Source organism: Microcoleus sp. (genome assembly GCF_041354475.1).
Lineage (GTDB): Bacteria > Cyanobacteriota > Cyanobacteriia > Cyanobacteriales > Microcoleaceae > Microcoleus.
This window is the reverse complement of sequence record NZ_JBGJZU010000015.1, coordinates 1-57671: the sequence shown is the minus strand read 5'-3', so window position 1 is coordinate 57671 and position 57671 is coordinate 1. Positions and strand designations below refer to the sequence as shown.

57 protein-coding genes (1 of these 57 running past the window's edge) are annotated in these 57671 nt (G+C 45.3%); 23 read left to right on the top strand and 34 right to left on the bottom strand.

The features are described from left to right. From ACBR23_RS08430 to ACBR23_RS08400, 7 genes are all read right to left on the bottom strand, one after another. Window positions 1-520, bottom strand: partial view of a glycosyltransferase family 4 protein gene (locus tag ACBR23_RS08430; RefSeq protein WP_371116195.1) — the 5' portion only. Its footprint begins 761 nt before the window's first position; 520 of the gene's 1281 nt are visible here — the first part of the coding sequence; its start codon is at window positions 518-520; its stop codon lies off the left edge, out of view. A gap of 108 nt (window positions 521-628) precedes the next feature. Then, complete coding sequence (locus ACBR23_RS08425; RefSeq protein ID WP_371116196.1) at window positions 629-2287, bottom strand: class I SAM-dependent methyltransferase; 1659 nt, start codon at window positions 2285-2287, stop codon at window positions 629-631. A gap of 27 nt (window positions 2288-2314) precedes the next feature. Further along, entirely contained in the window at window positions 2315-7618 is a 5304-nt protein-coding gene (locus tag ACBR23_RS08420; protein WP_371119351.1) for a glycosyltransferase, read from the bottom strand. 54 nt (window positions 7619-7672) lie between these two features. Then, window positions 7673-9214: a methyltransferase gene (locus ACBR23_RS08415; protein ID WP_371119352.1), complete on the bottom strand. Its 1542-nt coding sequence runs from the start codon at window positions 9212-9214 to the stop codon at window positions 7673-7675. A gap of 14 nt (window positions 9215-9228) precedes the next feature. After that, window positions 9229-10644, bottom strand: a complete 1416-nt coding sequence (locus ACBR23_RS08410; protein WP_371116199.1) for an ABC transporter ATP-binding protein — start codon at window positions 10642-10644, stop codon at window positions 9229-9231. A gap of 80 nt (window positions 10645-10724) precedes the next feature. Continuing rightward, window positions 10725-11564, bottom strand: coding sequence for an ABC transporter permease (locus ACBR23_RS08405; RefSeq protein ID WP_341735391.1), 840 nt, complete (start codon window positions 11562-11564; stop codon window positions 10725-10727). 244 nt (window positions 11565-11808) lie between these two features. Continuing rightward, complete coding sequence (locus ACBR23_RS08400) at window positions 11809-12348, bottom strand: hypothetical protein (RefSeq protein ID WP_371119353.1); 540 nt, start codon at window positions 12346-12348, stop codon at window positions 11809-11811. Between the two features lie 71 nt (window positions 12349-12419). Here ACBR23_RS08400 and ruvB point away from each other — a divergent pair, with 71 nt between their 5' ends. The 7 genes from ruvB (at window position 12420) to ACBR23_RS08365 (ending at window position 23042) form a co-directional block, all read left to right on the top strand. Beyond that, window positions 12420-13535 (top strand): Holliday junction branch migration DNA helicase RuvB, encoded by a 1116-nt coding sequence (gene ruvB / locus ACBR23_RS08395; RefSeq protein WP_371119354.1) that lies wholly within the window; start codon window positions 12420-12422, stop codon window positions 13533-13535. 369 nt (window positions 13536-13904) lie between these two features. Beyond that, entirely contained in the window at window positions 13905-15680 is a 1776-nt protein-coding gene (gene recN, locus ACBR23_RS08390) for a DNA repair protein RecN (protein WP_371119355.1), read from the top strand. Window positions 15681-16327: 647 nt separating this feature from the next. Continuing rightward, window positions 16328-19525: a GAF domain-containing protein gene (locus tag ACBR23_RS08385; RefSeq protein WP_371116202.1), complete on the top strand. Its 3198-nt coding sequence runs from the start codon at window positions 16328-16330 to the stop codon at window positions 19523-19525. Between the two features lie 427 nt (window positions 19526-19952). Further along, entirely contained in the window at window positions 19953-20498 is a 546-nt protein-coding gene (locus tag ACBR23_RS08380) for an inorganic pyrophosphatase (RefSeq protein ID WP_371116203.1), read from the top strand. A gap of 196 nt (window positions 20499-20694) precedes the next feature. Beyond that, a complete protein-coding gene (locus ACBR23_RS08375; RefSeq protein ID WP_340521403.1) occupies window positions 20695-21207 on the top strand; it encodes an inorganic diphosphatase in 513 nt (170 codons plus the stop codon). 287 nt (window positions 21208-21494) lie between these two features. Next, a complete protein-coding gene (locus ACBR23_RS08370) occupies window positions 21495-22403 on the top strand; it encodes an MBL fold metallo-hydrolase (RefSeq protein ID WP_341735238.1) in 909 nt (302 codons plus the stop codon). Between the two features lie 72 nt (window positions 22404-22475). Then, window positions 22476-23042 carry a diheme cytochrome C gene (locus ACBR23_RS08365; RefSeq protein ID WP_371119356.1) on the top strand — a complete coding sequence of 189 codons (567 nt, stop codon included), beginning with the start codon at window positions 22476-22478 and terminating at the stop codon, window positions 23040-23042. A gap of 71 nt (window positions 23043-23113) precedes the next feature. Here the strand turns inward: ACBR23_RS08365 and ACBR23_RS08360 are convergent, their stop codons facing one another. Next, the gene (locus tag ACBR23_RS08360; protein ID WP_371116205.1) at window positions 23114-23674 is read right to left on the bottom strand and encodes a Uma2 family endonuclease; all 561 of its coding nucleotides are present in this window, start codon (window positions 23672-23674) and stop codon (window positions 23114-23116) included. Between the two features lie 143 nt (window positions 23675-23817). Between ACBR23_RS08360 and ACBR23_RS08355 the strand changes: the two genes are divergently transcribed. After that, window positions 23818-24528 carry a Uma2 family endonuclease gene (locus tag ACBR23_RS08355; protein ID WP_371119357.1) on the top strand — a complete coding sequence of 237 codons (711 nt, stop codon included), beginning with the start codon at window positions 23818-23820 and terminating at the stop codon, window positions 24526-24528. A gap of 268 nt (window positions 24529-24796) precedes the next feature. Here the strand turns inward: ACBR23_RS08355 and ppc are convergent, their stop codons facing one another. Beyond that, window positions 24797-27901: a phosphoenolpyruvate carboxylase gene (gene ppc / locus ACBR23_RS08350; RefSeq protein ID WP_371116207.1), complete on the bottom strand. Its 3105-nt coding sequence runs from the start codon at window positions 27899-27901 to the stop codon at window positions 24797-24799. 130 nt (window positions 27902-28031) lie between these two features. Next, window positions 28032-28256: a hypothetical protein gene (locus ACBR23_RS08345; protein WP_341735243.1), complete on the bottom strand. Its 225-nt coding sequence runs from the start codon at window positions 28254-28256 to the stop codon at window positions 28032-28034. 303 nt (window positions 28257-28559) lie between these two features. Between ACBR23_RS08345 and ACBR23_RS08340 the strand changes: the two genes are divergently transcribed. The 6 genes from ACBR23_RS08340 to ACBR23_RS08315 all read left to right on the top strand — a co-directional run bounded on the left by ACBR23_RS08340 (window position 28560) and on the right by ACBR23_RS08315 (window position 36731). After that, complete coding sequence (locus ACBR23_RS08340) at window positions 28560-32087, top strand: hypothetical protein (protein ID WP_371119358.1); 3528 nt, start codon at window positions 28560-28562, stop codon at window positions 32085-32087. A gap of 411 nt (window positions 32088-32498) precedes the next feature. Then, entirely contained in the window at window positions 32499-35372 is a 2874-nt protein-coding gene (locus tag ACBR23_RS08335) for a zinc-dependent metalloprotease (protein ID WP_371119359.1), read from the top strand. 99 nt (window positions 35373-35471) lie between these two features. Next, window positions 35472-35546 carry an element excision factor XisI family protein gene (locus tag ACBR23_RS08330; protein WP_341735392.1) on the top strand — a complete coding sequence of 25 codons (75 nt, stop codon included), beginning with the start codon at window positions 35472-35474 and terminating at the stop codon, window positions 35544-35546. Between the two features lie 48 nt (window positions 35547-35594). Next, window positions 35595-36011 (top strand): element excision factor XisH family protein, encoded by a 417-nt coding sequence (locus ACBR23_RS08325; RefSeq protein WP_371119360.1) that lies wholly within the window; start codon window positions 35595-35597, stop codon window positions 36009-36011. Beyond that, window positions 35999-36334, top strand: a complete 336-nt coding sequence (locus tag ACBR23_RS08320; RefSeq protein ID WP_333466959.1) for a XisI protein — start codon at window positions 35999-36001, stop codon at window positions 36332-36334. Before ACBR23_RS08325 ends, ACBR23_RS08320 begins: the two co-directional genes overlap by 13 nt. Before the next feature lie 106 nt (window positions 36335-36440). Further along, window positions 36441-36731: a hypothetical protein gene (locus tag ACBR23_RS08315; protein WP_371117503.1), complete on the top strand. Its 291-nt coding sequence runs from the start codon at window positions 36441-36443 to the stop codon at window positions 36729-36731. A gap of 105 nt (window positions 36732-36836) precedes the next feature. On the opposite strand, the gene ACBR23_RS08310 is transcribed toward ACBR23_RS08315, so the two are convergent. The 14 genes from ACBR23_RS08310 to ACBR23_RS08245 all read right to left on the bottom strand — a co-directional run bounded on the left by ACBR23_RS08310 (window position 36837) and on the right by ACBR23_RS08245 (window position 42671). After that, complete coding sequence (locus ACBR23_RS08310; protein WP_371119361.1) at window positions 36837-37061, bottom strand: type II toxin-antitoxin system HicB family antitoxin; 225 nt, start codon at window positions 37059-37061, stop codon at window positions 36837-36839. Beyond that, a complete protein-coding gene (locus ACBR23_RS08305; protein WP_371119362.1) occupies window positions 37058-37708 on the bottom strand; it encodes a Uma2 family endonuclease in 651 nt (216 codons plus the stop codon). Before ACBR23_RS08305 ends, ACBR23_RS08310 begins: the two co-directional genes overlap by 4 nt. An 88-nt stretch (window positions 37709-37796) precedes the next feature. After that, the gene (locus tag ACBR23_RS08300) at window positions 37797-38585 is read right to left on the bottom strand and encodes a DUF4058 family protein (RefSeq protein WP_371119363.1); all 789 of its coding nucleotides are present in this window, start codon (window positions 38583-38585) and stop codon (window positions 37797-37799) included. A gap of 70 nt (window positions 38586-38655) precedes the next feature. Then, window positions 38656-39279, bottom strand: coding sequence for a Uma2 family endonuclease (locus tag ACBR23_RS08295; RefSeq protein ID WP_371119364.1), 624 nt, complete (start codon window positions 39277-39279; stop codon window positions 38656-38658). Window positions 39280-39455: 176 nt separating this feature from the next. Next, complete coding sequence (locus ACBR23_RS08290; protein ID WP_371117497.1) at window positions 39456-39734, bottom strand: DUF5615 family PIN-like protein; 279 nt, start codon at window positions 39732-39734, stop codon at window positions 39456-39458. Then, window positions 39731-40060: a DUF433 domain-containing protein gene (locus ACBR23_RS08285; protein WP_371119365.1), complete on the bottom strand. Its 330-nt coding sequence runs from the start codon at window positions 40058-40060 to the stop codon at window positions 39731-39733. Before ACBR23_RS08285 ends, ACBR23_RS08290 begins: the two co-directional genes overlap by 4 nt. 131 nt (window positions 40061-40191) lie before the next feature. Then, entirely contained in the window at window positions 40192-40398 is a 207-nt protein-coding gene (locus tag ACBR23_RS08280; protein WP_371117494.1) for a hypothetical protein, read from the bottom strand. A 5-nt stretch (window positions 40399-40403) separates the two neighbouring features. Further along, window positions 40404-40781, bottom strand: a complete 378-nt coding sequence (locus tag ACBR23_RS08275; RefSeq protein WP_371117493.1) for a GIY-YIG nuclease family protein — start codon at window positions 40779-40781, stop codon at window positions 40404-40406. 48 nt (window positions 40782-40829) lie between these two features. Next, window positions 40830-40967, bottom strand: coding sequence for a hypothetical protein (locus ACBR23_RS08270; protein ID WP_371117492.1), 138 nt, complete (start codon window positions 40965-40967; stop codon window positions 40830-40832). A gap of 3 nt (window positions 40968-40970) precedes the next feature. Beyond that, complete coding sequence (locus ACBR23_RS08265) at window positions 40971-41279, bottom strand: hypothetical protein (protein ID WP_371117491.1); 309 nt, start codon at window positions 41277-41279, stop codon at window positions 40971-40973. Window positions 41280-41474: 195 nt separating this feature from the next. Beyond that, on the bottom strand, window positions 41475-41816 hold the full coding sequence (locus tag ACBR23_RS08260) for a DUF5615 family PIN-like protein (RefSeq protein WP_371117490.1): 342 nt from the start codon (window positions 41814-41816) through the stop codon (window positions 41475-41477). Further along, the gene (locus tag ACBR23_RS08255; RefSeq protein ID WP_371117489.1) at window positions 41813-42049 is read right to left on the bottom strand and encodes a DUF433 domain-containing protein; all 237 of its coding nucleotides are present in this window, start codon (window positions 42047-42049) and stop codon (window positions 41813-41815) included. The genes ACBR23_RS08260 and ACBR23_RS08255 overlap by 4 nt, the downstream gene beginning before the upstream one ends. Window positions 42050-42174: 125 nt before the next feature. Continuing rightward, window positions 42175-42444 carry a hypothetical protein gene (locus tag ACBR23_RS08250; RefSeq protein ID WP_371117488.1) on the bottom strand — a complete coding sequence of 90 codons (270 nt, stop codon included), beginning with the start codon at window positions 42442-42444 and terminating at the stop codon, window positions 42175-42177. Continuing rightward, complete coding sequence (locus ACBR23_RS08245; RefSeq protein ID WP_333033745.1) at window positions 42441-42671, bottom strand: hypothetical protein; 231 nt, start codon at window positions 42669-42671, stop codon at window positions 42441-42443. The genes ACBR23_RS08250 and ACBR23_RS08245 overlap by 4 nt, the downstream gene beginning before the upstream one ends. Window positions 42672-42792: 121 nt before the next feature. Here ACBR23_RS08245 and ACBR23_RS08240 point away from each other — a divergent pair, with 121 nt between their 5' ends. Next, window positions 42793-43080: a DUF433 domain-containing protein gene (locus tag ACBR23_RS08240; RefSeq protein ID WP_333087622.1), complete on the top strand. Its 288-nt coding sequence runs from the start codon at window positions 42793-42795 to the stop codon at window positions 43078-43080. A gap of 1 nt (window position 43081) precedes the next feature. Here ACBR23_RS08240 and ACBR23_RS08235 read toward each other — a convergent pair whose 3' ends face one another. From ACBR23_RS08235 to ACBR23_RS08210, 6 genes are all read right to left on the bottom strand, one after another. Further along, window positions 43082-43321 (bottom strand): DUF4926 domain-containing protein, encoded by a 240-nt coding sequence (locus tag ACBR23_RS08235; protein ID WP_371119366.1) that lies wholly within the window; start codon window positions 43319-43321, stop codon window positions 43082-43084. 61 nt (window positions 43322-43382) lie between these two features. Next, window positions 43383-43583 (bottom strand): DUF2283 domain-containing protein, encoded by a 201-nt coding sequence (locus tag ACBR23_RS08230; protein WP_371119367.1) that lies wholly within the window; start codon window positions 43581-43583, stop codon window positions 43383-43385. Next, entirely contained in the window at window positions 43573-43839 is a 267-nt protein-coding gene (locus ACBR23_RS08225) for a DUF4258 domain-containing protein (protein ID WP_371119368.1), read from the bottom strand. Before ACBR23_RS08225 ends, ACBR23_RS08230 begins: the two co-directional genes overlap by 11 nt. A 66-nt stretch (window positions 43840-43905) precedes the next feature. Further along, a complete protein-coding gene (locus ACBR23_RS08220; RefSeq protein ID WP_371119369.1) occupies window positions 43906-44496 on the bottom strand; it encodes a Uma2 family endonuclease in 591 nt (196 codons plus the stop codon). Window positions 44497-44569: 73 nt separating this feature from the next. Then, on the bottom strand, window positions 44570-45139 hold the full coding sequence (locus ACBR23_RS08215) for a Uma2 family endonuclease (RefSeq protein ID WP_371117487.1): 570 nt from the start codon (window positions 45137-45139) through the stop codon (window positions 44570-44572). A gap of 48 nt (window positions 45140-45187) precedes the next feature. Continuing rightward, window positions 45188-45436, bottom strand: a complete 249-nt coding sequence (locus tag ACBR23_RS08210; protein ID WP_371117486.1) for a hypothetical protein — start codon at window positions 45434-45436, stop codon at window positions 45188-45190. Window positions 45437-45488: 52 nt separating this feature from the next. Between ACBR23_RS08210 and ACBR23_RS08205 the strand changes: the two genes are divergently transcribed. After that, window positions 45489-45977: a DUF29 domain-containing protein gene (locus ACBR23_RS08205; RefSeq protein ID WP_371119370.1), complete on the top strand. Its 489-nt coding sequence runs from the start codon at window positions 45489-45491 to the stop codon at window positions 45975-45977. A gap of 48 nt (window positions 45978-46025) precedes the next feature. Here the strand turns inward: ACBR23_RS08205 and ACBR23_RS08200 are convergent, their stop codons facing one another. The 4 genes from ACBR23_RS08200 to ACBR23_RS08185 all read right to left on the bottom strand — a co-directional run bounded on the left by ACBR23_RS08200 (window position 46026) and on the right by ACBR23_RS08185 (window position 48979). Beyond that, a complete protein-coding gene (locus ACBR23_RS08200; protein WP_371119371.1) occupies window positions 46026-46370 on the bottom strand; it encodes a hypothetical protein in 345 nt (114 codons plus the stop codon). Window positions 46371-46386: 16 nt separating this feature from the next. Next, window positions 46387-46794, bottom strand: coding sequence for a hypothetical protein (locus ACBR23_RS08195; protein ID WP_371117484.1), 408 nt, complete (start codon window positions 46792-46794; stop codon window positions 46387-46389). Between the two features lie 86 nt (window positions 46795-46880). Then, window positions 46881-47858: a heme o synthase gene (locus tag ACBR23_RS08190; RefSeq protein WP_371119372.1), complete on the bottom strand. Its 978-nt coding sequence runs from the start codon at window positions 47856-47858 to the stop codon at window positions 46881-46883. 209 nt (window positions 47859-48067) lie between these two features. Continuing rightward, entirely contained in the window at window positions 48068-48979 is a 912-nt protein-coding gene (locus tag ACBR23_RS08185; RefSeq protein WP_371119373.1) for a heme A synthase, read from the bottom strand. Window positions 48980-49494: 515 nt separating this feature from the next. On the opposite strand from ACBR23_RS08185, the gene ACBR23_RS08180 reads away from it, so the two are divergent. The 7 genes from ACBR23_RS08180 to ACBR23_RS08150 all read left to right on the top strand — a co-directional run. Further along, window positions 49495-50541, top strand: coding sequence for a cytochrome c oxidase subunit II (locus ACBR23_RS08180; RefSeq protein WP_341735266.1), 1047 nt, complete (start codon window positions 49495-49497; stop codon window positions 50539-50541). A 376-nt stretch (window positions 50542-50917) separates the two neighbouring features. After that, window positions 50918-52672: a cytochrome c oxidase subunit I gene (gene ctaD / locus ACBR23_RS08175; protein WP_371117481.1), complete on the top strand. Its 1755-nt coding sequence runs from the start codon at window positions 50918-50920 to the stop codon at window positions 52670-52672. Between the two features lie 213 nt (window positions 52673-52885). Beyond that, on the top strand, window positions 52886-53527 hold the full coding sequence (locus ACBR23_RS08170; RefSeq protein ID WP_371117480.1) for a heme-copper oxidase subunit III: 642 nt from the start codon (window positions 52886-52888) through the stop codon (window positions 53525-53527). 312 nt (window positions 53528-53839) lie between these two features. Next, on the top strand, window positions 53840-54250 hold the full coding sequence (locus tag ACBR23_RS08165) for a XisH family protein (protein WP_371117479.1): 411 nt from the start codon (window positions 53840-53842) through the stop codon (window positions 54248-54250). Then, the gene (locus tag ACBR23_RS08160; protein ID WP_371117478.1) at window positions 54241-54618 is read left to right on the top strand and encodes a XisI protein; all 378 of its coding nucleotides are present in this window, start codon (window positions 54241-54243) and stop codon (window positions 54616-54618) included. The genes ACBR23_RS08165 and ACBR23_RS08160 overlap by 10 nt, the downstream gene beginning before the upstream one ends. 73 nt (window positions 54619-54691) lie before the next feature. Then, window positions 54692-55300 carry a Uma2 family endonuclease gene (locus ACBR23_RS08155; protein WP_371117477.1) on the top strand — a complete coding sequence of 203 codons (609 nt, stop codon included), beginning with the start codon at window positions 54692-54694 and terminating at the stop codon, window positions 55298-55300. 240 nt (window positions 55301-55540) lie between these two features. Beyond that, window positions 55541-57671 (top strand): filamentous hemagglutinin N-terminal domain-containing protein (locus ACBR23_RS08150; protein WP_371125638.1); only part of this gene is annotated, 2131 nt, incomplete at its 3' end.

Below are 57671 nucleotides of genomic sequence, written 5' to 3'. Positions count from 1 at the left end.
ATTGCGATCGCTGCCAATAAGTGGGCGACAAGCCCCAATCGCAAGAGTATAAATCCACTAAAATCGGCGCATTCTTAATTCTAATTCTCGCCATATCGTCCACTGTTAAAGGTTCCGCGGGGTCGAAATCTGCGTCGGAACCGATCGCGTGATAAAACCACTCGAAGTAGCATAAAAGTGGCGTATTTGGAAAAGCTTCTTTGACAAACAATGTCGGCCCCCAACCGGAATGACCGCAGATAATATCCGGTACAAAACCATCGGCTTTGAGTTGTTCAGCCATTCTAAATACGGCTTGTCCGTAGATGACGGCACTTTCTAAGGGGCGAACGTATTGGTGAGTCTGGGCGTTGGGTTCTCGGCTGGGTGTAAATGCAGCTTTGCGAACACCGGGAATGTTCCATTCTGGCCGCTCGTTTTTAGTTCCAAAAACTACTTGGTTATTGGGGTCTGCGCCTAACGCCGTGATAATGTGGCGGTATTGGGCCGGAAAGTTGGGATGGAGAAATAATGCTTTCATTTTAGAAGGAAGAAGGAAGAAGGAAGAAGGAAGAAGGGAAACGGCATTGCCATTTCCGAATTTTTACATTAGTCCACGGAGGTGGACTTTGTTTGTATAGTCGCGGTTTCAACCGCCGGAACTTACTAATGGCGCTTTGCAGATCCAGACGCAATCGCGTGGTACTGAAGATGTATTTTTCAGGATGATTTCATAGTTTAAATGGTTGAGAAATTTTTCCATAATTGTATCAGTCATCACTGAAAATGCCGTACCATCTCTGCGTCCTAGCAAGTTTTTATCCCACTCGTTGGTGAATTTTTCCCAGCCTAATTCGCTGAGAATGTTCCCATGGTGAAAGACGCAAATGCGATCGCCTCGCAGCAGTTTCGGAATGCGAGTTAGGTAGTTGAATATATCCACTGGTTCTACGTGCACCATTGTATCGTAACAAAAGCAGGCATCAGCCGATTCTGGGGCGATACCATCTAATGTTAAACCGTTAAGTTTTACATAGGAAACGCGATCGTCTCCCAAGCGCGATCGGGTTGCTTCCAGCATTTGACTAGAAATGTCAGCACAAATTAGTCGATCGCAATATTTCAGCAGCAACGAACTGGTTTTGCCACCACCGATGCCAATTTCCAACACCCGATGTTCTTTTTTGATATAAGGCGCAATAAATTCCTGTTCTATCAAAGATTCATATTCTGATAGTGAATTAGCCGCACCAGCACCTTTTCCGATCCATTCATCGCCCAAATAAGCAAGTTCAGGATTATTCTCTTTCCATTCTTGGGCGTAGCTATCCCACGCTCTTTCGTAGTCTATTTTAGGCGGTGTTATTTCCATTGTTTTTGGTTTTTTATGTCTCAGAATACACAAACAAAAATCACTTGATAGTCCTCCCGGCATCTCCATTAAGATTTTTTCAATCTCAAGCAATAACTTGACAATCGTTTCACTCTTTGGATCTCCGTCGGAAAGTTGATAGTGATCTAACAAAGGGTAAAGTTCATGAAGCAACCCTCCACCGGCCGGATTCAAAACTTCCACATCAAAGTAGAATTCTAAAAACGGCAGTATCAGCTTTGACCTGACAGCTTCCGAAGGGTCTTTCGCGAATACTCTCTCAATACTTGGACTGGCAAATATTTCAGTTGTTCCCGACCTCAGCCTGTAGTCAAAGCATTTGTAGATGCGATTAATCAAAGCCTCTTGGTTTTGATTATATATATTGTAGCAATCTCCTATGTATTCATTGACAATAAAATATCCATCGGGTTTTAAACATTTCCGAACAATTGACAAACATCTTTCTAGTTCTCGGACGTGATGGAGGGAACCAGAGCAAAAAACTAGATCGTATTTCTTACTATCATCAATGGTAAATAAATTAAAATCATCTTGATAAAAATTAATTTCTACTCCGGCTGCTGCGGCATCTTTTCTAGCAATTTCTAAAGAACTCTCGGAAAAATCAAACGCATCAATTTGAGTAGCCAATCCTAATTTAGCCATTAAAATCTCGTGATTCCCGACACCGCAACCAATAGACAACAGGCGCTCGAACCGTTGTTTTTTGAAAAATTTATTAGCTAACCAGCTTAACCAATAACCATTACCCTTAGCACCTGAAAGTCTATGGTTGATAGCAGCTTCAATAATCGGATTAGATAACCAGTAACCTTGCTTTCCAATGGCAGCAGTGGGGTTAGTCTCCCAATAAGTTTTAGCCGTTAATCCCTCGGAGGTGTTATCTTCTATAGGCTGGGAATTTGACTGCATACTTTTTCACCCTTTAATTTTCAACAGTTACTTTTTAGTAAAATAGGCTTCTCGAAAAATCTGACCGTAATCTTGAGTCATTTCTTCAAAAGTATTCAATGACTTTAACACATATTTAGCATTTTCTGCTAACCGCTGACGCCAAGATTTATCCTCCAACAAAGTATGCAATGAGGCCGCTAGTTCTTCTGGGCGATCGGGGGTGTAAAATAAACCGTTAATTCCCGGTCTAACTTGTTCTTTAATCCCAAAAACCGGCGTTGTAATAATTGGTAAATCCCACGCCATCGCCTCTAGAATCACCCTGGGAAAACTTTCAATCCGAGAAGTACAAACAAAAATATCGGCGGCCTGGTAATATTTTCCCGTCTCCGAAGTTTCGGGGACAATAGTCACCCTTTGCCGTAATTTTTGTGGCAACTCACCAACCAATTCGGCTAATTTGTTGCTGTAAATACTAGGGCGATCGCCCACAATAAAACACCTAATTTTGTCGTGCCATTCTTCCGCCACCAGCGCCAGCGCCTTGACTAAATCCTGTTGACCTTTTCTTTCACATACTGTTCCCAGCACCAAAATTACCACATCTTCTGGCTCAACACCGAGACTCTTTCTCGCCAATTCAGGATTGTCCGAATTATCCAATCGACTCAAGTCTAAACCATTGTGAATGACTGTAAAATTGTGGTGGCTATTCAGAGGTAAATATCTATCTCGCGTTGCATCCGCCACAAAAATCACCTTGTAAGGAAACCGAAAACACTCTAAAGCTCGTGCCGCAATCTCTGAACCGAACCTGTTAAAATAAGTTTGCCAAGGTTCGCTTTCATGGACGTTCCAGACTGTCGGAATTCCGATTTGCTGCGCCGCATCAACTACAAAGAAATTTTCTAAAGTATTAGCATAAATCGCATCTACTTTGAGTTTCTTAATTTCTTGGCTAAAATTCTCGATCGCCTCATCATAAGCATCACGCTGGTAGATATGTTCCAGAGGATTATCATAAATAATTACCTCAATGCCCTGCTGTTCGTAAGTTTGACGTAGTGGCCCATCGGAAACACAAAAGACGATGGGCTTAATCACACCCAAAGCAGCCAACTTCACGGCGATTTCATATTGATGTAACGGCGCACCCGTGAAATCAAGGGAATTACTACACATCAACAATTTGATCGGCTTAACTCCGTCCCAGGGCTTTGTTTGTACCGCGAGCTCTTCGACTTCGCTTAGAGGCCTATATTCCTGCATAAAAAATCGGACTGGTTGAATCCGAAAATATTCATCTTCCAAAGACAAGTGAGGACTGTAACAACTATCTTTTTTACCCGCATACTTGCGTCGAAATGCCGCTACTTCTGTGGGATTGTCATTAAAACCCCTAGAAGCTCCCTCTTTGTGTAACAGTTCCGCATCGGGACAATATACGCAGCGATAGCCATTTTCTAACAATCGGTATCCGTAATCGGCATCATTGTAAGCAACAGCAAAATTAGCCTCATCAAAACCGCCCAATTCTAAGAACAATTGACGGGGAGTTAGCATACAAGCAGCAGTCACCGCCGAGTAATTTCGCGTCACCATCGCCTGAGAAAGATAGCCTCGATTATCGCTACTCATCAACTTAAAAGCGTGACCAGCTAAACCATGATGGAGTCCATGAATTATGCCCGCGTGCTGAACTCTATTATCGGGATATAACAGTCTCGCGCCGACAGCACCCACCTTGGCAATTTGTGCGTATCCCACCATCTGACTCAGCCAGCGCGGGTTGATTATCTCAGTATCATTGTTCAAAAACAAGATATATTGGCTGTCACATTGTTCGACAGCGCGGTTGTTAATTGCTGCATAACTAAACCTTCCTTGCTGATTTTTGATGGGCAAAACTTGGCATTTTAAGTTTTTGAAATATTCCAGGGCTTTGGGGTCGTCGCTTTCGTTATCGATGACGAGAATTTGATAATTTTTGTAAGTGGTAGCCTCCAGAGAATCCAGACAGGATTTAAGCAATTCTGGCTGATTTTTAGTGGGAATAATAATTGTCACCGACGGCCCGGTATCGGGGAAGTTTTGAGCAAAAATTCCCAAATTTTCTTTGATTGCCCAGGTGTGCTGAGCAACTTCTCCTTGGATTTGTTGGCGGTTTAATGCGTCTTGAATTGCTTTTTGACCTGCTGAAAAACTGGCTGGTTTCGCGGCTCCAGATATGGCGGTAGAGCCTGGGGCGGTGCGCCAGTGATATAATACCAGTGGCAGATGGGCGACGTGGCGAGAAATTTCCGTTGCTCTCAAGGCAAAATCGTAATCTTGGGAGCCTTCAAAACCTAATCGCATACCCCCTACTTGTTCAACAATCTGCTTTCTGACGGCGCACAAATGACCTAGATACATATAGGAAAGTAGCAATTCTGGCGACCATTCGGGTTTGAATTGCGGGGAAAATCGGCTGCCTTTGGTGTCAATTTTATCGTCGTCGGAGTAGAGAAAATCTGTGGTGGGATTGGTGGCAAAATATAAGGCAACTTCTCCTAATGCGTCGAGAGTTAGTTCGTCGTCGTTGTCCAAAAATACGATGATTTCACCTGTGGCGATGGCTAGGGCGCTGTTGGTGGCTGCGCTGATGTTGCCGTTTTCTTGCCGAAAGGTAAGCTGAATTCGAGTGTCTTTTGTTGCCCAGTTTTTTAAAGTTTCAATGACTGTTAAATCGGTGCTGCAATCGTCGGCAATACAAAGTTCCCAGTTTTGATAAACTTGATTGCACACGCTGCCGATCGCACTTGACAAAAATTCTACTTCCGGGTTGTAAACTGGCATTACCACCGAAATTTTCGGCAGTGGTGCCTGACAAGATTCTAAACGAGAAATCAAGTAACTGCGCGATCGCTCATTCCACTGATTCACCGACAGCCAAGCATCATACCTATCAATGGGCTGCGGCACAACAAAACCCGCAGGTGGTAGCAATTCCCCTGGCGCAATAAACTGTTGTTGCTGGCTATAAATCTTGGCAAACTGACGCACCACAGACAGTATTTCCCAAGGCATCGGTATAATTCTACCGAGACGTTGTTTTCTTTCTCTCGCCCGTTGCCGAATTGCCTCTATAAACCTCGACAATTCCTCAAATTTATCAGCACTTCTGCGCCAGATATCATAAGGTTGAACCTTCAATATTTGCGACGCTTGAAAAGATAAAATCTCCCCAGTTTCTAACTGTGCGTCTAAAGAAACCAGCCATTCTCCCACAGGCAAATTCACCAGGGCTTCAAAGCCACTTTCCGAACTATTCACCCAATCGGGAAACACTTCACCGACATCTTTTCGTCGCAAACCATAGGCGCATTCTACAGAAGTATCACCACAGACAAGGGTTAATTTAACAATTTTGCGATCGTGGTGACAACACCAACCGGCAAACAAAACCTGACCAGGCCGCTGTTCCCAAACTATGGGCGTATCAAAGGATGCTTGAATTGTGGAAACAAAAAGCGGATAAACTGACAACAGATGCCATTTACCCTTAGTATCTTGCACTTCCAACAGCACTTCGTGTCGTCCCGGTGGGACGGATAATTCAATTCTAAAACCTGAATTTTTAGCGGCACTAATATTAGAGTGAGCTTCCGCTACATCACTTCTTTCTATGCCACAAAAACCTGTAAAAATTGTGTTTTTAATTTTTGCTCGCACCGATTTAATGCTAAATTGACTGTGAAAAGCCCAGCCACTGATTACTAAATCAGAATCGTAAATATGCAAATTGTTTGCACCGTCTATCGAAAAAATAAATCTCGGAAAAAAATCGCGAACTTGGCGTTTTATTTCTAAAATATTTTCTCCGATTTTCCACCAAATAGAAGATTTTATCTGGGCAATTTCCCGGTGAAGTGGTTCAATTTCTTGGCGCGATTTTTCGAGGTTGATGACCGAGGTTCTGAGGTTTTCCTGAATTTCTCTGGTTTCGGTTTCCAGTCGGAGGAACTTCGCTGCTTTCTTCTTTAACTCTAATTCTTTTTCTTCTATTTCTGCCTGTTTTTCTCCCAATTCTGATTCTAAAATTAGCACTTTTTCTAAGGCTATTTTAAATTTAGATTCTTGACCGGCTAACTGTACTTGAGTTTGCCCTAATTCTGTTTCCAATTCTAGGAGTTTGGCTAAAGCTTCTTGAAATTGGGATTCTTTGCCGGCTAATTGTACTTGAGTTTGCCCTAATTTTGTTTCCAATTCTAGGAGTTTGGCTAAAGCTTCTTGAAATTGGGATTCTTTGCCGGCTAATTGTACTTGAGTTTGTCCTAATTCTGTTTCCAATTTCAACAGCTTTTTTAAAGCGTCTTCAAATTGGGATTCTTTGCCTACTAACTGTACTTGAGTTTGCCCTAATTCTGTTTCTAATCCCAAGACTTTTGTCTGAGCTTTTTGAAATTCTTCTTGCCATTTTTTGACTTCAGAGGTGTTGGTTTTTTGCTGTTTTTCCAGTAAGCTAATTTTTAGCCAATCTTGGAGTTGTCCCACAGCAGGTGTAGGTAAACTGATGATTGTATCTGGGGATAAACTGGTCTTGCTGCTTAAATCTTGGGCCTGGGATTCTAAGATTTGATAAATTTCTACAGCTTCGGGAAAATAATGTTCTATCAGGCTATGTCTATGGCTGTTTTCGAGATCGTTGACTAATAGAGATTTGTCAAAATTGTCGGTGGGGATAGCACATAAATTAACCTTAAATTTTTGATTGACTTGATTGATGAAAAATTCGGGATGATTCCCGATCGGGTAAACGTTGGCTAGCAGACAGCGATCGGGAAAACGTTCGTAAAGTTCTAAAACTTGCTGATTGTAGTGAATCCACATTTTTACTGCCATTTCGGGATTGTTCAGCAAGCTGACATCGGTGCCACGACGGTACAGGGAATCGACTACTTCCCAGGGCGATCGATAAACGCAGATAAAATTAGCTTCGGGTAGCAGATTTAACCAAAAATTACTGAAAAGTGCTGTACGCGGGTCTTTCCAGCCCCAGTGTTTGTCTGTTTGTTGATTTTCGGCAATTAATTTTTGGGCGATTTCTACAAATTTGGCTGCTACGGGAATCGTTTTTTCCGAGGTGCAGCCGAGTTCATCTATGCCCTGCGATCGCAAAACACTTTTGTGAAACTCCACAAAATCCACATTCTCAAAATGACCCTTAATATTTCCATCGGCAGGCCCGACTAAATTTTTACCAATATCAACTCCGACTTTCTGAAACAAAGAAGCTGTCAAAGAAGTACCGGAACGGTGCATTCCAGTTACAATAAAAACCGAAGATTTGCTGTCATTATTTATATTCACGTTTTCTCTCCCTCGCCCTAATTCCCAAACCTATTAATTTTATTCTACCTTTGTTTACTCTCCGGCTAAGCCTAGGGCGCGCCTGACTTGAAACCAAGCCGATCTGAGTCTCCAAAATTTGCTGCTTTCCATTGCTAGAATCCGATTATGCGATCGCTCAAATTCTGCTTTGACATAATTTAGCGATTTTTCTGTTTCTTCTAACTGCCCTTTCACAGATAGTAAATGAACTTCTGTCAGCTCAAAATTTCTTTGAACCTCCACCAATTTAGCTTCAGTTTCTTGCAACTTAGCTTCAGTTTCTTGTAACTTAGCTTCAGTTTCCTGCCCCAGGGTTTTAGTAGAAGTTAATTCATTTTTAGTTTGCTCTAATTCTATTTTAGCAGCAGCCAACTGACTTTCAACCAAGTTAATTTTGTGATGGGTAGAACTCAACAAAGACTGCGATAACTTCTGGCTGACCAGGGATTGAACTGTGCAATTTTCAATAATCAATTTCCCGCCACAGTTATTAATCAATTTCACCGTTAATACATCCTGGGGAGAAATAGTATCTTTCCCTAAATAACAGTTCCAGCCAGACTGCAAGATTGCATCTTTCTGAAAATGTTGCTCCAGATCCAGGCGGTCGTAAAAAGGCTCTGTTTTCTGGACAAGCTTACCATTTACCAACACTTGAACCTCATCAATTCTCCCATCCTGATTGACATCTACAGCCCACCCTTCCAAATATAAACTACCCTTTTTGGTAAAAGTAGCAACATCAACATATCCCTCCGGATGATGATTGAATTGCCAGTTATAAAAATCTTTAACCAGGTGATTTGTCACAATATACAAATCCTGAAATCTACATAGACCTTTTTCTATGCGATGCACAAATGCTTTGCCATCACTGACGCGATGCACAATTTCTCGGACAAACTTTTCAGTTACATAAGTTGTGCCGTATTCTTGCTTATTCAAGGACTCAATTTCGCTGTTGGGGCTGAACAAAAGACCTGTGGCTGGCATTTCTGTACCAGGTGCCCGCAAACACTCATCGTGAACGCTAAACATCAAAATGCCATTAGGATTCAACAAATTATACAAATTTTGCAACCAGCCACCAAAGGTTCTTTCTGGCATATGGCTGAAAAAAGAATTAGCGACAATGCAGTCAAACTTTTGGTCAATTAGATAATTTTCTGGATTTCCCGTAGAGACAATACCGTTAACACCGAAGTATTCTGTTTGAAACTTGACAGCCTGGGTAGAGATGTCAGACACCCAAACTCGTTCCGGTGGCATTTCCTGAATCAAAAAGCGGGTAAAGCGACCGTAACCGCAGGCGAAGTCGAGAAAAGATGGCACATTTTCAAAATCGCCAAAATGCCAATCTACAACTTGTTTAACTGTATCCATAATCCGACGACCGAGGGAATAATAGCGCACCAAAGCCCGATCGCTGTCATTTTTTACATTCCTCAGAGCAAACAAATACATTTCATCGTCTTCGCAAATATTCTGTTTAAAATGTTCGGGAAACTTAGCTTGCTCTCCAATTAATGCTTTAATAACAGAATTTTCCACCATATCTAGATTAATGTTGCTCATTATTTCCACAAAATTTATCTGATGACCTCGCTAGACGCTTCTGTTACCATTGAATCAGAATTGACAACAGTTAAACACGGTTCAATCAGCAAGTCAACAATACCGTTGCCACAGGATTCAGTACAAGACTGAACTCTAAACATTGCCACATCTACACAGCGATCGAGATAAGTCAAATCTTCATCTACCGTTCCCACCACCCCGGCATTCAAAAAATAAACCCCAGGATTTAGCAAACATTTAAATTGAAATTTGACTACCATTGTCGTTCCTGCTTCCACATACTTAATTGACTTGCTAGAAGCCTTCAAAGAAGCACCAGCCAACTCAAAGCCGCTAATGGTTTTAATTAACATTCCAAACCTCACTTTGGAAGTAGACTTCGAGAAAGTGACAGAGTAAGTGTAAATATAATCTTGACGACCAATCAAGTGATTTACCACATTTCCCTTCAGCGTAGTGATGCAGGGATTAATAATGGAGGCTCCCCTAGACGGATACCTCACCGTATTCGAGGGTATCATGCCTGGATCGTAATACTCTTCGTAATAGTCCTTGAATTCTGGAATGGATGGCTCTTGTTTAATTTCTCCAGTTGTGCTTTCTGTGGTGACATCCTGAAGGTCTTCTTCCGCTTCCTGCTTGGTCAGCTTATTCAATACTCGAATATCTTCCTTTAACCCCAAAACTTGATCTGGATCGGCATAAATCAATTTTTGATACTTAGATATGACCACCTTGGGCGTGTGAGCGAGCAGTAATTCCCCGCTATCCATTAAAATTGCCGAAGTACAAAGTTGCACCACAGAAGTAGCTGCGTGAGAAACAAATAAAATTGTTCCCCCACTTTCCTGAATTGACTGTAAACGAGCAAAACACTTACGCTGAAAAGCTTCGTCACCGACAGAAAGTGCTTCATCAACCACCAAAATATTTGGCTCAACGCTAGTCGCCACAGCGAAAGCCAGCCGGACAAACATACCGCTAGAATAGGTCTTGACTGGCTGTTCGATGAAATCTCCAATATCAGCAAAAGCTGCTATTTCATCAAATTTTTCTTCGGTTTCTTTTTGATTGAATCCCAGGATTTGAGCGTTGAAAAATACATTTTGCCGTCCGGTAAATTCTGGGTTAAAACCACTGCCGAGTTCCAACAAAGCTGAGACTCGCCCTTTAACTTCGACGCTACCTGCGGTTGGTGTTAGCGTCCCCACAATTATTTGCAGGAGGGTGCTTTTTCCCGAACCGTTGCGACCAACAATTCCTAGAGTTTGTCCCTGAGAAATTTCCAGATTGATGTCTTGTAGTGCCCAAAATTCGTCAGCAAGTTTTTTGCTGGGATAAATTATTTCCTTTAAGCGGTCTCCAGGGCGATCGTACCGTTTAAAACATTTGGAAACATTTTTGAGTGAAATTACAGTTTCTGTCATTGGATTTTAGATTTTAGATTTTAGATTTTAGATTGACTTTAGATCTAAAACAAATTTACAGTATCCTATCTAAAACCAATTTACAGCACGTCAGCAAAAGCCGGACGCAAACGTCGGTAAACAATTAAACCTCCACAAAATATAGCAGCAGAAATTAATGTGGCTACACCCCATTCGCCCCAGTGTTTCACTTCTCCAAGCAGTATGAGGTCGCGGTAAACTTCTGAAATTGCGGCCATTGGATTCAACCAAAAGATCAATCCACGCCACTGTTCGGGAATCACCGATGCTGGATAGACGATCGGCGTCAAATAGAACCAAAAATTTAGAATAACACCTAAAGTCTGAGGAATATCTCGCAAAAATACCGTTAAGCCTGCGGTTAAATATCCCAAGCCGGCAGTTAGCAGCAACTGAGGCATCCAAACCAGGGGCAGCAAGCACAGTGTAGCGTTGAGCTTTTGCGATGATACTGCTACTATGACGATTAAAGCTGCTAGACCCAGAGAGCTTTCAATAAACGCTGTCAAAATGGGTACTAGCGGCAGTAAACCGAGGGGAAATACCACTTTTTTCACTAAATTTGGCTGCCCTACTACGGATACTGCCGACTTAATCAAACCACTGGTAAAGGCACTCCAAGGCAGTAAACCTGCAAACAGCCAGACTCCAAAGGTAATGTCGCTGTTTTCTGGGAAGCCTGCAAGGTTGAGTTTTACCTTGAGGACGATGGAAAACACGTAAGTGTAAATCAGCAATTGTGATAGCTGATTCAGCAAAGGCCACAAATTGCCCAGAATTGAGCCTTTGTATTGAGATTCTAAATCGCGGCGCACTAATGTTGCCAGCAAATTGAGCTTCGCCCGTCGCCCGCGGCTAACCGTTCGGGCTTTGTGGGCAAATCCTTTGACCGATCTCAGCAATTTTTTTGCCCTCGTTCGCTACCTTCACACCTAAATCAACTCAAGCTGCTTGATAGCAGCTTTTGTTAAACCGCAATTATTCCACAGCCTCGCTACTTTGATCAAGGGTTTGTGGGCTAGCTGCACCCAGAGGAATTGTTTGTCAACTACCCATCATCAAGCGGAGTACCGCTATGATGTGGGCTTGTATCAGGACTCCTGCTGTCTTAGTTGAAGCCAGAAGGCACTTATGGGCTGTTGATTAGCCGATCGCCTCGCTGAGTGCCGAACCGATCGCCGCTTTTTGCTCCCCATCATAGCCCCAGCGATCGAAAAACTGCTCATATTCCCCTTGTCCAGTCCGCAAATTTTCTAGCATTTGCTCCGCTAGAGTTTGACAAGCAGGTATTTGCAGAGTTTGAATTAGATGGCGCGATCGCCCTTGTACTCTCTCGGAACCCGCGGCCATTTCCGGCTTGTGATGACGCGAGTGATAGACAACCATTGCGGCCGACATTGCCAGATTTTTGACCAGCAGTTCTGCTACGATCTCAGGAGCCTCGCGCAGTGCATCCAGCACTCCAGGAGACGGTTCATCTGCAAGGTGTCGATCGTCCGTCAGATAGGTGACAAAAAACCCTCTGGCACCGTTGTGTGTGTTCACCAGAGAAGCCACTGCTTGCTGAATCTGGGCCTGTGAAAGTCTATCGGCTTCAATTTCCGACAATAAAGATTGAGTCAGCGCGATCGCCCCCTCAAAAGTTATATTTTCCGATGCTAATAAATCCGACGGTATACTCATAGCAAACTCAATAATTCTCAAGACTATTTTAATAATTGTAAACAATTTCCCCAGTTCGCTCGCAGATTAATATGGCAATTATCTCCTCCAAACAACAGCCTCCCGATCCAAATCTACCCGAACACATTGCCGCAGCCACCCCCAAAAAAACTAAAAATAAAGCTGTAAAACCCCAGACAGAATCGCTGGTAGAACCCCAAGAACTAGCCGACGAAACCAACAGCAAACAAGACGACAAAATCCGACCTCAGCGATTAGCTGAATACATCGGCCAGAAAGACTTGAGAGAAGTTTTGGCGATCGCAATTCAAGCAGCAAAATCCCGAAACGAACCAATGGATCACCTGTTACTGTATGGGCCGCCAGGGTTAGGTAAAACCACAATGTCGCTAATTTTAGCAGCAGAAATGGAAGTTGAATGCAAAATCACCACAGCCCCAGCCCTAGAAAAACCCCGCGATATTGTCGGATTGTTAGTCAACCTCAAAGCAGGAGACGTGCTGTTTATCGACGAAATTCACCGCTTATCAAAAGTAACAGAAGAAATCCTCTATCCAGCGATGGAAGATTGCCGCTTAGATATTACGATTGGTCAAGGCAAAAGTGCAAAAATTCGCAGTATTCCCCTCAAACCGTTTACCTTAGTAGGAGCAACCACAAAAGTTGGGTCGCTAACAGCTCCCTTGCGCGATCGCTTCGGACTGATCCAAAGATTACGCTACTACGAAATAGACGAACTCAGTTTAATTGTCCAAAGAAGTGCCCAAGTTCTCGACACTCCCATGACAGCAGAAGGAGCCACAGAAATTGCCCGCCGAGCTCGTGGCACACCCCGCATTGCTAACCGATTGTTGCGGCGAGTTAGAGACTATAGTGAAGTCAAACAATTAAAGCCGATCACCGCCGAAGTGGCATCGGTTGCCCTAGAATTATTCAATGTCGATCCGCTAGGTTTGGATTGGACCGATCGGTGTCTGTTGACAGCAATGATTGAAAACTTTAATGGTGGTCCAGTGGGTTTAGAAACCCTGGCAGCTTCCACAGGAGAGGATACTCAAACGATTGAGGATGTGTACGAACCTTATTTGATGCAAATTGGATTTTTGCAAAGAACAAGTAGGGGTAGAATTGCCACCATTGCTGCGTATAAACACTTGGGTTTACTCGAAGTGGGGAATAGGGAATAGGGAATAGGGAATGGGGAATCGGGAATGCACTGGTGCACTGGTTCCCAGGCTCTGCCTGGGAACCCAGATCCAGAGGCTCTGCCTCGATGGTATGGTTAAAGGCGAGGCAGAGCCTCTGGATCTGCGTCCCTAGGCAGAGCCTAGGGACGAGGGAAGGCGAGGCAGAGCCTCTGGATCTGCGTCCCTAGGCAGAGCCTAGGGACGAGGGATAACCAATAACCCATAACCAATAACCAATAACCCATAACCAATAACCCATAACTAATAACCCATAACCAATAACCAATAACCCATAACTAATAACCAATAACCAATAACCCATAACTAATAACCAATAACCAATAACCAATAACCAATAACAAATTCCCCATGTTACTATCCCTGAGAATCGAAAACTTTGCCTTGATTGACTGTCTAGACCTAGAATTTGGCCCTAGTTTGAACGTATTTACAGGGGAAACAGGAGCTGGGAAATCGATTATTCTAGATGCGATCGATGCAGTCTTGGGTGGAAAAGTCGATCGCCGAGTGATTCGCACAGGGGCAGCGCGGGCAATATTAGAAGCTACTTTTGAATTGGACAAAGCTGCGGCATTGTGGCTGGGCGAGCAAGAAATTGAACCCATTGATGGGAATTTAGCGGTTTGCAGCCGGGAAATTATGGCCTCTAGCGGTACTCTGCGGACGAGATCGCGTTTGAACGGAATTTTGGTCAACCGCCCCTTGATGGAGCAACTGCGCGATCGACTGGTGGAAATTACTGCTCAAGGCCAAACCGTCCAACTAGGACTAGAAACCCTCCAGCGAGAATGGCTAGATCTCTACGGTGGTAAAACTATTTTGCAAGGGCGATCGAATGTCACCGCAGCATGGCTTGTCGCCAGCGAAGCCAAAACCGCCCTCAACCGCAGACGTCAGTCAGAACAGCAGCGCCTGCAAAGACTTGATTTATTAGAATACCAAGTCCGAGAGCTTGGCCAAGCTCATATCGAAGACGCGGCTGAATTGGAAAACCTCGAACAAGAATCAATCAGGCTTAGTCACGTTGTGGAATTGCAGCAACAAAGTTACCAAGTTCATCAAGCTCTCTATCAAAATGACACTGATGCCGCCTCTGCTGCTGACTTGTTGAGCAAAGCTGAGGCAACTTTAAGCGACATGGCTGTCTACGATGTTCAGTTGCAACCAATTCTAGAAATGGTCAGCGATGCTCTAGCTCAAGCTACAGAAGCCAGCCGCCAAATTAGCAGCTACGGCGAACAATTAGAAGCAGATCCGCAAAGACTTGAAGAAGTAGAAGAGCGAATTCAGGAACTTAAACAAATCTGTCGCAAATATGGCCCGCTTAAAGAAGCGATCGCCTATTATCAAACCATCCAAAACGAACTAAATGAACTTTTAGCAGGAGGCGAGTCTATGGAGGCATTAGAACTCGCCTATCAAGCCTCTATGGAGCAATTAAAGGATGCTTGCAGCCACCTCAGCGCCCTGCGACGAGAAACGGCTCTGAAACTCGAAGCTGCTTTAGTGGCAGAACTCAAGCCCTTAGCCATGGAAAAAGTACAATTTCAAGTGGAAATTGCAGCAGTTACCCCAACAGCAAATGGTGCCGATCGCATCGCCTTTTGTTTCAGTCCGAATCCAGGGGAACCTCTGCAACCCCTAGGTGCGATCGCCTCTGGGGGAGAAATGAGTCGCTTTTTGCTCGCCATCAAAGCTTGTTTTTCGCAAATAGAAGGTGCTAGCACTCTGGTATTTGATGAAATTGATGCCGGGGTGTCTGGGAGAGTGGCTGGGGCGATCGCCAAAAAACTCCATCAACTTTCGGAAAAACACCAAGTCCTTTGTGTGACGCACCAACCTTTGATTGCTGCCATGGCGGACTGTCACTTTCGTGTCAACAAACAGACGATCGGCTCTGAAACAGGCATAAAGGAAGATCTAGCCAACCCTGAATCATCGGAACGTACAGTGGTGCGTGTTGTGGCCCTCAACAGCCAGCAGCGACGGGAAGAACTGGCTCAACTTGCTAGTGGGCGATCGGAAACAGAAGCCATCGCTTTTGCTGAATCTCTCCTAGCTCAGGCCGCTTCTTTGCGCCAAATTCATTCTCAAAAAACTGAAGTTGACCGGAATTATTGTTAAGATTTAACAACTAAACAGGGTATTTATGTCACAGTTAGCTGTGACACTCGATGGCAACCAGATATTAGCATTACAGTTGTACCAGTCTCAGCAACTGTTTTAGCGGCGAAGTTGACAGAAATTCTATCTAGAAACCACAATTGTAGAGATGAGCACACATAATTAGTTAGTAGTGGTGTCACAATGGCGGCTAGTCAAACTTTAGTCCGCATCCATCGACCCCCTGACAGCCCTGGGCTGTTTCATTCTGGTGACAAATCATCATTTTGTAGGGGTAGTGCCTTTGTTTGCCTACCCTCCCCGTCCACTCCTATATTTACAAGAGATTGCAGTCCGCCCAGGCGATCGGACGTTCGGAGTCACCGAATCTAGTTACACTTAGTAAACCTAATGTCAAAATCCGATACCATACCATTTAAAAAAGATTCGCGACCTGTGAGCACCGTGGACTAATGCCCACAGCGCTCTCAATCTCCCACGGTTCTCCCCCAAACGGCCTTTCCTTGCCATCGGTAGGAAGTTCTGTAAACTGGGAAATAGTTTGACAAATACTTTTACTCTACTCTTGTGCAACGCTCCGGGCGATCTACTTGCCAGATCTGCTACCTGAGAGACCAAACCTTAAACTTAAGCTTCTCTAAAGGTCTATGAATTATTCTGCATCTTCCAATCTGTCATCCCTAGGTAATGTGACTATAGATGTCACTCCTATCACTGAAAATCATCAGGAACAGCAATCTCACTATCCCTCTAGCAGTGGTCAAATCGTCACAACCCAAGGAAACTTCTCCAGTTTCCTCGCACCCCTAAACAAGGATAGTTTTAAAGGAGTTGCCAAGGACGTAGAGAACAAACTGAAGGTTGTCAATCAAACCTTGGGAATGCTCGACAACCTCTTAGACAGCCAAGGGTTTGACGCTATCCTTAACGAAATGTTGCAGTCGATTACCCAGAAAACCGGGGAATTGCTCAATGCCGATCGCAGCACTATATTTTTATTAGACGACGAAAAAAATGAACTCTGGGCAAGGGTTGCCAAAGATGAACATGGCAACAACCTAGAACTCAGATTTCCCGCCAATGTGGGCATTGCTGGAGAAGTCGCCACCGGCAGAAAAGGGGTGAATATTCCCTATGATTTTTACAACGACCCGCGATCGACTAACGCCAAAAAAACTGACGAAAAAACAGGATATCGCACCTATACAATGCTGGCGATGCCTCTGATCAATGAAGACACACAAGAGTTAGTAGCAGTCGTTCAACTGATTAATAAACTCAAGGCAGATCATCATAATTACGACCATTTAGACGCACAGATCGATCGGCAAGGATTTACCCAAGAAGACGAACAAATATTTAGAGAATTTGCCCCGTCCATTCGCCTAATTTTAGAATCTTCTAAATCTTTCTACGCAGCAACTCAAAGGCAGCGGGCAGCGACAGCGCTGATGAACGCCGTCAACGCTCTTTCTCAAAGCAGTCTAGACTTAGAAGACACTCTCAAACGGGTGATGGATCAGGCTCAAGAACTGATGCAAGCCGATCGCAGCACCCTGTGGCTAATTGACGAAGATCGAGATCAACTATGGACAAAAATCCCGATCGCAGGTCAACTTCAAGAACTTCGCATACCCAGAAGCGCCGGTTTTGCAGGTATTGTCGCCCAATCCGGCGAACCGCTGCTGATTCCCTTTGACGTGCACGACGACCCCCGCGCCGAAACTTCCAAAAAAACAGACCAAAAAACTGGCTACCGTACTTGCAGTATGCTCTGTATGCCAGTGTTTAATGCCGACCACAAATTGATTGGAGTCACCCAGTTAATTAACAAAAAAAAACAAGGAGAATACCCCCCATACAATCCAGAAAACTGGCCTGAAGCCCCGGAACAATGGCGAGCTAGTTTCAATCGCAACGACATGGAATTTATGAAAGCGTTTAATATCCAAGCAGGAGTAGCCCTGCAAAACGCCAAACTATTTGCCGAAGTCAAACAGCAAGAACAAAGACAAAAAGATATGCTGCACGCCCTGACAAACGGTGTCATATCTACAGACCAAAAAGGCCATATAGTCGCTACGAATCCCAGTGCCAAAAAATTGCTTGGCGTTAGCGATGCCCGCTTGGCAGAAGGTAAATCTTTGCGCGATCTAATTAACTTGGAAAAAGGTGATTTTGCCAAGTGGTTCGATCTGGCATTGCACCCTACAGACGACAAACACCGCCAGCAGTATTACCCTGACCAAGTATTGATTGCCTCCTTCGGAGGACTATTGGAGCCCCCGGAAGGAGAAAAGCAGAGCATAAATTTGTCGATCAATTCCATGACAGATGCTACTGACCCTAGAAAAGTTAACGGAGCATTAGTTGTGATGGAAGATATCAGCCAGGCCAAGCAAGTCAAAAACTTGATGTACCGCTACATGACCCCAGAAGTAGCCGAATCGCTGCTGGCTTCAGGAGATACAGGATTGGGAGGTAAACGCAAGCACGTTTCGGTGCTGTTCTCCGATATTCGTGGCTACACCACACTTACGGAAAAATTGCAAGCCGAACAAGTGGTAGTCATGCTCAACGACTATTTTGAAGTGATGGTAGATTCCGTATTCAACTACGGAGGTACTCTCGACAAATACATCGGCGACGCTCTGATGGCAGTTTTTGGCTCTCCAGCTCCCCTAGAAGATCATGCCTGGTGCGCCATGCAAGCCGCGGTGGAAATGCGGGAAAAATTGAAGGAATTTAATCAAGAGCGAATTGCTAATGGCGAGTTACCGATCAGTATCGGTATGGGCATCCATTCCGACGAAGTTGTCAGTGGCAACATCGGCTCCAGCAGACGGATGGAACTAACTTCCATTGGAGATGGGGTGAATCTCGCCTCTCGCTTAGAAGGGGCAAGCAAGCAGTACGGCACTGACTTAATCATTAGTGACAACACCTACCAAGAATACCGCGATCGACTGGAAGTGCGGGAACTAGATTTCATTACTGTTAAAGGCAAAAGCGAACCCGTCATCGTTTACGAACTTGTCGCTATCAAGCCCACTTACTCCTCCGTTGGTATGGCGCTGACTGAAACAGAGAAAAAAATTGTAGAACACTATAACGCAGGACGCGAATTTTACAAGCAACCTGTTACTCAAAGACTAGATAAGGGTGAGGTGGAGAAAATATTAAAAGATGTGGCGAAAATGCCAGAAACAGAACTCAAACAACTCTCCTACAATGTCGATATACAGTTAGAACGTGAACTGAAAAAATTGTTATATCAACTAAAAAAAGAGCCTGAGTACGATGTAACAAATCAGTCACCAGCCCATAAAATATTCGAGTCAGAAATTAAACTCCTGAAATGGGAAGGTATCAAAAACCTCTCGGAAGATGAAGCCAGACTCTTGATAAAATCTAAGATCGGAGAGTTATTACCAGACGAAATCAAGGAATTGCAAGAGGGCGATGTCAAAAAGATTTTGGAAGCAGATATCAAAGACCCCTCAAATCGAAAAATCAAGCGCCTGAAATCCTCACATATCAGACAGTTATTGCAGGCGAAAATTAAAAGCCGGGCCGAAGAAACAGTAGTAGAGAGGTTAGATGAGGAATTTGTCGAAAATCTGACCCTTGATGGAGTGAAAAAGGTACTGAGCGAAATTAAGACAATGTTAGAACCGAAAGCTAAGAAATCTTTTAGACAGGCACTGGGCGAATTTAAGGAGGTTTTGCTCGTCGATCCCAAAAACAAGGCGGCTAAATTGCACGTCGAACGCTGTATGCTATTTCAGCACAAATTCTCAGATGTACTCAACTGGGATGGGGTGTGGAACCTCACAGAAAAATAGGACTCCCCCGCCCTAAGTCCTGGGGTAAATGCTGCACCAGCGCCCCTCTGGCTGGCGGCCGCGGCGAACCCGGAACCTTAATATCCGAGGGAGCATCCTGATTTTGTAATGGCCATGGCATGACCGCAGACAATTTATTAGTGATAACCAGAAATTTACAGCGGTCATGCTATGGCCCCTACGAATCTATTTGCCAAACACAGATGCACCCATATCCGATTGGGGTGTCAAACCGCAAATTAATTTATTGACAAAACTACCCATAGCTGAATGTTTGGGGAGTTTTTATCCTGCCAAGCTTTTTCTAACATCACTGAGACGGTGATTTTAAATCTGCTCCAACAGGTATGATTGTTGTATGAAAGATGCTGAAAACCACAGCTACTTAATGTTCTGGTCTTATTATGGAAAACTACTAGCGTCAGTTATGAATAATTGGAATTCGCAGTCGGGAGATATTGAGTGGGTAGATCAGGTTTACCAACTATTGCTAGAGATTGCTCGGAACTCCTTGTCCGATATCCCCAGAATGCCACCTAACATTAGCCAAAAGGCTCTACCTCTGATACAGAAGGTACAAAGCATTCAGCAAAGACGAGATGGACAAGTTTTCAAATCCGGTTCCTTTTCCGTAAACGATCGCGAATGGGTCGATCAAGTCTGTCAACTACTGGTGGAACTGACAGGCGCCTCTTTGTCGGAACGACCGAAAATGCCGGAAAACATCGCAGGTAGAGCTTTAACCCTGGCAGACAAGGCGCAAAATATCAAAGAAATCATCGAAGAGAATGCTTCCCTTGCCCCAGCAGATGATGAGGAACCCTTACCGTCTCCAGAGGCGCTGCTGAATCTCTTGCACCACAGTTTAAAAAATCAGCGTGCTAAAAGCTACAAGCCCGATGCTCCCGAATGGCAGCAAGTCTTGAGCCTGCTCGATGTAGTCCAGTCAATTTACAAGGAAATTCAACGTTAGATTGATTCTTCGATCGGCGTGTGCCTGATTTTGTGTCGATCGCGTTATGTCGTGGGTCAGCGCCAAAAAATCAATCCGAGGCGATCGCTTTATATCAATCTTATGCAGCCGTTGGGCCCGATCGCTCCTAAAATGCTATGAAAGGGGTTTGACAAATAGCAAAACCCGGATCATCTGTTAACTTGGAGATATTATTGTGGACTTATCGCTAATTCCGGCACAGCCGAAACCAGGACTGCTCAATGTCCTGATCGAAATTACCGCCGGTAGCAAAAACAAGTACGAATTTGATAAAGACTTACAAGCCTTTGCTCTAGATCGGGTGCTCTCTTCCTCAGTCCAATATCCATGCGACTATGGCTTCATACCTAATACCTTAGCTGACGATGGCGACCCCCTCGACGGCATGGTGATGATGGACGAGCCCACATTTCCGGGGTGCGTGATTGCAGCCCGTCCCATCGGAATGCTAGAAATGATCGATGGAGGCGATCGGGACGAAAAACTATTGTGCGTTCCTGACAAAGACCCACGCTACGCTCACTATAAGTCACTCAAAGACGTAGCACCCCATCGCTTGGATGAAATAGCCGAATTTTTTAGAACCTACAAAAATTTGGAGAAAAAAGTCACAGAAATTCTAGGGTGGCAAGATGTGGATCTAGTAATGCCATTAGTGGAAAAGTGCATCGCAGCCGATCGCAAATAAACCACTAGCCCGCATTCTTGGACTACAACCAGAATCACATACTCCCACACCAAATATGATTTATGGTGTGGGCAGACTAGATTCCAATTTAAAGATATATTTGATTTCATTTGAGGTACTCCGACTGTTTCCCTATCAAACGTTTTGAATGTTTCCCTGTCAAACATTATGATAACGATCGGGTTCCCGGTCCCACCTCACTGCCTGAAGGCTCAATGTTTTTTTAAACTCTCGAATTAAAAAATAAAATCTCAACTCCCAAGTTCCTGCGCGTAAAGCTAAAAAAAATGCCTGATTCCCAAAAGTCCGCAGCCATTCCACAGCCTTCTGATGGCAAAACCACTAGCTCAAGCAGCCCTTTGACCGAGTTTGTCGTTCAGTTTTGGGGAGTCCGGGGCAGCATCGCAACTCCCGGTAGCAAAACCATTCGCTATGGAGGTAACACCTCTTGTGTAGAAATGCGGTTGGGCAAACAACGCCTGATCTTTGACGGTGGCACTGGTCTGCGAGTCCTTGGTCTTAACTTACTGCGACAGATGCCAGTGGAAGCCCATATGTTTTTCAGCCACACGCACTGGGATCACATTCAAGGATTCCCTTTTTTTACCCCCGCCTTCATTCCAGGGAACTGCTTTCACATTTACGGTGCGATCGCCCCCAACGGCACTACAATTAAACAGCGTTTGGCAGACCAAATGCACCACCCCAACTTCCCAGTCCCGATCCAGGTGATGCAGTCAGACCTCAAATTTAATGACTTGACTCCGGGGGATATCATCGAACTCGACGATGTAAAAATCGAAACAGCGCTGCTCAATCATCCCAATACTGCGATCGGATATCGTGTTACCTGGGAGGGACACAGTGCCGTCTACTGCACCGATACAGAACACTTTGCCGATCGGTTAGACGACAACATAGTACACCTAGCTCGCGACGCAGATGTGTTAATTTACGATGCGAATTACACCAACGAAGAATATCATGACTTCAAGTCCCCCAAAGTCGGCTGGGGACACTCCACTTGGCAAGCCGGAGTAGAAGTAGCCAAAGCAGCGGGAGTCAAAAAAGTGGTAATGTTTCACCACGACCCAGGTCATGACGACAACTTTCTCGATCGAGTAGAAGCAGAAGTCCAAGCAGTTTTCGCCAATAGTTGCTTAGCACGGGAAGGCATGAGCATACCAGTGATTTAAGAAAAAATCAACGCAGGCTCCAAAAAACCCGATCGTTGTGGCAAAAATTAGAAGACCAAAGGCAGAAGCAAAATGAAGCACCAAACACCCCGCCGACTTCCTAGGCGAACCTGGCGGGGACTTTACTCAACTTTGCTAGTGTTGATCGTGTTCTGCTGTACCTGCGGGGGATGGGTAGCCGCCCAGACAGCCGATGCTCGCACCCCCGCACCACTAGCTCAAGTATCTGGAATCGAAAATATCGGCACTGTCGATCGTATTCCCGATCGCTACCAACTCGGACAACAACTATACCTCGAAAACTGCGCCACTTGCCACATTGGTTTACCACCGCAAGTATTACCGACAGAAACCTGGCGCAGATTGCTGCAAGATCCCCAACACTACGGACAAACCCTCAAGCTGCTCGTAGATCCACCGCGCCTGCTAGTGTGGAACTATCTGCAAACTTTTTCTCGTCCCCAACAAAAAGAAGAAGAACTGGCTTATCGAGTTGCGAGTTCTCGATATTTCAAAGCTCTACATCCCAAAGTTAAAATGTCACAACCAGCAAATATCAGCAGTTGTGTGACTTGTCATCCGGGTGTATCTCAATACAATTTCCGCAAGCTTACCGCCGAGTGGGAAAACTCCCCCTAGGGAACCTAGGAGTTATCTGCGTTGATCAACCCTCATCTGCTACCCATCGGCGGTTAAATCACCAACCAAAATTAAACAGGCAAAAACAGTTGTGAAAAATTAATTTCAATCTCAGGAAAAGCTAGCATTCTAATCACAGCATTATCTGCAACAACTATCTCAGATTGATAGCCTCCGGGGGCAGGATTTCGATAAATATATGCTTGACGGCTAACTATATCTAAAATCCAATATTCAGCGATATTAGCCCTAGCATAAATCAGGGCTTTTTCCCGACGGTCAATTTGCAATGTCGAGTAGGAAACCTCAATTAACAGCAAGATTTCTGCTTGATTTGGGTGATGGTCGCCATAACCGCCCGGATCAATACAAACAACAGCTATATCCGGTTCTGGTTCCGAAGTTGCCAAAGTAATTGGCAACTGCATCCGAACGTGAGCTTGTCGAGCAAGTAGTTCTTTGATATAATCGGACGATCGCTGGGTTGTGCCAGCATGGATTGGTGTTTGAGGACTCATTTCAACAATTCTCCCATCAAGCAGTTCAATGTTATCATCCTCATTGAGAATACCAGCTTCAATCATCCGGTGATATTCTTCGACTGTCCAGATTTTTTCTTTGGTTGCTGTCATAATCTTTTCTGGTACGGTAAAACATTAAGACTTGATTTCATTTTTCAATTTTACCACGACCTTAAGATTTAGACTACTACAAAATATCACTTTCAATGCGTAATTAGTTATAATCATATTTAGAAGTTTCTGGTGCCATTCAAATGACTCCTCAACTACAAACTCAGCCACTACCAACGAAACAACCAGAAAAAGTCCTCTATCCAGATAGCGATGGACAGCCTATGTCAGATAATACGCTTCAATTTGCTTGGATTGCCAAACTAAAAGAAGGATGCGAAGCCTTATTTAAAGACAATCCAACTGTATTTGTAGCCGGGGATTTACTCTGGTATCCCGTCGAAGGCGATAATAAGACGAGGCGCGCGCCCGATGCTATGGTGGTATTTGGTAGACCCAAGGGATATCGAGGTTCTTACCAGCAATGGCTGGAAGATAATATCACTCCCCAAGTCGTTTTTGAGATTTTGTCACCGCGAAATACTTTATCGGAAATGGCGCTGAAGTTGCAATTTTATAGCCACTTTGGTGTAGAAGAATATTACCTCTACGATCCACAGCGTAACGATTTAACTGGATGGCAAAGATCCGAAACAGGACTAATTGTAATTGAATCCTTGGATGGGTGGGTAAGTCCACGTCTAGGGGTCAGATTTGTGTTTGCAGAACCAGAGTTAGAGGTGATTCGTCCCGATGGAAAGCGCTTTTTGTCTTATGTAGAGTTAATGGAACAGCGGGATGAACTGGAACAACAGCGCGATGAAATCGAGCAACAGCGCGATGAAATCGAGCAACAGCGCGATCGCATGGCGGCAAAACTGAAAGAATTGGGTATTGATCCAACTCAGCTTTAAGACATGATTAACTGGTTCCCAGGCTCTGCCTGGGAACCGATATCCAGAGGCTCTGCCTCGTCGAAGAGAAGGAATAAAGGAAAATAGGAGGCAGAGCCTCTAGATCTGCGTTACCAGCCACAATAGAAGGAATAAAGGAAAATAGGAGGCAGAGCCTCTAGATCTGCGTTACCAGCCACAATAGAAGGAATAAAGGAAAATAGGAGGCAGAGCCTCTAGATCTGCGTTACCAGGCAGAGCCTGGTAACGAGTAATCAACTCAAAATCATCAACCGGTATTCCGCATCCCCGCAGCAATACCATTAATCGTCAACAGAGCTCCCCGCAACAATTCACCTTTGCTGTAACGCGAGTGAATTACCCCCGGCACAGCACCACTACCATGTTGTCGCAAGCGTTTGAGCAGTGAAACCTGCAATAAACCCAAAGGTACAATGGTGGCATTTCGCAACTGCACGGAACGCTGCAATGCCGGATCTTCGTCCAACAAACGTTGGTGTCCGGTAATAGTTAAAACCAAATCGCGAATCAGGTGATATTCGCAAGAAATTTGTTCAAACAAAGTCTGAAAACGCGCTCTATCCTCTGGAAGAGATAACTCTCGGACGTAGTGTTCGGCAATCTGCAAGTCTACTTTGGATAAAGTCATTTCCACCTTAGAAATCACCATTCTAAAAAATGGCCATTTCAAGTAAAAATACTGCAAAAGTTTCAAATGTTCTTCCGGTTCCTCTAGCAAAAATTCTTGTAGAGCCGTACCCACACCGTACCAGGAAGGGAGCAAAAAGCGGCTTTGAGTCCAGCTAAACACCCACGGAATTGCCCGCAAACCGCCGATATCTTTCTTGCCACCACGACGGGCTGGACGAGAACTAATTTGCAACTGACTGATTTCTTGAATCGGGGTAACATGATGGAAGAAATCGACTAAATCTGGCTGTTCGTAGATTAAGTTACGGTAGTGCGATCGCGATTTGGCAGCCAACTCCTCCATAATCTGATTCCAAGGGTCGATGCCATCGAAACCTGTGTGCAGCAAACTAGCTTGAATCACTGCTGCGGCCACAGTTTCCAAGTTGTAAAGTGCTAACTCTGGCAAAGAATACTTAGAAGCCAAAACCTCCCCTTGTTCGGTAATCTTAATTCGCCCGCTAATACTCTTTCCGGGCTGAGCCAAAATTGCCTTATAAGCAGGCCCGCCACCGCGGCCTACAGAACCGCCCCGGCCGTGAAAAATTCGCAACTCCACACCGTAGTTTTCAGCAACTATTTGTAAAGCTTTTTGAGCTTTCTGAATTTCCCAATTGCTGCTGAGGAAACCCGAATCTTTATTACTATCTGAATAGCCCAGCATCACTTCTTGCAAGGAAACAGCCGGGGAAGAATCGGACAGTTGCTGAGCCTTGGCAGCAGCGTAACCTCCAGCTAGTAAAGCGCGATAAAGTGGTAGTTCAAATACCTGCTGCATCACGATCGGTGCTTTTTTCAAATCTTCCACTGTTTCAAACAGAGGTACCACTTGAACGCTGCTAATTCCTGTTGCTGGATCGTAGATGCCCGCTTCTTTTGCTAATAGTAAGACTGCTAGCAAATCGCTGACATCGTGACTCATGCTGATCACGTAAGTTTCGCAAATTTCCGGCCCAAACTCCTGGTGCATTTGCCGCAAGACTCGGAAGGTATTAATTGTCTCGCAAGTTTTGGGAGAAAATGGTAATTCTGCGGGAATTAAAGGGCGACGAGTTTGCAGTTCAGTTGCGAGCCAAATAGTTCGCTCTGATTCCGTCATTTGATTGTAGGGCGTTGGCAAAATTTGCAGGTATTCAGCAATTTCGTTCAAAGCGTCGGAGTGTACGGTGGACTCTTGGCGGATATCTAGGTAAGCCAAATTAAATCCGTAAATTTCTACTTGACAAAGCAGATTTTCCAAGTCTCGGCAACTCAAACCTGTTTCGACCAAATTGTGCTGGATTAGCTGCAACTCCGCCAAAAATTCTGTGCCCGATCGATAAAGACCGGTCATGCCAGCATTTCCTGACAAAGCTTCCCGTTCCCGCTGCAACTCGTCTCCTTTGTAGAGTCGCCAATTACGATCGCGCGTATTTTCCAGTCGCTGAAGCACGTAAGCCAGCTTCAGTCGATAGGGTTCTTGGCGGTAACGAATCGCCCACTGCTCGTAAACTTCCGGGAATTCCGATTTGTCGCGATCGAGAGATTCTAGTAATTCCGGCAATACGTCGCTCCAGTGTAGCGACAAACTCAACAACTCGTTGAGGCGCTTCACCGCATTGATGTACTTACACAGCACCAAATGGCGCTGATAGCAAGCCGTTTGCCAAGTAACTTTTGGAGTCACAGAAGGATTACCATCTCTGTCGGAACCCACCCAAGAACCAAACTTGCAAAAGTTGTAACTGGGTGGTTTCAGGTAAGGGAAAGAAGCGTGTAGAGCTTGCTTGAGCCGGTGATAGAGTTCGGGAATCGCATCAAACAGCACTTCATCGAAGTAGTGCAAAGTGTACTCCACCTCGTCAAGCACAGTGGGCTTGAACTGGTGCAGCTCGTCAGTGCGCCACCAGAGGCGAATTTCTTCCATCAATTGCTCTTGCAGAGCGCAAGCTTCCCAGGAAGAGACAGCGTAGGGACTTTCAGAGTCTGTCCCCACCAGCGGAAATTTCTCATCAACTTGGTCTAACTGTTGCAGAATCTTCGCCATCCGTCGCTGCTTGGTGCGGATCGTGTTGCGGACAATTTCCGTCGGGTGGGCTGTAAATACCAAGCGGATGTCTAACTGATCGATCAAGCGCTGAATTTGCTGGCTAGGCACGTTCAAGCGCAGCAGCATGGGGAACAGTTGGTGAAAAGTTCCTGCGTCTTTGCTCACAAGCTCGGTTTCCCTAGGGCCGGGAGTTTGTGGAGACGGGCCTTCTCGGTGTCGCGGGCGATCGGGCGCATCCATGGCGTTTCCCGGCAACTTAGAAAACGTCCGTTCCCCAGCACTGTTGCTACCGACATAAGCTAGCTGTTGGTCTCGCTGTTCGTAGTGCTGTTCGACAATATTGATTAACTGAAAATAAAGTGCAAAAGCCCTAGCCGCGCGAATGGCGGCGTTGAGGTCGAGCTTTTCAATGAGCTGCAAAACGTTGGATTCGCGAAAGTGAGTGGCTTGTCCCTCGGAGGAATTCACCGATCGCATTTGGCCTAGCAAGTCTACCAATTCCTGCCCGCACTCTTGTCGCAGCACCGATTTCCACAGGTCCTCTACTATTTTGAGGCGATTGCGTAGAAACAGGTCTGATTTTGAGTGGGCAAGAGAAGGGGAAATAGATGTGGAATTAATAGCCTGTTCTGAAGACTGGAGGAGTGAACTCATCGGGGCTGTTCCTCAATAGCTGCGGGTGTCTAAAAAATTGTATGGTTTAGTCTTACCGAAAACACTTTTTTTTGCGGTCAAATACGAGACAACTTGATTTTACTTAGAGATCATGGACACTTTCAGCTTTCTACTCCTTGGCGTAGGGAAAGTTAAGCTGGGGGAGGCGAGAGCCCCGAAACACTTCTTCGCTTTCAACGCCGAGGGAGCTAACAAACTCTGCTGTAGCCTTAGCAACGAGCAAACCACCAAGCAGTGGGACTGTCACCAAGCTCAAGACCAGATCGGATGGAATTAGGCAATTTTGACCTTGAAGTGTTTGGGTTTTTGGTAAATCTGGGTTTTCCGACGGCATAAATCCCTCCTGAGTTTTCTTTTACCCCAGTTTACAACTTAACAAAATACTGTAAATATAGTAGCTGGCTGTCCTCTTCCTTGAGACAGCGTAGCGATCGGCAGTCGGGAATTCAAAATGCCTATGCAGACGGTTTGCCGGGGATTGAAATTGCTCAATAAGCGTCAATGTCGAAATCCCGTAAGGGAGTAACTAGGAAATCTAAGAAGTGATTCTTAGAAGCTCTGTACCTTCAGGTGGGAGTGATGTCACTGAATTCTTTAATCTAAAATCTACAATCAGAAATCTAAAATCGGTAGCCCCATGTTGAATGCGAACGGGAGCATATTGGCAGATAATCGATCGGCCGCGTCGCAATGGGCGCAAGCAGCTTTGGGGCTTCCCGAAGTTCAGTTACAAGTGCGGTTGCGAGGCAATCACCTGCACATTTTGTGCGAAGCAGCGCTCTGTCCGTCCCAGGAATTGGTGACGGCGAGATTCACATCGGCGATCGCCCAAACTGATTTCACTCGACTCCTAGCGCCCGATCGACCAAAAATTTACCAATTATTTCTGTGCGGGCGCAAACTCGGTTCCCGCCAAAATGATTGGACAGTCAGGCTCGATTGCAGCAGCCCCCAAAAACAGGAAAATGACGCAACCGTTGCGGAACCACCAGCACCGACAATTCCCCCCGACGAACCGCCCACAGAGGCTCCAAAAGGAGGATTTTTCGGGAAATTCCGCAATCAAAACCGCAAACTCAAACAAATCTCCAATCCTGTCGCACCCCCCACCACCGCCCCACAGTTGCGGGAAGAACTCGAATTTGATGCGGAAACTCCCGCCAAAGCCTCCGGGATTGAATACCGAGAACTGTTTGAAACTGCTCCTGTGACGATCGACACTTCAGCCAGTTCTAGTTTCAGTCCCCCCGTGGCAGTACACGGACATGAAACAACCCAGCAGCATGAGAACCGTGGCGCAGTAGCCCTGATTCAATCCCCCCAACCAGCGATCGGCGACACCGCCAAGACATCAACGCTGACACTGCCGGTGGAAAGTTTGGCGAAGCGGGGCTATCCAGATGCGATCGCCAGTTATTTGAGCGAAATTCTAGGACCGATGGGAGTTTCGGTCAAAGTTAGCATCCGCGAAAAAGAACTCCCTGACAGCCCCGAAACCGATGATTCCGAGACACGGGAACATCTCAAAACCATCGACAGGCGACTGCTGGTGCTATGCGAATCAGGATACAGCCCCGATCCATCCTTGCTAGCAGAACCCACCGCCGGCAGGCTGCGGAAGCTCAAACTAGAAAATTTCCGAGATGCGGTAATTGTCAGCCAAGTCAGCGGCGAAGCCAAGCCAGACTGGATGCTGCGGGTAGACTTAACACCACCAGACAAAATTCTCAAAGCCTGGGCCCGCTGGGGAGATGTCCAGTCGATCGCCAAACTGTTAAACCTACACTTGGCACCATCGCAAGTGGAAGTGCGAGCAACCCTGAAAGAATCAACCCTACACCTGTTTTGTAGCAAGGCTGTCGGCAAAGGGCAAAAGCAGAAAGCACCACCCTACCCAGACAAACAGCAAACAGCCGACGCGATCGCCCCCATGCTTGCCTCCTTCGCGCCCCAGGGCATTCATGGAGCCACTCTCTACGGTGTTAAAGCAGTCAGCGATAGCAAAGCCCAGCCAGATTCCCCAGGGTGGATAGACTGGGTGGACTTGCCGGCGGCTCATCATCCAGACTTGGCTCCCAGCCCCAGAACTTTAGCAACCGAGGGCGATCGCTCAGCCCTGACTTTTTTATTAAACAGGTTGCTCAACCCCAATCTCAAACGCAAGTTAGAAACAGGCGGTATCCGGGCTGTCGTACTCCAAAAAGACGACGTACTCCACATCATGACCGAATCTCTGACTTGCCCTTCTCAGTCCAAGGTGGGCCCACCAGTGGTGAAGTTCTTGCGGGAGTTAAAAATTCCCGGAGTAGCAGGAGTGCGAGTCTACGGGCGTCGCGCGGGCCAAAAAATACCTTTGTGGCGTTACGGACTCAATCTCACAACGGCGACTAGCCAGGAATCAGCACCCACAGCAGCCTCCGTGGACTCCCAACTGGTGGTGTTTGAAAAAGAGCCGGTGCCGGAGTTCGCTACATCAGCCACCGATGGGACTTTTTCGAGTTTGGGCGAAAATTTAGTGTTTCCTGGGGATGCCAAACCCTCTGGCTGGCATCGGGGCTTAAAAATCCGACTCCCAGGCTACAACCTAGGGGAGCGATTAGTTCCAGCTTTGGTACAGCCCCTTGTGGCTTCCGGTTTATTTGTTCCCAATGATGGTTTGTCAACTTCTGTGGCTGGTTCTACCAGTGTCAGAGCCGATCGCGCCGCGGGTATTGCTTTGGTTTGGGCGATCGCTGGCTGTCTGTTGACTTTCAATAGCGATTGGTTACTTGGTCAATTTGTGAAATATACGACGGTCAGTGCAGCTCCTAGGGCGATGTTGGCGTGCAGCGACCAAAATTGTCAAAATTCAAGTGTCAAGCCTGAGAGCGACGTTAAAGCCCCTGTGGTGAGTCCAGCATCCCCCGTGGCTCCCCAGTCTCAGGAGGTGAATTTGCCTCAAATACCCTTGGAACCCTCGCCCTTGGCGAAGGGGGAAGAGGCTTTCAATGGTTCTGGGTTTACCAAGCCAGGGAAGATCGCCGTTCCTGTAGTTGAGGCCCCTCCTGCTATGGTTTATCCGACTTTGAGGAGCGAGCAGCTAGACGCTCAAATAGCTCGATATCAAGAGTATATCCGTCAGCATCAAAGACCGCCGGATATCTTAATTGTGGGCAGTTCTAGGGCGCTGCGGGGCATCGATCCGGGAGTTCTGGAAACCGCTTTGGCCGCTGGGGGCTATCCGGGGCTCAAAGCTTACAATTTTGGGGTGAATGGGGCGACTCTTCAGGTTGTAGATTCGATCGTCCGCCGGATTTTGCCACCGCAACAATTGCCGAAATTGCTGGTTTTAGCCGATGGGGCGAGGGCTTTAAATAGCGGTAGGCCTGATTTGACTTTTAGTGCGATCGCTTCTTCTGAAGGCTACAGACAATTAGCCCGTGGTAGTTTTCTGATCCGCACTAATCAATTAGAAACGGAAGTATCGAAGGAAGTCACGAATAATCCGGTGGCGGCTGTCGCTGCATTGGCTCACAATTTCGAGCAGAGTCAAGCTAATGTTCAGCAATTGGTTAATCAAAAGTTGGTGGAGACTTCTGCAACTTACAAAAAGCGCGATCGACTCAAGGACTTTTTGCGATCGCTAGTCAATCCATCGGCCCCAGCCTTAATCAATAGCAACGAAACCGAGACACCCTCCAACCAAACAGCCGAAAATCCCCAGAAAACTCCTGTTGAGCCCAAAGAAATCAGCGATTTTAAACCAAACGGCTTTTTGCCGATCGATGTCCGTTTCAATCCCGATACTTACTTTGAGAAACACGCCAGAGTATCGGGGTATTACGACTCTGACTATCAAGACTTTAAATTAATCGGCGAACAAACTGTAGCACTCAAAAATCTGCTCGAATTTACCAAAGTTCGCAACATCAATCTGGTGTTTGTGAATATGCCTTTAACCGAAGATTACTTAGACCCGGTGCGGACAGCTTACGAACAGGAATTCCGACAACATATGCAACAGTTAGCAGCTCAAACAGGATTAATTTTCCGAGATAATAGTTTATTATGGCCGCAGGCACGGGAATCTTTTTCCGACCCTAGCCACCTCAACCGCTACGGGGCGATCGCCGTTTCTAAACAATTAGCTCAAGATCCAATGATTCCTTGGCCTGTTAAAAAGTAGTTTATCAATCAGGAAGGAAGAACCCCCCTACCCCCAAAGCTGTTTCATTCTCTTGTAGGGGCCGCAAAGTGGCTGCCCCCCAATCCCTGAAACACATTCAAAATCGTCTGTGAGGGGGTACGCACAGGGGCACTACCCCTACAAAACGATGATTTGTCTCAGAATGAAACAGCCGGGCCCTTGGCGGGGGGGTGATATTAATTCCGGTTGTATCGGAATGATTAAACCTTACTAGGACACAGAGGACACAGAGAAAGAGAAGAGAGAAATAATAATTCCGATGTCAACGGATTTGATATGACTTCTCCCTGAATTTCCCCCCTTGGGGGGGGTTATTCTTCCTTCTTCCTTCTTCCTTCTTCCTTCTTCCTTCTTCCTTCTTCCTTCTTCCTTCTTCCTTCAATAACAAACATGAAAAATCTGACATCTACTAAAAACAGCACAAATCCACCACCTAAAAATCCCCAAAAAAATAGGCCTTTGATATTTTTCATACTATGCCTAGCATTTTTCCTATTCAGTTTATATCAAGGTTTATTTTTACCCTATTCCCTATCAGCCCCTGGGCCAGGAAAAGAACAAAATAGCGAACAATCCTTGCAACCTTTCGATGAAGTCATCAAAGACACCAAAAAATCCGAAGGAATGTTTACCCTATATACCAACAAAACCACAGATAAAGTCTATCTAGAAATTAAGCCAGAACAACTAAATAAAAAATTCCTCTGCTTTGTAACCCTAGCTTCCGGCTTAGGAGAAGCAGGGATTTTGAGTGGACTTCCCTTCGGAGACTTCTTATTCCAACTGCGAAAAATTCAAAATAACGTACAATTTGTAATTCCAAATATCAACTTTCGCACCAGTCCTGGCGATCCACAAACAGGTTCTGTAGAACGAGCATTTAGCGAGTCGATCCTGTATTCTTTACCCCTCAAAAGCATTCACCCCCAAAGACAAACTCTGCTGATAGACTTGGGTGATTTGCTGATGAACGAAAAGCGTGACTTGCCAGGGGTAAAATCATTTTTGCCAATGATTTTAGGTGCATCTTATTCCCTAGATGCTGACAAATCTTACTTTAAGGAAGTGAAAGCCTTTCCCTTAAATGTAGAGATTACTTCTGTCTACGGTTTTTCCAGCGACAATGACAGTTCCGTCAACTATTTACCATCAATTCCTGACAGTCGAGCTTTCAATCTTCGCATTCACTACAGTTTCTCAGAAGTGCCATTAAATAATGGCTATCGCCCCAGATTCGCGGACGAAAGAGTTGGTTATTTTATCACAGCATATAAAGACTTTTCTGACAATAGCAGCCGGGAGCCTTTTGTGCGCTATATCAATCGCTGGCATTTGCAAAAACAAATTCCCAATGCTCCGATTTCACCGCCAGTGCAGCCGATCGTCTTTTGGATTGAAAACAATGTACCTCTGGAATACCGCAACGCTATCCGTGAGGGCATTTTGGAATGGAATAAGGCTTTTGAAAAGGCAGGATTCAGTGACGCAATTCAGGTCAAACAGATGCCGGACAATGCGAAATGGGACCCGGCGGATGTTCGCTACAATACTATTCGCTGGTCGAGTTCCTTCGATCCTGAATTTGCTGGTCTGGGCCCCTCTCGCACTAACCCGCTGACTGGAGAAATTTTGGATGCGGATATTTTGTTAGATGCTAATATAGTCCGGCAAATTAAACAGGGCTATCGCTCTTTGGTGCAACAAAATCGCTCGGTGGCTAAGAGTTTTCAAGGGCAAAATGGCTCTAACACAAATCCTTGTCAGTTCGGGATGTATTCTCGCTATTTGAGAGTGCTGGGAAAGGATAATTTAGGCACTGGCAATAAAGAAAATTCGACTGGTGAACTGGTTGATGATTTACCAACTTTGGTGGAAAGATATCAACAGCAAAAGCGATCGCCTGTGTCGCGGTTGATGTCGGATTCTGATTTGTGCTTTGGGTTGGAATCCAGCCAACAATTTGCCATGGGTGCAATGTCGATGTCTCTGTTGGGTAATGGGACACCTAATAGTTCGGAAATTGAGGATTATGTGAATCAATATATCCGATTTTTGACTGCTCACGAAGTCGGTCACACTTTGGGTTTGAGGCACAATTTTCACGGTAGTACGATGCTGCAACCGGAGGAGTTGAATAATACTCAGTTAACTCGCACTCAAGGTTTGGTGGCGTCGGTGATGGATTATGTGCCGATTAATTTGGCGGCACCGGGAAGTGTCCAGGGCGATTATTACCCCATGATTGTGGGGCCTTATGATGATTGGGCGATCGAGTATGGTTACAAGGTGCTTGGTGCTGTCAATCCCAGTAGCGAATTGCCAATGTTACAGGAAATTGCCAGTCGTGCTGCGGAACCGCAATTAGCTTATGCGCCGGATGAAGATGCTGTTGATATTCTCGATCCGGCTGCTAATACTTTCGATCTTAGTGCCAATATGCTCGCTTATTCCCAGTTGCAATTGGAGAATGCTAGGGTGATGTGGAAGCGTTTGGAAAGCAGAATTCCGGTTGGGGATGATGGTTACAATGAACTGCGGGTGATGTTTGATTCGGTGTTTGGATATTATGTTCAGCAGGTGATGAATGCTACTTTGTATGTGGGGGGAGAGTCGTTTAATCGAAGTCGCCCTAGCGATCCGAAGGGGAAATTGCCCTTTGTACCGATCGCACTTAGTCAGCAGCGAGAAGCATTAGCAACCCTGGATAAATACGTTTTTGCACCGGATGCGTTTAGTTTTGCACCCCAGTTGCTGAATAAATTAGCGCCCTCTCGTTGGAATCACTGGGGAAGTCCGGCTTTGGTGTTTCCTTTAGATTATCCCATTGGCGATCGCATTACTTTTTTACAGCGGTTTGTATTGCGGGTTTTACTCTCTCCAGAGCGGCTGGTGAGACTGCGGGATGCGGAATTAAAATCGGCACCCCAAAGTGCTCTGAAGTTGCCGGAAGTGTTCGATACTTTACAACAGGATATTTGGCAAGAAGTTTTCCATCCTAAGAATAAACAAATTGAGATTTCGACTTTTAGGCGTTCTTTGCAGCGGGAACATTTGGCAATTTTGATCGGTATGGTGTTGCGAAAAACGAGTGTTCCTGAAGATGCGCGGACTTTGGCTTGGTACGAGTTGCGGCAGTTGCGGGAGGGTTTGAGTAAAACTATTCGCAGTTTGGATCGGAATGCGGATGCTTATATGCGGGCTCATTTGGAGGAAACGCGCGATCGCATTTCTAAGGTTTTGAACGCACAGATTCAGTCGAATTAATTGGGGGTCGAGAAACCGGGTTTTTACGATAATATTTCGTTGTAGCCATAGATTTGGTAAAAAACCCGGTTTCTTAGAATCTCAGTCAAGGCCGCTGGCGTGCCCAAAGACCACATTGTTCTGGCTTTCCATCCACCGGAAGTTCGAGAGTATACTGGATATGCGATCGCGTAACCTCTGCGGAACTTATGTGGTATATGATAAATAAACATAACAGCCCCTATGCCTGCCAAAGACTTTTATCACGATACTGTCTGCACCGCCCTCATCAAAGACGGTTGGACAATTACTAACGATCCTTTCAAGCTCAGAGTTGGCGGACGTTCAGTATACGTTGATTTGGGCGCAAAAAAGCTCTTCGCAGCCGAGAAGCAAGGGCGCAAAATTGCCGTTGAAATCAAAAGCTTCCTCGACCCATCACTTGTCAGCGAGTTAGAAAAGGCACTCGGTCAATACGATTTATACTATCTGATTATGGAGGATGAAGATCCAGAACGAGTCCTTTACCTAGCAATCGCCCAAACCGTATTTGAAGGTTTTTTCTCAGAAGAGATATGTCAAATGGTACTTCGTAAAAAGAGCATTAAGCTGATTATTTTTGATTCAGAAACAGAGGAGATTGTTCAATGGATAGACTAAAATTTTATCAAGATACAGTTGAGAAAATCCTCAAAGATCATGCTGCTATCTCTTATAGTCATGGCGACATTCAGCAATATGTCATCATTGATGCCGAACGAACTCATTTTTTACTCTTCAATGAAGGTTGGGATCGTAAAAAGCGCGTTCACGGTTGCGTCACCCATGTCCAAATTATCGGAGACAAAATTTGGATTCACTATGACGGGATTGAGGACGGCATTACGGTTGAACTCGTCGCGGCTGGCGTGCCCAAAGACCACATTGTTCTGGCTTTCCATCCACCGGAAGTGCGAGAGTATACTGGATATGCGATCGCATAGTTTCTCATCTTGACCGAGATTTTAAATAACATCAGCAGTCAATTTCCCCCATTTATAACTATCGTCCAAATGCTACAATACATATTGAGATTATGAATCAAAAACTATGGCTGAACTAAAACTCCGATCGAAATATCCAGATTCACTCAGACAAATTATCGAAAGTGCTTTGTCAGAGAGACTCCATAGCATTGAAGCAGGAATTAAACTAACGAAAGAGCGACTTCAAGAATTTGAGACTAAATATGAATTATTGACAGAAGAATTTATTAGACGCTTCAATAATGATGAATTGACACATAGTTTTGATTTTGATGAATGGATAGGAGAATCTCGAATGTTGGCACATTTACGACAGAAAAAAGAAACCATTGAGGAAATTGAGTTTGTTAATTGAAATTTATGATCGGCAGGTTCGCGATCTAATTTAATCCTGTCAAATTGTAGAATCCTTCAATCTAGATATCGAGCAATTGCTGCAACTAATTGATTTTAGATTTCTTCATGCGTGCTGTAGAGATTGACCAAATAATTGCGGCTTTGGCAAAAGTTTACCCTCATCTAGCATCGATTCAGTTAAAAGTTCCAAAACCTCGCGGGCATTTTTTAATGCGTCTTCGTAAGTATCACCGTGGGTATGACAATAGTCTCCCCATTCTGGAAAACTAACGACATAGCACTGATCCTCATCTGACCACTGAATAATAATTGTATAATGACTGTTCATCTATTTTCCTCCTCAATTTCAGCTAGTTGTTGCTTCAAATCCCGGATAGCAGCGCTGGTGTTGCGTTGGTAAGCAATTTCTACACAGCGGGCGATCGCACTTTGTAGATCGAAGTCTGGAAAATAGATGCTTTGGGTTTGAACTTGATAGTTTGCACCTTGCAGCCGATAAATTAAGAGTTGCTGCTTCTTGTATAGCCAGATTTCAGGAACCCGATAAGGCAGATAATCTTGCACATCGGAATAACTGGTGACATCAATTTCGATAACTAAATCTGGCGGCGGATCGTTTTGCCAGTCAATCCGCTTTTTGCCACAAACCGCTTGCCAGTTGTTAATGTAAAAGCAATAATCTGGTTCAATTCCGCTTTCTTCTGGCACTGTCATGGTGATAGGAGTAAACGCATCATATTCCCGTTCATCCGCATCCAAAAGAGTTGTGACAATATTGGCAATCAAATGGGCATCTTTTCCGTGTACGGGTAAAGGTGACATCAGCAACACTTCTCCATTGCGATACTTCAGACGCGGAATTGAGCCGTCTCCACGGCGATCGTACAAACTTTGATAATCTTGCCAAGTTGCAGGTAAGCGTACTACAGAACCCGCAGGCAATTGAATTTTTTCTGGTGAGACGAGGGCAAACATGGTCTAAACTCCCTTTTGCAGCCGTTGATTCTCATCATAGACGGATTTGATCGAGTTCGTCTGGAGTGGAATTGCGATCGACGAAGAACTAAGAAAGCGATCGCCGATCGATTGACAAAACGTCCGTCATCTCTGACTTTAACCAAGGTGATGGTGGATTGCTATCGTAATCGATGAAATAATCGTATCCCAATTGCTCGTACAGTTGGTCAACCAAGGATTGCAAGTCTAATATCGGTTCTGAATCGGACGATCGCAAAGGCAACAAAAATGCTGGAATGCGATCGCCCAAGTTAAAGGGATACAAATCGGAAATTGGACGAGTTTGCGATCGGCTAATCAAGATACGATAGTGACTCTGAATATCGCCATTTTCTACAGGCAAGGGAATACCATCGCGCAGCAAATCAATTTCAACCAAATGGGTGAGACTCTCTAAAACTTTCTGGCGTTTGGCGATATATTTTTTACGACCTTCACCAAATTTATTAGCAGGGGAAAGCACTTCGATCGCCGTCACCAATTCTTGAGTTGCAGCATCTTTTACCTCGATATAGGATTGCTGAATTTCTTGTAGCATTGGAACTGTTACTTTAACGGGTTCGGGCAGTGGGCAAACAGCAATAGATCCTTCAAAAGAATCTGTATTCGCTGGTGCATTCCTTCGGTTCTGCTGCACGCTGACATCTGGTCTACCAATGGCAATTGCTGTCGAACCTGCGATTTTATACACCCATTTATCCGTCACCACGCGATATTTTGGGATGAGTTTGAGGACTAAGGAACGAGCAATTGCTGCAACCAATTGATTGTGGAAATCCGACCAATACTCTGGTTGTTCGAGGTAGGGATTCATTCCAGAAAATGGATTGGGCATGGGAAACTCTCCCGATTTATGTGGTGCTCCATACTATTATACAACTGTTCATCTAAATAATCTGCAAACACTAAACTTCTGTCATCGCAATGATTTGAGCGATCGTTAATATTAACTGAGGAAACATTGGAGAAACAATAGTGGATTCTCCTTGATATCGCAGCGCCTGATATTCACCATCGATTAAGCGGTTGATGGTCGCCGTAGACTGTTTTGGAGAACCAATATACTGAACGCCTCCCAACCCTGCATAATCAACGATCCAATACTCCAGGATTCCTAAAGTTTCATACTCATTCAATTTTATGCGGTAATCATCCCGCCAATTCGTACTCACAACTTCGATCGCCAACGGAGGTGGAATATAGGCAGCAGCAGAGGCAGAACTTTGACGCATTCTAGCCCATTCTTCCTTGGCAAACACCACAATGTCGGCTTTACGACTCGATTCACTTTCGCCAGGGGGAGCGTTCAATCTGACTTGTTTATTTTGTCGAGGAACGTAGGGAAGGTTCAAGGATTGGCAATGATCCACCAAGAGACGACATAAACCATCGACGACATCCTCATGTTTGGCTGTGGGTTCACTCAGGGGCATGGCAACTCCATTGACTAGCTCGAATGACCTACCGGAGTCGTCATCCCAGTTGAGAAATTCCTCGAAGGAAAGGGTTTTTTGGGCGATCGCAACCATTGATATTAACCTTTGGCGTAGGTTGGCTCTCTGTTGTCTGTTTCTAGCTTAACGCTTTCGATCTCCATTTTAGTTTGCATCAGAGGGGTAGCTTAGCAATACGATCGACCCATTCCTCTGCACTAGACGCTGCCCAAATCAAGAGTAGTTCTTCGATGACAACACTTCGACTACGCTCAGTGCGCCGCTTCCATCGGTATTTTGCGGGAAACAATAATGACTCCAGCACTCTGATTAGTAGTAATGAACTCAGCAAATTCCGATGGCATTGTTTTGCGATCGTGGCTAACAAGAACACGTCTTTGCTGTGCTGCAATTGCCAGCACATCTAAATCTTTAACGCCTTCTAACCCAGCAGCAAAAGCAGTTTGAAAGTCTATTGTAGATTCTCGTCGCAGTAATCCTGTGACGATCGCCTGATTCAAGTCCGCATCAGCTTGATAGCGCACATTCACGATCGCACCTGCTTTCTTGCAGCCTTAGCTGCCATCAGTTTGTTGTACAAAGCTGGATCGCTGGTTTGTAGAGGTTGAGGCATGGCATCAAATGCAGCTTCTTCCGCGGCTAGGTAAGCATCGATTTCAGCGCGGTTGGCTAGATAAAAGGCGATCGCCCCATAAACCTGTTCCAGTGTCAGTAGTGGGAAAGACTGAACAATACTTTCGGGCGATAGTCCTTGTTGGAAAGCATAGGCGATCGAGTCAAGAGAAATCCGAGTTCCTTCAACCCAATAGGCATCATTCCGATACTCTATGTAAGTTTTAAGTGCTACAACAGGCATAGATTTTTTGGGATTTTAACTACTTATTATCATAGACGGATTCGATCGAGTTAGTCAGGAGTGGAATTGCGATCGACGAAGAACTAAGAGAGCGATCGCTTATCAATTGACAAAACGTCCGCTTCTCGATTTTATTGTCCGCGTCCTGGTTTGCAATCTACGAAACCTAATGCTTCTGTGTCGAGAAAACTGGCGATCGCCATTTCGATCGTCGCTGCGATCGGATATTCAATTTCCGCAGCACGCGCAATTAGAGCCGCTTGAATTCGTTCTGGCAAACGTCTCAAAATGACTTCGGCATCAGCAGGAGAAAGTTGTTCTTGAAGTTTGGCTTGCATGGCATTCACCTTTGGGTTGGAATTTGAACGTTGTACGGAGGTTCAGTGGCTCTTAGAATGATGGCTTCTAGCTCCAATAGTAACGCAGGGTTTTCACAGTGAGAGATTAATTGCATTGCAATCCGCACATCCTCGTCATTGTACTTATCGAGCCACGCCCATAAAAAAGCCTTGTGCCCGCCGCTGAAGCGTCCTCGTAGGCTCTTGGTTTTACCGATGTAAAGTAATCCGTCAGTTATATGCCTGACTGCATAGATGCCAGGGCGAGCAGGAATCTTATCAAACTCACGGGTCAAGGGTTGACATTGCTCGAAAGGAGTGAAGGCGATCGCATCTAGAATTTTCCGCGCTTGGGCTTGCAGTTCAGAATCGTTTGTTGGCATGGAAGCAAGAAGGCTAATTGCACAGAAATCATGTTCCCACAAATTCTGTTATAGCTCCAAAATAAACGGAATTGAGCCTTTGTTTTGTCGATCGTACACACTCTGATATTCTTGCCAAGTTGCAGGTAAGCGCACTACATAACCCGCAGGTAATTGAATTTTTTCTGGTGATACGAGGGCAAACATGGTCTAAACTCCTTGAGATATTGTGAACAGTTCTTGGATGATTAGTCTGGTGTGAGATTTGACTTGATCTATATCTGATTTACTGGCAAGATAGTAGCGGTTATGGGCAGATATATCTCCTAAATATTTCAACTCAGGAATTTTTTTCAAATCCTTCTTCCCGTTGCGAGACAGATTCCAATCCTCTTCTAAAAATTTCTTTATTAGATGCTCAAGGGATACGAAGTGTCCATCACTACTTTTGATTTTTTCAGTTATTTTATTAGCTTCAAAACACTCAATAATAAGTGTCTCAACTAAACGCCTCACCATTTGTCCATATATTTACTGGATTATACCAGATAGACAAACAAATTGCAGGTAATTTACCAGATCTTAGTAAATATATCAATATCTTGTCCGTTTAACACCCTGTTTGTTGCTCCCAATAGGTGGAAAGTTTCCATCTATCTCGTCATGGAAGCCAAACCTAAAACACTTCTAGATCGATCGCGCATAGGTCAATCTCTAGTTACCTGTAATCTCTACAACTCTTTCCCCGGAACGTAAAAGCTCGATCGCATTAGGTAATGTTGCTGTCAGAATTTCCTTGAGACGATCGTTAGAAGTGTTGCCACAAGTCAGCCAAATCACCTGCGGGGGCGATCCATATTGATCGACCAATTCGATAAAATCCCGGTCTTTGGTCATCAGAATAACCTCACCCGCTGCTTTTGCCGCCTCGAAAATATCGGGATCTTCTGATTCTCTCAAACCTAAATCTCGCACAGCTATGGCTGTTATGCCAAAGGTAGCAGTAATCCACACAGCAATGGCTGGTGATAGATGAGCATTCAACCAAATAGTCATGCGGCTAAAACGGGATGATCGAGTTTGCGGACTGCATACAGAAGCGCAGCTTTAATATCGTCAAGTTCCAAGTCTGGCAATTCTTCGATAATTTGCTCAAAACTCAAACCCGCACCTAGCAACTCTAGGATATCGATGACTCGAATCCGCATTCCCCGGATGCAGGGACGACCGCCACATTGTCTTGGGTTCACTGTGATTCTGTCAAACAGATAAGCAACGGATGCTGGCATTGGTTAAAATTGTTTGAAACCTTTTTCTCTAGCTTACTTCATTTATCGCTCGAAATTCACACCGCGATCTAATTCTGCGATCGCCATCTACGGTAACGGGCGCTGACGAATTCGATCGCCTTAAACTACATCCGTTTCAGTAATTCATCGTACTCGTCGTGTGCACCAATCCAGTACCAGTAAATACGATCGGCTTCCAATAAACCTAAAACACGATAATTGATACTGACACGAGCAGAATAAATCGGTTGCTTCTGACTGACTCGCTTGAACTGAAGACTTGGATGATAAGGATTTTCCTGCCAAAGGGCATAAGCTTTATCGGCTTGTTCCTGAACTGATACAGGAAGACTCTCTAGCCGCGTGCGAAATGACCTTGTAACACTTGATTTCATTTTTGTGTTGGAAAAACCTCATCAAGTGGAACCGTTTCTCCTCCCGCAATTTCTTGACGTACCATTGCAGCCATCTGATCCCATTGAGCGTCTGTCGTGTCAGCAAAACGAGTTTCCCATTTTTGCTCGTCCTGCAACTCTGCCAAAAACCGAGCCGCGATCGCATCTTGCCGATCGGGTGGGAGTTTTTGGATTTGGGCGATCGCCTGTTGAAGGAGTTCAGTCATGATTTTGTTTGAAACCTGTATCTCTAGCTTACTTCATTTATCGATCGAAATTCACACCCCACTATAATTCTGCGATCGCTATGCTGTAATAGAGATCAGTCCCTTCAAACTTCCATAGTTTATGACCACAGCAGTATCTATTGACATTGGTACGCTCATTACACGCACTCCCGGATTGCATGGTGGATGTCCCCACATCCTCGGTAAGGGCGTTACCGTTCGCCGGATTGTCACCTGGTACAAGCGAGGATTGAATGCTGAAGAGATTTGCGATCGCATTTCTCATCTCACCCTCGCCGAAGTCTACGCCGCACTCACCTACTATCATGCCAACACCGCAGAAATTGAAACTGATTTGATCCATCAAGCAGCAGAAGCCAAGCGTCTAGAAGCAAGGTATTATTTGTAGGTTAGGCGTAAATAGGAAGTGGCTCATAAACAAGTTGCATAAGTTTTTCTGAGCCCACGGTTTCCATTGCATAGGTATTGCCTTGAGCATCGGCAAAATCTACTAGATAAGCGCGATCGTCAAAGCTCATGAGAATAGTGCCAACTTGTCCGGGCCGGAGCAAAATCTGCCCAGAGGTTTCTTTGTGGATGGCCTGAATTTCTGCGGTCAAGGCAACAACATCATATTCGTGTAACGTCATTATAGTATCCTCACTTATTAAGCTGACAATATTGCCGTGCCACCTCGATAAAGCGCATCAACTACGTTGCGATCGCTAGCATGAGCTCTTGAGGATTCAACAGTTGACGTTTGGAGGCATTGAGAAATTCGATGCTAACTGGTTCGTTATTTTCGTCATAACTGACAATTACGCCTCCCGGTTCAGAAATAGCATTGGCTGGAAACGCATCACGGAAGATAAAAATTAGAATGTCTGATTCTGCATCGTATTTAACTTTCATCGGTATTCTCCTGCCAATATCGCTTAATTTGATTTGTCCAGTACAGAGTTAAAATTCGCCTGGTTTTGCCAATTTCAACAAAGGGTACTCTCAGAAGACCGTTGCCTCGTTTGATTTGAGCCACCAAGACATCATCTTCCACTATAATCTGTTGAGGATTGGTGAGGGCCGCCTCAACCTCTTCCCTGGAAATTTTCAATCGCTCTTCCCATTGTAGCTGACGTTCCTGGGCGTGTTTTGTCCAAACAATTTGCATATCTCCTCATACTCCCGATTCCTCTGTAGCTTCCATTTTAAAACCTTTGTCTCTAGCTTACTTGATTTATCGCTCGAAACTCACACCGCGATATAATTCTGCGATCGCCATTTCAAGCTCAATACTCTGTAACATCACTAAATCGCCCGCACCATAAACCACCGTTTCCCATCGTTCCCCAGCCCCATCTTTCACCCGACGGCGACACTCTACTCGCATCTCATCCTGCGCGATTAAAACATACTCTTCCAAGGATTCCAACAGTCGATAATCCTCAAACTTATCAGTGCGATCCTCTTCGAGGGCTTCGCTAACGAACTTTTCCGTCGAAGGAGACAGCACCTCAGCAATCAACTTAGGATAGCGCTTCACATAGCGATCGCTCTTATCTCGCGGATCGCACGTCACAAACGCATCGGGATAATAGAAAAACACATCCGCATAATTCACCTTCACATCACCGGAAAAAAACTGACAGTCCCCATCACGCAGGTGAAAATTAATAACCGTTAAAAAATTAATCGCGATACGGCTATGATCGTCGCTACCTCCTGCCATTGCGTATACTAACCCGCGTCGATATTCATGCCGGATAGTATTCTCATGTTCGATGGAAAGGTACTCTTCGGGGCTAAATCCAGAGGGGATGGCAATCATAGTATGGCTGGCAATTTTGATACTTTAATTGTAGCGAGTATTGTCTGAAATCTTTGTCTATAGTTTACTTTATTTATCGATCGAAATTCACACCGCGATATAATTCTGCGATCGCAATTTCAAGCTCAATACTCTGCAACATCACTAAATCGCCCGCACCATAAACCACCGTTTCCCAACGTTCCCCAGTTCCATCTTTCACCCGACGGCGACACTCCACTCGCATCTCATCCTGCGAGATTAAAACATACTCTTCCAATGATTCCAACTGTTGATAATCCTCAAACTTATCACCCCGATCGAACTTTTTAGTCGAAGGTGAAAGTACCTCAGCAATTAACTTAGGATAGCGCTTCACATAGCGATCGCTCCGATCGCGCGGATCGCAAGTAACAAAGGCATCGGGATAATAGAAAAACTCAGCCGCATAATTCACCTTTACATTACCCGATCGCACAGAGCAACCACTATCTCGAACCTTCTCGCGCAAAAGTTCAATGAGATTCAACGACAGTTCATCATGATCGTCGCTACCTCCTGCCATTGCGTAGACTAAGCCACGCTGATATTCATGGCGGACTGTATTCTCATGTTCCAGGGAAAGGTACTCTTCGGGGCTAAATCCAGAGGGAATGGCAATCATAGTATTACAGGCAAATTTGATAGCTTAATTGTAGCGATTTTCGAGTCACTAATGGTGGGTGGTCGATTTATTTGCCCGCCCGGCCATGTATCGATCGAAAGTTGTGTAATCTCCAGCTTTGTAGTCAGCACGGGCTGCTTGAATTTCGGCAATGTCTTCTGTAGAATCATCCTCATTCGGGAATAATTCAGCTTCCAAAAATTCCCAGATTTTGTATCTTTCAGCAATTCCCAGTGACGAAATAGCTTCCAGCAGTGATTGAAATGAGATGTCTACTTTCACGGTATTCTCAGCCATCAGGACTTTCCTCCACTTTTAATTTTATACTATGCTAGAACAAAACCCAAAAATGGCAAAGCAACCGATGCCTATACTAAACCTCTACGAGACTGATTTCTACGCTTGGACACAGGAACAAGCAACATTACTCCGTAGCAAACATTGGAGTCAAATCGACCTACCAAACCTGATTGAGGAGATTGAATCTTTGGGTAAGCAGCAACGCCAGGAACTTCGTAACCGTTTGAGCGTGTTGATTGGGCATATGCTGAAATGGGAATATCAATCACAAAATCGTAGTCGGAGTTGGCTGGCAACTCTTCGCATACAGCGTCGCGATACGTTACGGCTACTCAAAGATAACCCAAGTCTCAAGTCTTATCTTGATGATGCACTCCAAGAATCCTATGAGAATGCCAGAGACTTGGCAATGGGAGAAACTGAACTACCAGAGCAAACCTTCCCTTTGAGTTGTCCTTATAGTTTGACTGACATTTTAGACGATCGCTTTTATCCTGGTAAACCGAGTGAATTGGTAGATAATTCAGACTTTATTTAAGGGCAAATTAACGCAGAGGTATGAAAGGGACGATCGTTATGATTATGATTAAGTGATAGCAATCAATTGACTTGGTTCTGCAAGTTCTTTTTGCAGCTTTTTACTAAAATAAATCACTTCATAGTCTGGCGCTAGTTCCTGACGTAGCTGATGCCATATACTAATTCCTTCTTGCTCAAAAGTCTCTTGAGCTTCCTCACTAGCGAACCCTGATGAAGCTGGATCGTTCCAATTGAGAGTTGCTTCGTAACTTGTGATCCAAGCAAGCAAGCGCCTGAGAATTTTTTGACTTAAAGGTAATGTCGTTGGTTCGATATTGCCAATTCTCCCAGGAGAAGCCCACCACAACGGATGGCTGCCATAGTCAGCATTTAGTTTAATGATTTCTTTCATGTTCATTCACCTTAATTTATGAAAGGGAAGCGGGGTTAGCACAAACTAGATAACCGTTGCTACCGACTGTCACTGCGATGAGCTGAATTTTACCCTTAAAAGTGACTTGATAAATTGGTCGAGTTGGAGATTGATAACCTAAAATTTCACCGCATATCACAGCCTCCATCACTGCATCTGGGATTTCTGCTTCAGATATGTCTCTTGCTGCAAAATCTCGCCTGTGGTTGTTCACAATATGTTGGAGGCCAGAGGCAGAGTTTCCTATTTCCAAGAATACTATTGTACCATCAATTAGCTTGGCTATCCGAAGTATTGCTTCAGAATTATGTTTAATTCTGGCTTGCCTGAGTTCGTCAATGAGGGCAACTTTTTCCTCGCTCGGTTCAATAGGTTGTGAGATTTCATTTTCCGAGTTTTTCAATGGCGATTACCTCTGTCCAATTTATAGATATCACAAGAATACCGAGAGCCCCGACTTCTTTAAGAAATCGGGACTCTAACAGAAAACTACATCACAACCGCACTCATTAAAGTGTGCACATTTTGTACAACAGCAGTAGTAAAGTTATGAGTCGCAGGTAAACTATCAACCACGATTCCAGCGCACAATAGCATCAGATACAGAATAGAGTATTTAAAGAGCGATCGCGCTACGTTCTTATCTTCTGGAGTCTGCAACAGCAACCAAGCTTTTTGGGCAAAAATAACACCCAGGAAAATCGCAGTACCAGCATACACCGGGCCGGCTAAATTCAGCGGATAAACCAGCAGTAAAGTGGCGGGAAGCATCAATAATGTGTAAATCCAAATTTGGCGGGCTGTCTCTTCGTCGCCTTCAATTACCGGCAACATCGGCACGCCTACTCCCTCGTATTCGTCGCGAATCATCATGGCTAATGCCCAAAAATGTGGCGGTGTCCACAGGAAGATAATCCCAAACAACAGCCACGCACCCCAACTCAAATCTCCCGTCACCGCAGCCCAGCCAACTAGCGGCGGAATAGCGCCTGCTGCACCGCCGATGACGATGTTTTGCACGCTGTGGCGCTTCAGCCAATGGGTGTAAATTAGGACGTAGAAAATGATGCCAGACATGGCTAGCAATGCTGCTAATAAGTTGGCAACAACTGTCAGTAATGTAAAGGAGATTGTCGCTAGCGCGATCGCAAAAATCAAAGCATCCCGTTTCTTGACACGCCCCGAAGGAATCGGCCGCCAGCGGGTGCGCTCCATAATATAATCGATGTCGCTATCGTAAACACAATTAATCGTATTAGCAGACGCGGAAGCCAAAGCCCCTCCAGTAATAGTTGATACCAGCAATAGCGGATCGACTTCTCCTTTGGCGGCCATCCACATTCCGGCTGATGTGGTGATTAGCAACAGTAAAATAATTCTGGGTTTTGTGAGTTGATAGTAACTTTTCACTACTTGCGAAAAGTTTTCATGGAGGCGAGGGCTATGGTTTGTAAGAACTTCTTGCATCGGTGATTAATGGTTAGTTGTTAGTTGCGGTGCCCTGAGCGAAGTCGAAGGGTCACTTGTGGTCATTTTTCATGGGCTGTAGGGGCGGGTTTTACGAGAGATATTTGTTGTAGGTAAAAAGATTGATAAACCCGCCCATCTTAGTCCGCGGAGGCGGACTTCGTTTGTGTAGTAGCGGTTTCAACCGCCGATTAATCAACCCGCCCATTTCAAGCTGATAAAACCCGATCGCGCCACGACAAAACACTAAAGGCTACCAAGGTTCCCAACAAAGCAGCGCCGACAGCTTGGTGGGCGACTGTCAGGGGTTCTACCTGAAGGTGCAGCCGGAAAGTTGCTAATCCCAAAACTAATTGAGCAATCAGACAAACACTCGCTAAATTCCCTAATTTTCGCAAGCTTGCGCTTAGTGCGGGTTGCCGCCAAGCCATGATTGCTACTGTTAAAGTGGCTGCGGTGGCTGGTACTACGCCGATGATGTGGCTGTTCATTACTGAGCACAATTCTGAGGAACCAAAACATTGGTGCAGCGCCCATCTAGAGCCTACTAATGCTCCTAGTAAACTTTGCAGGTAAACTAATAATGCTGCGATCGCACTTACCCAAGCTAATTTACCCGTATTGCCTGTAGCTTCGTAGGGAGTTAGCATGAAACCGATGACTAATAGGGAACAAAAAAACAGTAAAGCTGTTCCCAAATGAGCGGTAACGATGTCAAATCTGAGCAGTTGTGTGACTGTCAAGCCGCCCAATATGCCTTGAAAAACGATGAGAAATACTGCCCCAGCGCTTGCCCAAGGGAGCCATTTTGGGACGTGGCTACGATAAAACAAAGATAGTCCTAAAAGGGCGATCGCACTTAAGCCGATCGCCGCCGCATCCAAACGGTGAAACCATTCCAAAAATACCTGCAAATTCATTTGCGCTGCGGGGATTAATTGACCGTAGCACAGCGGCCAATCCGGGCAAGCGAGCCCCGCGTTCATCACCCGCGTGGCACTGCCTACAGCCATTAATAGCCAGGTGGCGATCGCTATTTTCCACACTAGGCCGCGGACAATATCTTTTGGCTGCCACTGCACTCCCGCTGCGGTTGGCTGATTTAAAACTGAGTTTGCCATGAATCTTACCTGAGCCTTTGTTATCGATGGAGCTTAAATATTGAACTTTTTTTCCTGCTGGGTTTCTCCGAGCTTAACACTGTTTTTCATAGAAAAACCGTCCATCTATTTGAGATTTTAGATTTGAGATTTTAGATTGGAGGACTGAATAATTCACCTTATGTTACAAAAGATTTCTGTTATTTTGCTAAACTTAAAAAAAGCTTAATCTTTGCCCCCAACCCTTTATACTTAAACAATCTCCTCAAGTCCAGCTTTCTCACCAAAAATAAAGATTTAATTAAGAAAAACTATTTATCAAATAATTGTGATAAATGATACTGAAATTAAAAATTTAAAACTAAACAGCATCAAAAAACTTAAAAAATAGCATTAATCACAAACTAAATTTAGCTGATTGTTCTACCCTAGTAGGAGTAGGACGGCTAGTAAAACCGCAGTCAACAAATTAAACAAGCCGTAAGCCAGCGACTCCTCAGTCCAGGCGTCGCAGCCCTTACTCAAGGAGTTCCAGGATGGAAAAAGAAACAAGCAAAATACCGGCTTCGCTGTTGACCCTAGTTGGTGGGCTCGCGATCGCAGCTATCAGCTTCTGGTATGGTCAAAACAACCACCTCATGCCAGGGCAAGCATCAGAACAAGCACCACTGGTAGACGATTTTTTTAACGTGATGATCACGATCGCCACAGCCCTATTTATAGTGGTAGAAGGCGCGATCGTCTATTTTGCGATCAAATTTCGCTACCGCCCCGGAGACGAAACCGATGGCATACCCGTTAGCGAAAACTTTGCCTTAGAAATCTTCTGGACGGCAATACCCGCAATTCTGGTGATTGGTGTGGGCATCTACAGCGTCGAAGTCTTTAGAGATATGGGAGGCTTCGATCCGGGCGGCAGTCAGGTGATGGCTCACGTTCACGACTCCACCCACGCAGGCCATAAAATGCCGAAAGGCAGCGCAATGGCCGCTCCCCTGATCGCCGACTCAGGAAGCGCGGCATCAGAAATGGCCGCAGAAATGGGTGGCACACCAACCGCCAAATACGGTTTTGGAGCCAAACCTTCGGAGACAGGCAAATTCGCAGGCCTGACAGTCAACGTCACTGGGATGCAGTACGCCTGGATTTTTAACTATCCCGACAGCGGAGTCACCTCTGGGGAACTCCATGTACCCACTGGTAAATCCGTTCAGCTCAACCTTTCCGCCGTTGACGTGATTCACTCATTCTGGGTGCCCCAATTCCGGCTCAAACAAGATGCGATTCCCGGAATTCCCACCGAATTGCGGTTCGTCGCCACCACGCCCGGTGACTATCCCGTATATTGTGCGGAACTTTGTGGCGGCTACCACGGCGCAATGCGGACTCGCGTGATTGTTCACACTCCTGAAGAATACGACAGTTGGCTCAAAGAAAGTCTGATTGCTCAAGAGCTCGATATCGATCGCGCGATCGCAGTTAATCCTGCTAATTTGTCAGAATCGGAATTTCTAGTTCCTTACGTTAGCGACATGGGAATTAAACCCGAAACCGTCGCTCAACTGCAACCGACTAGGAATTAAAACAACCAAATTAAAAATTAAAAATGCCACAAGCAATTCAACATTTTTAATTTTTAAAGCGAAGCTTTTCCCGCTCGCCCTTCGACTTCGCTCAGGATAAACTCAGTTGAAGGGTCGATGTGTTGCAGTGTCCTTGGACTTTCTTCCTGAATTTCCCCCCTTGGGGGGTGATATCAATTCCGGTTGTATCGGAGTGATTTAACCGCGAAGGCGCGAAGGACGCGAAGGAAGAGAAGAGAGAGTTTAATACAGGACGATGAAAAGATGATTTTATATGACTTCTTCTTTCTTCCTTCTTCCTTCTTCTTTCTTCCTTCTTCTTTCTTCCTTCTTCCTTCTTCCTTCTTCCTTCTAATTAAAATTCCCAAAATATCAAATGGCACAAGCACAACTTCCAGTAAATACCCCGCCAGAAATTAAAGAGGAAAGTTACTCACACCATCCCACAGCATGGAAATGGTACGACTACTTTACTTTCAACGTTGACCACAAAGTAATTGGTATTCAATACCTAGTAACCGCCTTTATTTTCTACCTGATTGGCGGATTAATGGCGATGGCGATGCGGGCGGAACTCTACACCCCCGATTCCGACTTTCTCGACCCAAACCTCTACAATGCTTTCCTGACTAACCACGGGACGATCATGATTTTCCTGTGGATCGTGCCAGCGGCGATCGGCGGATTCGGCAACTTCTTAATCCCGTTGATGCTGGGCGCTAGAGACATGGCGTTTCCGAAGCTCAACGCGATCGCCTTTTGGGTGAATCCCCCCGCCGGCATCATCCTGATGAGCAGCTTCTTCTTCGGAGGAGCTCAATCTGGTTGGACTTCATATCCGCCGCTGAGCGTGATTACAGCCAACACCGCTCAATCAATGTGGATTTTGTCGATCGTCCTAGCAGGAACATCCTCAATTTTAGGTTCGCTCAACTTTGTTGTCACCATCCTCAAGATGAAAGTTCCCAGCATGAAATGGGATCAACTTCCCCTATTTTGCTGGTCAATTTTAGCAACTTCAGTGCTGGCACTGGTATCAACCCCAGTATTAGCAGTGGGCTTGACATTGCTGCTGTTTGATATCAACTTCGGCACCTCATTCTACAAACCAGATGCAGGCGGCAACGTCGTTATTTATCAACACTTATTCTGGTTTTATTCCCACCCGGCAGTTTATTTGATGATTCTGCCCATCTTCGGAATCATGTCCGAAGTTATCCCAGTTCACGCGCGTAAACCGATTTTTGGCTATAAGGCGATCGCCTATTCCAGCTTAGCCATCTGCCTGGTTGGATTATTCGTTTGGGTGCACCATATGTTCACCAGCGGTACACCTCCCTGGATGCGGATGTTCTTCACCGTTTCCACCCTAATTGTGGCAGTTCCCACCGGTGTTAAGATTTTCGGCTGGACGGCTACCCTGTGGGGCGGTAAAATCCGTTACACCAGTGCGATGTTATTTGCGATCGGGCTTTTAATGATGTTCGTCTTCGGCGGCTTAACCGGAGTCACCTTAGGCACTGCACCCTTCGACGTCCACGTACACGACAGCTACTACGTCGTCGGCCACTTCCACTACGTCCTCTTTGGCGGTTCCGTCTTCGGCCTCTACGCCGGAATTTACCACTGGTTCCCCAAAATCACCGGTCGGATGTACAACGAAACCTGGGGCCGCGTTCACTTCGTCCTCACCTTCATCGGCACCAACCTCACCTTCTTACCAATGCACCAATTGGGCCTGCAAGGAATGCCCCGCCGGATTGCCATGTATGACCCGCAATTCGAGTCCCTCAACAAGATTTGTACCTACGGTTCAATTCTGCTCGGATTTTCGGTACTTCCCTTCTTCTTCAACATCATTTGGAGTTGGATGTACGGGCCGAAAGCTAGCAGCAACCCTTGGGAAGCTTTGACTTTGGAATGGACAACTGCTTCGCCACCAATCATTGAAAACTGGGAAGTATTGCCCGTTATCACTCACGGCCCCTACGACTACGGGATGAATAATTTCGTTCCGAACATCGATCATTTAGGAGTCCTGATTCCCGCAGGTAATCAAAAAGCTGAATCTTCTACCTCTGTTTTGGTAGCAGAATCTGCATCGGATGTCAACAAAAATGGTGACAGTTGATAGTTGTCAGTTGATACTTGTCAGTTGATAGTTGTCAGTTGATAATTGTGTTGGGTTTCGTTCCTCAACCCAACCTACACTATTCTGTAGGTTGGGTTAAGCGATAGCGAAACCCAACATCCAAAAACAACAGAATAGCCATAAACCCGACTTCTTTAATAAGTCAGGTATCTAAAAAAAGATAGTTTCACCTGTTCAATATTGGAGACTTTTATGCAAGGTTCAACAATTGATAGCCCAGAAAGTGTACTCAACTCGTCAGTTCCCCCAGTAGCCGCAGCCAGCGCCGCGGAACACCACGAAGAACACCAAGATTTGCGACTGTTCGGACTCGTGACTTTTCTGATTTCTGAATCCTTGATGTTTGGAGGGCTTTTTGCCACCTACTTATTATTGCGCGCTGGTGCCGAATCTTGGCCACCGGAAGGCACAGAAGTAGAATTACTGTTGCCGACAATCAACACAATTATTCTGGTTTCCAGCAGTTTTGTGATTCACTTTGGCGACAGTGCGGTGAAAAAGAATGATATCAAAGGAATGCGGCTTTGGTACGCCATTACTGCTTTGATGGGCATTGTTTTCTTAGGAGGTCAGGTTTACGAATACATGACCTTGGGTTACGGTTTGACTGAGAATATCTTTTCTAACTGTTTCTACTTGATGACCGGTTTCCACGGTTTGCACGTTTTTCTTGGTATCTGCTTAATTTTGGGCGTGCTCTGGCGGAGTCGCCGCGAGGGCCATTACTCAAATGTGAAGCACACAGGTATCGAAATGGCAGAAATTTACTGGCACTTCGTGGACATTATTTGGATTGTTTTGTTCTTGCTAATTTACGTCCTCACTCTTTTCTAAGGTAGTAGTAGACTCAGCAAAAAACCCCACGGCTGGGTTTTTTTTATTCTCTTCCTTCAGAACCCCGACTTCTTAAAGAAGTTGGGGTTCTGGCTATAATGTAAAAATATGATGACTATTATGCAGCCATGTCTCAAAGAAACGAAACACTTATTCTAGTTTTATCCCTAGGAATTACGTTTGTACCGATATCTGGTTTGTGAGCTATTAGTGAGTGTGGAATTTAGGTTATAATATATAGTAGTAAGTTCTAGGGCTAATCTAGCAGAAGTGCTTACAAAATTAGTAATTATCCACAACTAGAAAACTTGTATGGCAAAAGATCGGTTTCATGATGTTGTCAAGACTGCTTTAGAAAAGGAAGATTGGCAAATCACGGCTGATCCCTATGAAATTAATCTTGATGATGTAGATTTTGAGATTGATTTGGCGGCGGAACAACTGTTAGCCGCGCAGCGAGAGAGTCAGAAAATTGCTGTAGAAATTAAAAGTTTCATCAGTTCATCCAATGTCTCAGATTTTCATACTGCATTGGGACAATTCCTTAATTATCGCGATGCACTTGAAACTATTGAACCAGATCGCCTTTTGTATCTAGCAGTGCGAGTACCAGTTTATGAAAGTTTCTTTCAACGACGGTTTATTGTGGCTGCGGTTAAGCGATATCAACTACGATTGATGATTTATAATGTGCAAGAGGAGGTTATTGTTCAATGGCTATAGAGCAATATCGGCAATATATTCGTCATCTGCTTTCCGAACGGCGAGACCGAATTTCGATACAACGCAATGCCGAAGAATACGAAGTACAAACTCTGTTTGATGGTGAACAAGATCATTATCAACTATTATATGTTGGGTGGCGTGGCAATAAACGCAATTTTGGCTGTGTTCTACATCTTGACATCAAGGGTGGAAAAATTTGGATTCAGCATGACGGTACTGAAGTCGGAATTGCCAACGAACTCGTCGAACTGGGAGTACCGAAACAAGATATTATTTTAGCATTCCATGAACCCTATGTGCGCCAGTTTACTGATTTTGGTACAGGGGAAGAGACTTGCGAATTCCCCTCAGTTTCTGCTAAGTAAACTAGGTTTAATTAATTGATATTTCGGGATAATTTATATTAAAATAAAAGAACAAGTTTGGATGGTGAATCCTATGACTTCTCAAGTTTTGTCTCCCGCAATTCCTGACTCTTTGCCAGAACAGCGCGTGATGCTGGAGGGGGTAAGTTGGCAACAGTATGAATTATTGTTAGCCACTTTTGGCGATGATTTTCCGGCTTTGCGGTTGAGTTATTTGGAAGGAATGTTAGAGATTATGAGTACATCTCCCCTGCATGAAGAACTCAAAAAAATGATTGGGATGCTGATGGAATCGTATTTTCAGGATACACGTACTCGCTTTCATGCGATCGGTTCGGCGACGTTTCGTAAGGTTTCTAAGCAGCGCGGATTGGAGCCAGATGAGTGCTATTGTTTAGGACAGAAAAAAGATTTTCCAGATTTGGCGATCGAGGTTGTGCTCAGTAGTGGCATTGTGGATAAGTTGGAGATTTACCGGGGGCTGGGAGTGACGGAAGTGTGGGTGTGGGAATCAGGACGATTTACGATTCATCATCTGCGGGCGAATGGCTATGAGTGTCTTGCTAGGAGTGAGTTGTTGCCAGAATGTGACATTGAGTTGTTGGCTAATTATGTGAAACCGGAGGAACAGTTTGATGCGGTGATGGCTTTTCGGGAGGAATTGAAGATGCGAATAAAGTAAAATCCAAAATATGTAGGTTGGGTTGAGGTGAGCGTTACCCAACTCTTTATTTAAAATGAGGTGTTGGGTTTTGCTATCGCGGAGTCGAAGGGCTACCCAACCTCCTTTATTCGAGAAACGTTATGTGTTCAGCACAAAACCCCCAACCTTGGGGGTTTTTGAGTCTCTCAGTCAACAGTCAACAGTCAACAGTTAACAGTTAACAGTAAAATTGATTTCTACCTCGTCAGCTAAAAGCTAATGAAACTAGCCTTCTTTTCTATACATGGTGCTGCAATGCTAGCGATCGCAGCCACTATTGTCAGTACAGCGGTGGTACAAGCACAACCCATTGTCCCTGCACCCGATCGCACTGGCACTACTGTCACACCAGACGGCGATCGCTTGAATATTACAGGCGGCCACACTTCTAGAGATGGAGCGAATCTTTTCCATAGTTTTCAACAGTTTGGGCTTACCGAAGGGCAGATTGCTAATTTTATCTCTAATCCCGCTATTCGCAACATTCTGGGTCGGGTAGTAGGCGGCAATCCTTCTATTATTAATGGTTTAATTCAAGTAAGTGGCGGCAATTCCAACCTATTTTTAATAAATCCTTCGGGCATTATCTTTGGCCCAAATGCTAGCTTGAATCTTCCGGCTGCCTTTACAGCAACTACTGCTACTAACATCGGCTTTGATTCCGGTTTGTTCAATGTAGCTGGAGCGAACGATTACAGTACGCTGATAGGAACTCCGAACACTTTTTACTTTAATCTCAGCCAACCAGGAAGTATTATTAATGCAGGTAATTTAGCAGTTTTACCTGGACAAAGTATAAGTTTAGTTGGTGGTACTGTTGTTAGCACGGGTTCGCTAAGCGCTCCTCAAGGTAATATTATTGTCGCTGCTGTCCCTGGCGACAATACAGTTCGCATTAGTCAAGAAGGACATTTATTAAGTTTAGAAATAGGGGTTGTTGACGGGGGATTGTTGGCACAGAATGGGCAATTATCTCTGCCTTTGTCTCTTCCGCAATTGCTGGCGGGTGCAGGTAGAAATTCTGCTACTGGTATCTCCGTTAACGGTGCAGGAGAAGTGGTTTTGACGGCGGGTTTGAGGGTGGAAAGCGGGGATGTGGCGATCGCTAGTTCTACTGTTAATAGTCAGAATGCTACACTCTCGGCAGCACGTAATCTCACTTTGGTAGAAAGCCAGCTACTTACTGAGAACAATTTGTTTCTGTTGGCAGGAGATACGGTGCGGGTGCGGGATGGAAGTTATCCTTTTAGGGCGATCGCAGGTGGCAATCTTACTATACAAGGTAATCAAAATATTGATATCTTCGCCCTAAATTACCCTAGCCCTGCATTCCAATCCGCAGGGGATATCACATTATTGAGCAATGGCACTGTTTCCGGTGATGCTCACTTCGCTGCGCGTGGTAATTTTTCTATTCTCACATTGTCTGGCGATCGCGGCAGATTTGTGAGTTTGTACGACCCGATTATTCGCTCCGATGGAGATGTGAGGTTTGGGGATTATACTGGAACTTCACTTAAGGTGGAAGCAAAAGGTGCGATCGCGGCGGGAGATATTACTATCACTGGGCCAGATACTACTTTGTCCGGTTCCACTGATCCTGATGCGGCGGTGCTTTCAGGTAGTGCAGCTTTAATTTTGCGATCGGGCGTTTCGACTCTGGCGAATGCTGCGAATCTGCCGCCGAATGTCACCGCAGGGGAGACATTTTTTGCTTCACCGGGTGTTGCTTCGGGCAATAGCATCGGAGTGGGAGCGATTTCGACAGCAGGCGGGCCTGTGATTTTGGAATCAGGAGGGGACATTGGGCTGGATGCGATCGCCACTTCTGGGGGTAATATTACTCTCAAAGCTGCCAGCGACATCGCCGTTACAGGCACTCTTCAGTCTACTGGCGGCAGTATTAACCTCACGGCTGGCAATTTCCTGACAGTCAGTGGCACTTTTACAGGTAGTAACGGTGCAAATATGAGCATTTCCAGCGCTAATGGCACGGGTGGTGGCGCGATCGCGATCCGACATGGGGGGAGTACGATTACACCTTTTATTATCGGCGATGCGACAAAGAATGGGACGACGGGAGCGATCGCATCAGGTTCCGCGACAATTTCGCCGCAATTATCTGTGCCAGTGCCGCCCAGCACTTATACTCAGGGCAATATTGCGATCGTTACTTCCGCGCCATCTCCAACCGCGGAACCAACACCATCTCCAACGCCGGAACCGACACCATCTCCAACACCGGAACCAACCCCACAACCGACACCATCTCCAACCCCACAACCAACGCCGGAACCAACACCGGAACCAACGCCGGAACCAACCCCACAACCGACACCATCTCCAACAC

Coding starts and splice junctions, on each gene's coding strand:
- ACBR23_RS08425 (WP_371116196.1), bottom strand. CDS start 2,287: ATGCAGTCAAATTCCCAGCCTATAGAAGATAACACCTCCGAGGGATTA.
- ACBR23_RS08415 (WP_371119352.1), bottom strand. CDS start 9,214: ATGAGCAACATTAATCTAGATATGGTGGAAAATTCTGTTATTAAAGCA.
- ACBR23_RS08410 (WP_371116199.1), bottom strand. CDS start 10,644: ATGACAGAAACTGTAATTTCACTCAAAAATGTTTCCAAATGTTTTAAA.
- ACBR23_RS08400 (WP_371119353.1), bottom strand. CDS start 12,348: ATGAGTATACCGTCGGATTTATTAGCATCGGAAAATATAACTTTTGAG.
- ruvB (WP_371119354.1), top strand. CDS start 12,420: ATGGCAATTATCTCCTCCAAACAACAGCCTCCCGATCCAAATCTACCC.
- recN (WP_371119355.1), top strand. CDS start 13,905: ATGTTACTATCCCTGAGAATCGAAAACTTTGCCTTGATTGACTGTCTA.
- ACBR23_RS08385 (WP_371116202.1), top strand. CDS start 16,328: ATGAATTATTCTGCATCTTCCAATCTGTCATCCCTAGGTAATGTGACT.
- ACBR23_RS08380 (WP_371116203.1), top strand. CDS start 19,953: ATGAATAATTGGAATTCGCAGTCGGGAGATATTGAGTGGGTAGATCAG.
- ACBR23_RS08370 (WP_341735238.1), top strand. CDS start 21,495: ATGCCTGATTCCCAAAAGTCCGCAGCCATTCCACAGCCTTCTGATGGC.
- ACBR23_RS08365 (WP_371119356.1), top strand. CDS start 22,476: ATGAAGCACCAAACACCCCGCCGACTTCCTAGGCGAACCTGGCGGGGA.
- ACBR23_RS08360 (WP_371116205.1), bottom strand. CDS start 23,674: ATGACAGCAACCAAAGAAAAAATCTGGACAGTCGAAGAATATCACCGG.
- ACBR23_RS08355 (WP_371119357.1), top strand. CDS start 23,818: ATGACTCCTCAACTACAAACTCAGCCACTACCAACGAAACAACCAGAA.
- ppc (WP_371116207.1), bottom strand. CDS start 27,901: ATGAGTTCACTCCTCCAGTCTTCAGAACAGGCTATTAATTCCACATCT.
- ACBR23_RS08345 (WP_341735243.1), bottom strand. CDS start 28,256: ATGCCGTCGGAAAACCCAGATTTACCAAAAACCCAAACACTTCAAGGT.
- ACBR23_RS08340 (WP_371119358.1), top strand. CDS start 28,560: ATGTTGAATGCGAACGGGAGCATATTGGCAGATAATCGATCGGCCGCG.
- ACBR23_RS08335 (WP_371119359.1), top strand. CDS start 32,499: ATGAAAAATCTGACATCTACTAAAAACAGCACAAATCCACCACCTAAA.
- ACBR23_RS08325 (WP_371119360.1), top strand. CDS start 35,595: ATGCCTGCCAAAGACTTTTATCACGATACTGTCTGCACCGCCCTCATC.
- ACBR23_RS08320 (WP_333466959.1), top strand. CDS start 35,999: ATGGATAGACTAAAATTTTATCAAGATACAGTTGAGAAAATCCTCAAA.
- ACBR23_RS08315 (WP_371117503.1), top strand. CDS start 36,441: ATGGCTGAACTAAAACTCCGATCGAAATATCCAGATTCACTCAGACAA.
- ACBR23_RS08310 (WP_371119361.1), bottom strand. CDS start 37,061: ATGAACAGTCATTATACAATTATTATTCAGTGGTCAGATGAGGATCAG.
- ACBR23_RS08305 (WP_371119362.1), bottom strand. CDS start 37,708: ATGTTTGCCCTCGTCTCACCAGAAAAAATTCAATTGCCTGCGGGTTCT.
- ACBR23_RS08300 (WP_371119363.1), bottom strand. CDS start 38,585: ATGCCCAATCCATTTTCTGGAATGAATCCCTACCTCGAACAACCAGAG.
- ACBR23_RS08295 (WP_371119364.1), bottom strand. CDS start 39,279: ATGGTTGCGATCGCCCAAAAAACCCTTTCCTTCGAGGAATTTCTCAAC.
- ACBR23_RS08285 (WP_371119365.1), bottom strand. CDS start 40,060: ATGCCTGTTGTAGCACTTAAAACTTACATAGAGTATCGGAATGATGCC.
- ACBR23_RS08280 (WP_371117494.1), bottom strand. CDS start 40,398: ATGCAAGCCAAACTTCAAGAACAACTTTCTCCTGCTGATGCCGAAGTC.
- ACBR23_RS08275 (WP_371117493.1), bottom strand. CDS start 40,781: ATGCCAACAAACGATTCTGAACTGCAAGCCCAAGCGCGGAAAATTCTA.
- ACBR23_RS08270 (WP_371117492.1), bottom strand. CDS start 40,967: ATGTTTGCCCTCGTATCACCAGAAAAAATTCAATTACCTGCGGGTTAT.
- ACBR23_RS08265 (WP_371117491.1), bottom strand. CDS start 41,279: ATGGTGAGGCGTTTAGTTGAGACACTTATTATTGAGTGTTTTGAAGCT.
- ACBR23_RS08260 (WP_371117490.1), bottom strand. CDS start 41,816: ATGACTATTTGGTTGAATGCTCATCTATCACCAGCCATTGCTGTGTGG.
- ACBR23_RS08255 (WP_371117489.1), bottom strand. CDS start 42,049: ATGCCAGCATCCGTTGCTTATCTGTTTGACAGAATCACAGTGAACCCA.
- ACBR23_RS08250 (WP_371117488.1), bottom strand. CDS start 42,444: ATGAAATCAAGTGTTACAAGGTCATTTCGCACGCGGCTAGAGAGTCTT.
- ACBR23_RS08245 (WP_333033745.1), bottom strand. CDS start 42,671: ATGACTGAACTCCTTCAACAGGCGATCGCCCAAATCCAAAAACTCCCA.
- ACBR23_RS08240 (WP_333087622.1), top strand. CDS start 42,793: ATGACCACAGCAGTATCTATTGACATTGGTACGCTCATTACACGCACT.
- ACBR23_RS08235 (WP_371119366.1), bottom strand. CDS start 43,321: ATGACGTTACACGAATATGATGTTGTTGCCTTGACCGCAGAAATTCAG.
- ACBR23_RS08230 (WP_371119367.1), bottom strand. CDS start 43,583: ATGAAAGTTAAATACGATGCAGAATCAGACATTCTAATTTTTATCTTC.
- ACBR23_RS08225 (WP_371119368.1), bottom strand. CDS start 43,839: ATGCAAATTGTTTGGACAAAACACGCCCAGGAACGTCAGCTACAATGG.
- ACBR23_RS08220 (WP_371119369.1), bottom strand. CDS start 44,496: ATGATTGCCATCCCCTCTGGATTTAGCCCCGAAGAGTACCTTTCCATC.
- ACBR23_RS08215 (WP_371117487.1), bottom strand. CDS start 45,139: ATGATTGCCATTCCCTCTGGATTTAGCCCCGAAGAGTACCTTTCCCTG.
- ACBR23_RS08210 (WP_371117486.1), bottom strand. CDS start 45,436: ATGGCTGAGAATACCGTGAAAGTAGACATCTCATTTCAATCACTGCTG.
- ACBR23_RS08205 (WP_371119370.1), top strand. CDS start 45,489: ATGGCAAAGCAACCGATGCCTATACTAAACCTCTACGAGACTGATTTC.
- ACBR23_RS08200 (WP_371119371.1), bottom strand. CDS start 46,370: ATGAAAGAAATCATTAAACTAAATGCTGACTATGGCAGCCATCCGTTG.
- ACBR23_RS08190 (WP_371119372.1), bottom strand. CDS start 47,858: ATGCAAGAAGTTCTTACAAACCATAGCCCTCGCCTCCATGAAAACTTT.
- ACBR23_RS08185 (WP_371119373.1), bottom strand. CDS start 48,979: ATGGCAAACTCAGTTTTAAATCAGCCAACCGCAGCGGGAGTGCAGTGG.
- ACBR23_RS08180 (WP_341735266.1), top strand. CDS start 49,495: ATGGAAAAAGAAACAAGCAAAATACCGGCTTCGCTGTTGACCCTAGTT.
- ctaD (WP_371117481.1), top strand. CDS start 50,918: ATGGCACAAGCACAACTTCCAGTAAATACCCCGCCAGAAATTAAAGAG.
- ACBR23_RS08170 (WP_371117480.1), top strand. CDS start 52,886: ATGCAAGGTTCAACAATTGATAGCCCAGAAAGTGTACTCAACTCGTCA.
- ACBR23_RS08165 (WP_371117479.1), top strand. CDS start 53,840: ATGGCAAAAGATCGGTTTCATGATGTTGTCAAGACTGCTTTAGAAAAG.
- ACBR23_RS08160 (WP_371117478.1), top strand. CDS start 54,241: ATGGCTATAGAGCAATATCGGCAATATATTCGTCATCTGCTTTCCGAA.
- ACBR23_RS08155 (WP_371117477.1), top strand. CDS start 54,692: ATGACTTCTCAAGTTTTGTCTCCCGCAATTCCTGACTCTTTGCCAGAA.